Genomic DNA, 42785 nt, shown 5'->3' with positions numbered 1-42785 from the left:
CACCGCGCTCGGCTTCGCCTGCCCCGCCCCGGCGCAAGGCGCGGACACCACGACCGCCCGGCTCAAGCTCTGAGCCGACACGCACGGAGCGGCCCCGGCGGGGCCGCTCCGGACCTCGGGGGAGAAGCGAAGCAACAAGGGGGACAGCCCAGTCCCGATGCGCGGGAGGTTGCGATGACGCATCTGTCGAACCACACGCCGGCCGCATCCGCGGAAGACGCGGGCGGGGACGCGGAATACCGCCGCATGGCGGCGTTTGTCCGCCAGTCCCTGGCGCTGATCGAGGCGTTCGAACACGAAGTGAAGGGCAACGTCGCCGACACGGTGCGCCAGAGCGCGGCGATCGAGCAGGCGGCGGCGGACGGCATCGCCGCGGTGGGCCAGGTGGGCGACCAGACCGGGGTGGCGGCGGAGGCCTCCAAGGGGGCTCTGGCCAACGTGCAGACGGTGGCGGCGGCCTGCCAGCAACTGGCGGCCTCCGAGCATCAGGTGGACGGCCTGGTGCACCGCGCCGCGGACCTCGCCACCGAGGCGGTGGACAAGGCGGGCCACGCCTCGGACACCGTGGCGCGGCTGGCCGAGGCGCTGAAGGCGGTCTCGGGGATCGTCGGCTTCATCGAGGAGATCGCGCGGCGCACCAACATGCTGGCGCTCAACGCCACCATCGAGGCGCAGCGCGCCGGGGCGGCGGGCAAGGGCTTCGCGGTGGTGGCCAACGAGGTCAAGGACCTCTCCAAGCAGACCGCCGGCGCCACCCGCGACATCCGCGACAAGATCGGCCACATCGGCAACACCAGCGGCGAGGTCACCGCGGCGATCGGCGTGATCGCGGCGGCGGTGCGGGAGATCCGCGACATCACCGCCGAGGTGGCGGGCGCGGTGCAGCAGCACGCCGAGGCCACCGGCGAGATCAGCCGCAACGCCCATGCGGTGGCGGAGCGGGTCTCGGAGGTCTCCGACAGCATCGGCGCGATCGCCCAGGAGGCGGCGCAGGCGCAGACGCAGTCGGAGGAGGTGGCGCGGCTCGCCGCCGCCTCGGCGTCGCGCCTCGACGGCGTGGACCGCCGCCTCGGCGCGGTGCTCGACAAATACCGCAGCGCCGACCACAGCATCGCCCGCCTGCCCCTCGACCTTCCCGCGGCGCTCGCCGCCGAAGGGCGGGAAACCGCGGGCCGCCTCACCGAAATCACCGCCGCGGGCGGCCGCTTCGCCCCCGAGGGCGAGATCGCCGGGCTCGCGGGCGCGGCGCTGCGCCTGCCGTGGTTCGGCGAGATGCCGGTGGCCGCGGCGCGCAGCGGGAACGAAATCGCCTTGCGCTTCGAGCCGCCGCCCGGCGGCGCGCAGGCCGCGGCGATCCGCCGCCTGATCGACGGCCTCGACTTCTGCGACGTCGAGATGCTCGGCATCCTCGCCGACGCGCAGCGCGAGGTGACCCAGGCGCTCGAAGACGGCCTGCGCCACGGCCGCCTCTCCCTCGCCGACCTCTTCGACGAGGACTACCAGCCGGTCCCCGGCACCAATCCCACGCAGTACACGAACCGCTGCGTCGCCTTCGCCGAACAGGCCTTCGTGCCGATCCAGGAACGCCACCTGGCGCGCAGCGAGCGCCTCGTCGCCGTGGTCACGGTGGACCGCAACGGCTACATGCCGGTCAACAACCTCTACTGCTCCAAACCCCAGACCGCCGACCCGGTGTGGAACGCCGCCAACAGCCGCTTCCGCATCTTCCTCAAGGACCACGCCAGCGCCCGCCTCTACGAAAGCCGCGAGCCCTTCCTCTTCCACACCTACATCCGCGAGGTCGCCCCCAACACCATGGTCCTGTTCAAAGGCATCGGCATGCCCATCGTCATCGACCGCCGACCCTGGGGCGTCATGCGCGTCACCTACCACCTCTAAAACCCGACCCCTTATCCCCCCAAACACCAAAAACACCCCCCATACCCGGGGGGTGTTCTTGTGTCGGGAGAGGGGGGTCAGGCGTTGCCCGCGGTGGAGGAGAGCTTGGCGACGTCGATGCCGAGCTTCTCGATGGCGCGCTGCCACTTCTTGGCGTTGTCGGGGCCGAACAGCAGGGCGTCGTCGGCGGGGACGATCAGCCAGGCGTTGTCCTTGATCTCGGCATCGAGCTGCCCCGCGCCCCAGCCCGCATAGCCGAGCGCCAGCAGCGACTGGCGCGGCCCGCGGCCCTCGGCCACGGCGCGCAGGATGTCCATGGTGGCGGTGAGCGCATGGCGGCTGTCCACCAGCATGCTCGCCTCCGCCATGAAGTCGGAGGAATGCAGCACGAAGCCGCGCCCCGGGTCCACCGGACCGCCGAAATGCACCTTCATGCCTTCGATCGCCGGGGTGGCCGGGACGTTGAGCTGCTCCATCAGCCGGGAGAGCGGCATGTCCGGCAGTTCCCGGTTGAGGATCAGGCCCATCGCGCCCTCGCCCGAATGGGCGCAGAGGTAGACCACGGTGTGCTCGAACCGCGGGTCCTGCATGCCGGGCATGGCGATCAGGCATTGTCCGGTGAGATAGGCGGCTTTGGTGTGCGTCGCGGCCATGTCCGTCCCTTGCGCGGTTGCCACTTCAAAATACGCAGGGGGGCGGTCTTCGGCAAGGCGGGAAGGATCAGCTTTCGGCGTTCTTGCGGGGAATCGCGGCGCGGGCCAGAGCATCCACCCGTTCGTTCTCCGCGTGGCCGTCGTGGCCCTTCACCCAGCTCCAGCGCACGGTGTGCGGGGCGAGCGCCGCCTCCAGGCGCTGCCACAGCTCGGCGTTCTTCACCGGCTGCTTCGCCGCGGTCTTCCAGCCGCGCGCCTTCCAGCCGCGCAGCCACTGGGTGACGCCCTTCATCACGTATTCGCTGTCGGTGACGATGTGCACCGCGCACGGCCGCGTCAGGCTCTCCAGCCCGGCGATCGCGGCCATCAGCTCCATGCGGTTGTTGGTGGTGAGCGCCTCGCCGCCGGAGAGTTCCTTCTCCTTGCCGCGATAGCGCAGAAGCGCGCCCCAGCCGCCGGGCCCGGGGTTGCCGGAGCATGCGCCGTCGGTGAAGAGTTCGACCTCCGCCGCCATGGCTCAGCCGAGACCGTAGGCGCCGGGGCCGGAAAGCCCGCGGTGGAAGCGCAGGATGGCGAGGTATTCGCGCGGGTCCTTGGGCCGCACCAGCGCGCCCGGCGGGGTGTTCAGCCAGTCGTAGAGGCGGGTGAGCAGAAAGCGCAGCGCCGCGCCGCGGGCGAGCAGGGGCAGGGCCTCCACCTCGGCGCGCGCGAGCGGACGCACCGCGTCGTAGGAGCGCAGCAGGCAGCGCGCCTTGGTGACGTTGAACTCGCAGCCCGGCTCGAAGCACCAGGCGTTCATCAGGATGGCGAGGTCGTAGGCGTAGAGGTCGTTGCAGGCGAAATAGAAGTCGATGACGCCGGAGACCGCGTCGCCGCGGAAGAACACGTTGTCGGGGAAGAGGTCGGCGTGGATCACCCCGGCGGGCAGGCCCGACGGCCAGGCGCCCTCGATCTCGGAAAGCTCGCGCCCGATCTCCACGGCGAGGCCGGGGGCGACGGAATCCGCCGCCGCCGCGCTCTGCGCGAACAGGGGCCGCCAGGCGCGCACGCTCAAGGCGTTGGCGCGCTCGGCCGCATAGTCCGCCCCGGCGCGGTGCAGCTGCGCCAGCGCCGCGCCCACGCCGCTGCAGTGCGCGGTGGCGATGCGCCGCGGCGACAGCCCCTTGAGAAAGCTGAACAGGGCGGCGGGGCGGCCGTTCAAGGTGCGCAGGGCGGAACCGTCCTTCGCCTTGATCGGCAGCGGGCAGGTCACGCCCTTGGCGGCGAGGTGCTCCATCAGGCCGAGGAAATAGGGCAGGTCCGCCGGGTTCACCCGCTTTTCGTAAAGGGTGAGGATGTAGGCGTCGCCGTCCTCGGTCTGCACCAGGAAGTTGGAGTTCTCGACGCCTTCGGCGATGCCGGTGAACGACACCACGTCGGCGGTGGCGTAGGCGGCCATGAAGCCCGCCAGGTCTTCGTCGGTGACGTCGGTGTAAACGGCCATGCCCCTCCTCCTGTCGAGGGCATGGGTATAGAGGAAAGCGGCGGCGATGGGTAGGGGGAAATCAGAGGTTCCGCACCTGGATCGGCAGCTTGAAAGCCAGGGTTTCGGTGGCGTGGCGCGCCTCCTCCACGGCCAGCGTGCGGCGCGCCGCGAGCGCGGCGAGCACCGCCTCCACCAGCACCTCGGGGGCCGAGGCTCCGGCGGTGATGCCGAGGCGGGAAACGCCGCCGAGGCTTGCCCAGTCGATCTCCTCCGGCCCCTGGATCAGGCGCGCGTCCGGGCAACCCGCGAGCGCCGCGACTTCCACCAGGCGGCGCGAGTTGGACGAGTTCGGCGCGCCGATCACCCATACCGCGTCGCAGCTTCCGGCGATCGCCTTGACCGCCGCCTGGCGGTTGGTGGTGGCGAAGCAGATGTCCTCGCGCTTCGGCCCGGCGATGGCGGGGAAGCGGCGCTTGAGAATGGCGATGATCTCGCGCGTCTCGTCCACCGAGAGCGTCGTCTGGGTGACGTAGGCGAGCGCGTCCGGCGTCGCCGGGGCGACCGCCTCGGCGTCGGCGGCGGTCTCCACCAAAAGGAGACTCTCCGGCGGCACCTGGCCCATGGTGCCCACCACCTCCGGGTGCCCGGCGTGGCCGATGAGGATGATCTGGCAGCCTTCGGCGGCGCGGCGCGCCGCCTCCATGTGCACCTTGGAGACCAGGGGGCAGGTGGCGTCCACCGCGGCAAGTCCGCGGCGCTTCGCCTCCGCGGGCACCGACTTCGGCACGCCGTGGGCGGAGAACACCACGGCGGCGCCGTCGGGCACCTCGTCGAGTTCCTCGACGAACACCGCGCCCTTGGCCTCCAGGCCCTCGACGACGAAGCGGTTGTGGACGATCTCGTGGCGCACGTAGACCGGCGCGCTGCGGCTCGCCAGCAGGCGTTCGACGATCTGCACCGCGCGGTCCACCCCGGCGCAGAAACCGCGCGGCGCGGCGAGGACGACGGTCAGGGGCGGCATTTCGGTGGCGGCGGTCATGGCGGCTTCCTCGCTGGTTCCGTCAGGATGTAGCAAGTCCGGAGGCGAATCGAAAGCCCCCGCGTCGAAACCCGGTTGCCGTGGCCCGGCGCTTGGGCTATCACCGGGGCAGGTTTCGTGCGCGCGGCAAGGAGAGCATCATGACGCTGCAGCAGGTTTTCGGCCGCCGGTCCGCGGCCCCGGTCCTCGGCGCGGCCATGGCTGCCGCGTTTGCGCTCGGCGGCTGCTCGATGTTCAAGGACAAGGCGCCGCCGCCGCCCTGCCCGACGATAAAGATCGACCGCGACACCGCCAAGGTGACGCAGTTCCGCGGCGGCTCCGACATCACCGACATCGTCATGGAAACCGAGATTCTCGGCTACACCGGCGAGTGCAAGGTGGACAAGAAGACCAACACCGTGGACATGGCGCTTTCCGTCATCTTCCAGGCGAACCTCGGCCCCGCCGCAGGCCCCGGCGACAAGGACGGCGAGCGCCGCCGGAGCTTCGCGTATTTCGTCGCACTGCCGGACTTCTTCCCGCATCCTGCGGGCAAGCAGACGTTCTCCGCCGAGGTGCCCTTCCCGCCGAACGTCAACCAGGTGCGCTATCGCGACGCCGAGGTGACGCTGCACATCCCGCTCGGCAAGAGCATGTCCTCCGGCGACGCGCGGGTCTACATCGGCATGCAGCTCACCGACGAGCAGTTGCAGTACAACCGCAAGAACCAGCCGCAATACTGACCGGCCCCCGGGGTTCAACCGAGGATTCTTGACACGCGCCGGTTCAAGCCCACACTCAAGACGAGAGTCTTGGGTGGGAGATGTGCCGATGCGCGAAAGGGATGCCGCCGTTCCCCAGGGGAGCGGGTTGCGCCGGGCCACGCTCAGCTACCTCGTCGCCCTCGGGCTGATCGCCGGGCTGTCGATCGGCACCCACGTTCTCGTCGATTCCATCGTGCAGCAGCAGGAAACCACCGCCCGCATCGTCAACGTCGCGGGGCGGCAGCGCATGCTGTCCCAGCGCATCGCCGGGCTCGCGGCGGAGCTTGCCGCCGAAGAGGACTCCCTCGCCCGCACCGCCCTGCGCGCCGACCTCGACGACGCCATCGACCTGATGGCGCGCGCGCACCGCGCCCTGCGCCGAGGCGACGCGGACTGGGGCATCCCCGCGACGGAAAGTCCGGCGGTGCGGCGGGTCTACGATTCGCCGCCGGTGCTGCTGGAAAGCCGGGTGTCGGCCTATGTGGGGCAGGCGCGCGCCTTCTCCCGCGCCGCGGCGGAGGGGGGAATCGATGAAGCGGCGCTGCGCGAGCTGCGGGTTGCGGCGCGCGACCGCCTGCTCTCCGGGCTCGACCTCGCGGTGCGCACCTACGAGGCGGACAGCGAGCGCGCCATCCGCAACCTGCGGCATGTGCTGTTCGGCGTGCTCGGGCTGATGCTGGCGACGCTCGCCGCCGAGGCGGCGTTGATCTTCCGGCCGCTGTTCCGCCGCCTCGCCGACCGCGAGCGCCGCCTGGTCGAACTCGCCGCCGATCTCGACCAGGCGCTGACGCTGTCCACCGCCGAGCTGCGCCTCGCCGCCGACATCATCGAGACCACCGACGAGGCGGTGGTGGTGCTGCGCCGCGACGGCGCCATCCTGTCGGTCAACCCGGCGTTCTGCCGCATCACCGGGCTTTCCCGCGACGAGGCGCGGGGCAGGCCGATCAGCCTGTTGTTCTCCGACCGTCAGGACCCGGCGTTCTACGACGCGCTGTGGACGGAGTTCGCCGAGGCCGGCCGCTGGAGCGGCGAGTTGTGGCTCAAGGGGATGAGCGGCGACGGCTTCTTCGCCTATCTCACGATCAATGCGCTCGCCGAGGACCTGACCGACACCGAAGCCTCCTCGGTGGGGGTGTTCTCCGACGCCACCGAGCTGCGCCGCAAGGACGAGACCATCGCCCACATGGCGATGCACGACCCGCTCACCGGCCTGCCCAACCGCGACCTTTTGTGGGACCGCCTGGGCCAGCTGATGCAGCGGGCGCGCCGCGGCGGCTGCTACGCGGTGGCGTCGATCGACCTCGACCGCTTCAAGGCGGTCAACGACAGCCTCGGCCAGCCCTTCGGCGACGTGGTGCTGCGCCAGGCGGCGGGGCGTCTGGTGATCCAGGCGGGGGAGGCCGACACCGTGGCGCGCATCGGCGCCGACGAATTCGTGGTGCTGTTGGAGGGGCGGGAGACCGCCGCCGACTACGCGGTGCGCGCCGGGCACATGGTGGAGGCGCTCGCCGCCCCCTATACCGTCGCCGGGCGCGAGGTGCGGCTCGGGGCTTCCGCCGGGCTGACGATGTGCCCCGGCGACGCGGCGACCTCCGCCGATCTGTTGCGCCAGGCCGATGCGGCGCGCCGCCGCGCGAAGAGGGAGGGCGGCGGCGTGCAGTTTCACGCAGCGGGCATGGACACCCTGGTACAGGACCGCCTGCGCATGGAGACCGCGTTGCGCGCCGCGGCGGAGGCGGGGGATTTCTCGCTGGTCTACCAGCCCAAGGTCGGGCTCGCGGGCAATGCGGTGGACGGCGCGGAGGCGCTGATCCGCTGGACCGGCGGCGCCTTCGGCGCGGTCTCTCCGGCCACCTTCATCCCCCTCGCCGAGGAGATCGGGGTGATCGGCGCGATCGGCGAATGGGTGCTGCGCCAGACCTGCGCCGAGGCGCGGCGCTTCTGTGAAGCAGGGTTCGAGATGCCGCTTGCGGTCAACGTTTCGGCGCAGCAGCTGCGCAGCGGCGCCCTGGTGCCGCTGATCGAGGAGATCCTGCGGGGGAGCGGCCTGCCGCCCGCGAGCCTGCAACTCGAACTCACCGAAAGCTCGTTGATCTCCGACTACGAGAACACCGTGGCGCAGCTCGCCGCCCTGCGCGATCTCGGCGTGCTCACCGCGCTCGACGACTTCGGCACCGGGTACTCCAGCCTCTCCTACCTGCGCCGCCTGCCCATCGGCTTCCTCAAGATCGACCGCGCCTTCGTGATGAACCTGGAAACCGACGCCGCCGACGTCACCGTGGTCGGCGGCATCATCGCGATGGCGCACGCGCTGGGCCTCAAGGTCATCGCCGAGGGTATCGAGACCAAAGTCCAGGCGCAGATTCTCGCCGGCATGGGCTGCGACGTCGGCCAGGGGTATCTCTTCTCCAAGCCGATGCCGCCGCAGCGCCTGCGCGCCTGGATGGCGTCGCGCCGGCGCTGAGGGCAGCCGCCCGAGTCGCCGCTCCTACCCCCCGGCGCACCCGCCGCGATCCCGTGCCGCGGGTTGCCGCGGCATTCCGGGATGAGCGAAACTATTCCGTCGGCGTATCCAGACTGTGGCGAAGCCCCCACCTACAAGAAGGGGTGGGAAATATTCCCTACCCGCTTGCCTATTCGGGTGGTTGCGCTATTGTTCGACAGACGCACAGTGGAGCGGGGGCTCGACGGTGCGCGGGCCGCCCGGGGAGGGGCGGCGGGGATGGATCGGGGTCTGCCGCCCCGTTCCAAAGGCGCTGGCATAAGGGTGCAATTCCAGGATGGCCGGAAAAAAACGGAAGTCGATTCAACGGAAATCCCCGATCGAAGTGATGATCGCGGAGAAGAACCCGCTCTTGCAGAGCAGCCTGATCCGCCTGTTCGCGGCGGATGAGCGCTTCGTCCTGGTGTCGATGGCGCCCGATGGCGAGCGCTTTCTCACCGCCGCGGAGAACGTGCGCTTCGACGTTGGGGTGATCGGGTGGGAGATGCCCTATCTCGGCGGGCGCGGCGTGCTCGAGGCGTTCCTCCGCAAGGAGCGCAACGCGCGCCTCATCGTCTATACCGGGTCGTCCAATCCGTCGATCCCGGTGGAGGCGGAAATGCTTGGCGCCTGGGCCTTTTGCTCCAAATCCGATCCCGGCGCGAACCTGCTGGAAACCATCGCCGCGGTCGCCGACGGGCGCAAGATCTTCCCCTTCGTCAATGCGCAGCGTGCGGTGAACGACCCGCTGGGGGCGCTGACCCCCCGCGAGCGCGAGTTGCTCACCGCGCTCGCGGGCGGCATCACCAACGCCCAGATCGCCAAGCGCTTCGACATCTCTCTGAATACCGTGAAGTTTCACCTCAAGAACCTCTACGAGAAGCTCAGCGTGGACAACCGTTCCCAGGCGGTCGCCTTCTACCTGAGCAGCCGGAAGGTGGTGTAGGTGCGGCTTGTGGGTGGGGTTCGCCGCCCGGCGGCCCCCGCTTCGGGGGTTGCGCCGGGTCCGGCGCTGAGGTATCCCCGCGCGTAACGGAACTGTCTTGTTCGGAGCGGGCTGCAATGCGGCCGAAGGCCCGCCTTCCCACTCATCGAGTCCCGCCTGCCGGGAGGGTTTGGCCGCCAGCGCCGTCCGGGAAACGGAAGGCATAATGACGGGGGACTGACACATGGTGCATCGTCCGATACAGCAGCGGACGCCGCTTTTCGCCTATTGCCTGCGCAACGTCACCGAGGCCGCGGCCCTCGCCGCCTACGACTGGGTCGGCCGCGGCGACAAGAACGCCGCCGACGGCGCGGCGGTGGAGGCGATGCGCAAGGAACTGAACGCCCTGCCGATCGAGGGCACGGTGATCATCGGCGAGGGGGCCAAGGACGAGGCTCCGGAGCTCTACTGCGGCGAGGCGATCGGCCTGTCCCGCAACCGCGCCAAGTTCGACATCGCGGTGGACCCGGTGGAGGGCACCAGCTACACCGCCAAGGGCATCGCCAACGCGCTTTCGGTGATCGCGCTGGCGCCGCGCGGCACGATGTTCGACCCCGGCCCGTCCTATTATATGGAAAAGATCGCGGTGCCGAAGGAGGCCAAGGGCCTGATCGACCCCGAGGCGCCCACCGCCGACAAGCTCAAGGTGCTCGCCCGCGCGCTCGGCAAGCCGGTGCGCGAACTCACCGTCTTCCTGCTGGAGAAGCCGCGCCACGAGAAGATGATCGAAGAGATCTACGCCGCCGGGGCGCGCTGCGCGCTCTATCCGGCGGGCGACGTGATGGGCGGCCTGCTCGCCGCCTTTCCGGATTCCGGCATCGACATGCTGCTCGGCACCGGCGGCACGCCGGAGGGCATCCTCACCGCCTGCGCCCTGCGCGCCATCGGCGCGGACTTCATGGGCCGCTTCGACCCGCAGTCCGAGACCGAGCGCAAGGTGATCGCCGAGTTCGGCCTCGGCACCGAGGAGTGGCTGATGATGGACGACCTGGTTTCCTCCGATCAGGTGTTCTTCTGCGCCACCGGCGTCACCGACGGCATCCTGGTGGACGGGGTGACGGTGGAGGGCGACTTCGCCCGCACCCAGACCCTGATGATCAGCGGACCCTACGGCGAGCGCCAGGTGCTCACCAGCTACCACATGGTGGAAGCCGATTGATGCGTGAAAGCCGGGCGATCCCCGGCTTTCGTTTTGTTTTCGACACGAAGCAAGGAATATCCCCCCGATGACCACCGCGACCCCGGCGCCCGTCTCCGAAGCCCGCCTGGCGACTGCCGTCCGCTTCCTGGCCGCAGACGCGATCGAGAAGGCCAACTCCGGCCATCCCGGCATGCCGCTCGGCATGGCCGACGTCGCCACCGTGCTGTTCTCCCGCTTCCTCAAGTTCGATCCGCAGGACCCGCAGTGGCCGGACCGCGACCGCTTCGTGCTCTCCGCCGGGCACGGCTCGATGCTGCTCTACGCGCTGCTCCACCTCGCCGGCTATGCGGGCGTCGATATCGAACAGATCAAGGCCTTCCGCCAGTTCGGCGCGCGCACCGCGGGGCATCCGGAATACCGCCACCTGCCGGGGGTGGAGACCACCACCGGGCCGCTGGGGCAGGGCATCGCCACCGCGGTGGGCATCGCGCTCGCCGAGCGGATGATGAACGCCCGCTTCTCCGACGCCGCGGTGGACCACTACACCTACGTGATCTGCGGCGACGGCTGCCTGATGGAAGGGATCAGCCAGGAGGCGATCTCGCTCGCCGGGCACCTCAAGCTCGCCAAGATGATCGTGCTGTGGGACGACAACGGCATCTCCATCGACGGGGCGACCTCGCTCGCCACCTCCGAGGACCAGCTCGCCCGCTTCGAGGCGGCGGGCTGGGACGCGGTGCGCGTGGACGGCCACGATGCGGAGGCGATCGCCGCCGCCATCGCCGCGGCGCGGGAGAGCGCCCGCCCGTCGCTCATCGCCTGCCGCACGGTGATCGGTAAGGGCGCGCCCAACAAGGCGGGCAGCCACAAGATTCACGGCGCGCCGCTCGGCGCGGACGAGATCGCCGCGGCGCGCGCGGCCCTCGGCTGGTCCTACGCGCCGTTCGAGGTGCCGGAGGACGTGCGCGACGCCTGGCAGCTGATCGGCATTCGCGGCTCCGCCCTGCACGCCGCCTGGGAGGCGCGGATGAGCTTCCTCCCCGAGGAGAAATACGCCGAGTTCCAGCGCCTTTCCGAAGGGCGGATGCCGGACGGCTGGTCCGCCGCGCTCGTCGCCCACAAGCAGGCGCTCGCCGAGGCCAAACCCAAGATCGCCACCCGCAAGGCGAGCCAGGACGTGCTCGGCGTGCTGACCAAGGCGATCCCCGAACTGGTCGGCGGCTCGGCCGACCTCACCGGCTCCAACCTCACCCGGGGCGCGGGCCAGCCGGAAATCGCCCCCGGCGACTATGCGGGCACCTACATCCATTTCGGCATCCGCGAGCACGGCATGGCCGCCGCGATGAACGGCCTCGCCCTCGGCGGCCCGTTCATCCCCTACGGCGGCACCTTCCTGGTGTTCACCGACTATCTGCGTCCGGCGCTGCGCCTTGCGGCGTTGATGGGCCTGCGCGTCGTCTATGTGATGACGCACGATTCCATCGGCCTCGGCGAGGACGGGCCGACGCATCAGCCGGTGGAACACCTTGCGTCGCTGCGCGCCATGCCCAATCTCCTTGTGATGCGCCCGGCCGACGCGGTGGAGACCGCGGAGTGCTGGGCCGCCGCCCTGGAACAGACGAACCGCCCGAGCGTGCTTGCCCTGTCGCGCCAGAACCTGCCGACCCTGCGCACCGCGCACACCGTGGAGAACCTTTGCGCCAAGGGCGGCTACGTGATCGCCGAGGCCCCCGGGCCGCGCGCCGCGACGCTGATCGCCACCGGCTCGGAAGTGGCGCTGGCGGTGGAGGCGGCCAAGGCGCTGAACGCCGAGGGCATCGCCACCGCCGTGGTCTCCCTGCCGTGCTGGGAGCTCTTCGACGCGCAGCCGGAGGGCTACCGCGCCGCGGTGCTGGGCGGCAGCGGCGTGCGCGTCGCCATCGAGGCGGGCGTCGGCATGGGCTGGGAACGCTACGTCGGCGACGGTCCGATCGTCGCCATGCCCGGCTTCGGCGCCTCCGCGCCCGCCGACAAGCTCTTCGAACACTTCGGCTTCACCGTGGACAACGTGGTGCGGACGGTGAAGACTCGCTTGGGCTGAACCATAAACCGCCGGGGCCCGCCGGATGCGGCGGCGGGTCACCGGGCACGATAGAACCGGAACAGGAGGACTCGACACCATGGCGATGATTTCGATGCGGCAGTTGCTGGATCACGCGGCCGAATTCGGCTACGGCGTGCCCGCGTTCAACGTCAACAACATGGAACAGGTGCTGGCGATCATGGTGGCGGCGAAGAAGGCCGACGCCCCGGTGATCCTGCAGGCGAGCCGCGGCGCGCGGCAGTATGCCGGCGACGTGATGATCAAGCACATGATCATGGGCGTGGTCGAGATGTACCCGGATATCCCGGTGTGCATGCACCAGGACCACGGCAACAACCTGGCGACTTGTCTGTCCGCGGTGTCCGCCGGGTTCTCCTCGGTGATGATGGACGGCTCCCTGATGGAAGACGGCAAGAGCCCGTCCACCTATTTCTACAACATCGAGACCACCAAATCGGTCTCCGACGTCTCGCATCTCGTCGGCGTCTCGGTGGAGGGCGAACTGGGTTGCCTCGGCTCGCTGGAGACCGGCAAGGGCGACAAGGAAGACGGCCACGGCTTCGAGGGCAAGCTCGACCGCAGCGCGCTGCTGACCGACCCGGACCAGGCCGCCGACTTCGTCGCCAAGACCAAGGTGGATGCGCTCGCGGTGGCGATCGGCACCTCGCACGGCGCCTACAAGTTCACCCGCAAGCCCACCGGCGACATCCTCGCCATGGACGTGGTCAAGGCGATCCACGAGCGCCTGCCCACCACCCACCTGGTGATGCACGGCTCCTCCTCGGTGCCGCAATACCTCCAGGACATCATCAACCAGTACGGCGGGGGAATGCCGCAGACCTTCGGCGTGCCGGTGGAAGAAATCGTCGAGGGGATCAAGCACGGCGTGCGCAAGGTCAACATCGACACCGACTGCCGCATGGCGATCACCGGCCAGATCCGCAAGGTGTTCGCCGAGGACCCGAAGGAATTCGACCCGCGCAAGTACCTCAAGCCCGCGATGGCGGCGATGGAGAAGGTCTGCCTGGAGCGCTACGAGGCCTTCGGCACCTGCAACCGCGCCAGCAAGATCAAGGCGATCCCGCTTGCCGATATGGCGAAGCGCTACGCCGCGGGCGAACTCGACCCGAAGATCCGCGAGGCCGCCCCGGCGAAGCCGGGCTCCCAGCCGATCATCGGCATCTGACCCACGATGCGCGGGGCGGCCTGCGGGCCGCCCCGTTTCCCGACGCAGGAGCCGCCGATGGCCGTGAAAATCGCCCCCTCGATCCTTTCCGCCGACTTCGCCCGCCTGGGGGAGGAGGTCCGCGCGCTGGAGGCCGCCGGGGCCGACTACGTTCACGTCGATGTGATGGACGGCCACTTCGTCCCCAACCTCACCATCGGCGCGCCGGTGGTCAAGGCGCTGCGCAAGCACTCGGCGCTGCCCTTCGACGTTCATCTGATGATCGAGCCGGTGGACCCGCTGATCCCCGCCTTCGCCGAGGCGGGGGCCGACATCATCACCGTGCATGCGGAGGCGACGCGCCACCTCGACCGCTCGCTGCAACTGATCAAAAGCCTCGGCAGGAAGGCGGGCGTCTCGCTCAACCCGGCGACGCCGGAAAGCGTGCTCGCCTACGTGCTCGACGCGGTGGACCTGATCCTGGTGATGAGCGTCAACCCCGGCTTCGGCGGCCAGTCCTTCCTTTCCTCCCAGGTGGAGAAGATCGCCCGCATCAAGGCGATGCTCGGCTGCCGCGCCGTGGAGATCGAGGTGGACGGGGGGATCAACCCGAAAACCGCGAAAACCTGCATCGCCGCGGGCGCGGACGTGCTGGTGGCGGGCAGCGCTGTGTTCGCCACCCCCGACTACGCCGCCAACATTCGGGCTCTGCGCGGGTAGAGCCGGGCCGGGCTCCGGCCGGGACGGCGGTTTTTCCTTTTTATAACTCCAAACAAGACCGCTCTCCGCGGAGAGATGCGGAGTCGCGCGCCGGCAACGGGTTTGTGCGCCGCCGGAGCGGGGGGCGTTGTCATGGAACCTTCATCTTCCGTTCACAAATGCGTCGCCGTCCCCGCGTACTTTGGCCCTGCGGTCGGCAAGCGATTTTGCCGGGCCGCGGTTCGCACGTTATCCGAAAAAAACCCTCTTACCGGAGGCATTCGCTGTGATGAAACGTACTCTCGCTGTCGCCGCTCTTGCGACGGTCGCTTTCGCCGGAGTGGCCGAAGCCCGCGATCAGATCCGCATCGTCGGCTCGTCCACGGTGTTCCCGTTCGCTTCCAAGGTCGTCGAGCAGTTCGGCAAGACCACCTCGTTCAAGACCCCGGTGATCGAGTCCACGGGCTCCGGCGGCGGGTTGAAGCTGTTCTGCGCCGGCGTCGGCGTGGACCACCCGGACATCACCAACGCGTCGCGCGCGATCAAGGCCTCCGAGGTCGAGACCTGCCACAAGAACGGCGTGACCAAGGTCACCGAGATCGTCATCGGCTTCGACGGCATCGTCGTCGCCGACGCCAAGAACGGTCCGTCCTTCAACGTGTCGCGCAAGGACCTCTACCTCGCGCTCGCCAAGTCCGTTCCGGACCCGAAGGGCGGCGACAAGCTCGTCCCCAATCCCTACAAGACCTGGAAGGACGTGAATGCGTCGCTTCCGGCCAACGCCATCGAAGTGCTGGGCCCGCCGCCCACCTCCGGCACCCGTGACGCCTTCACCGAGCTGGTGATGGACCACGGCTGCGAGAGCTTCGCCTTCATCAAGGCGATGGCCAAGACCGACAGCAAGGGCTTCAAGGCCGCCTGCCAGTCGATCCGTGAGGACGGCGCCTACATCGAAGCCGGCGAGAACGACACCCTGATCGTCAACAAGCTGGTGGAAAACCCGAAGGCTCTCGGCATCTTCGGCTTCTCGTTCCTCGACCAGAACACCGACAAGATCAAGGGCGCGCACATCGACGGCGTGGCTCCGACCTTCGACAACATCTCCTCGGCGAAGTATCCGGTCTCCCGTTCGCTGTACTTCTACGTCAAGGGCGCGCACGTCGGCGTGATCCCGGGCATCAAGGAGTACGTGGCCGAGTTCACCTCCGCGGCCGCCATCGGTCCGGACGGCTACCTGCCGCAGATCGGCCTGATCCCGCTGCCGGCCGATGCCCTCAAGAAGACCGCGGAAGCCGGTAAGGCTCTGCCGAACAACGTGAAGTAACCGGATTTCCGGTCGCATGGGCCGCCGCCCGGAAACGGGCGGCGGCGGTTTCCTGAAGCAAACGGGAGCCGAAGTCCTTAGCGCGATGCGTGTCGCGCCGGTATAATCGCCCCGCGCCGGGATGCCCCCGGTTTCTAAGCGACGATGAGGCCCGTTGATGCCGTTGAGTCTCCTGCTTCTGGTTCTGGCCGTGCTTTCGGCCTTCGCGTACCGTTTCGGCACCGGCCGCGCGCGCGCCATCGCGCCGGGGCGGCAGCAGGCCACCCTGCATTCCCGCCCGACCTATCACGGTTTCTACGTCGCGCTGTGGTGCGGCCTGCCCGCCCTTCTGGTCGCCGTCGCCTGGGTGGCGATGCAGCCGATCCTGGTGAAGGGTCTGGTGCTCGCCGGACTGCCCGATTCGTACTCCGCGCTGCCCGAGGCGCGCCTCAACCTGATCTGGAACGACATCCGCAACCTCGCGCTCGGCGACGTGGTGCGCGCCGCGCCCGCGCCGGAAATCCAGGCCGCGGCGGAAACCTTCCGCCGGCTCTACACCATCGGCCAGGCGGCGCTCGCGGTGCTCTGCCTGGTGCTGGCGCCGCTCGGCGCGCGCTATGCCTATGGCCGCGTCTCGCGCGATCTGCGCGCCCGCAACCGCGTCGAGACGGTGATCACGGTGTTCCTGGTGGCGAGTTCGCTGGTGGCGATCTTCACCACCATCGGCATCGTGCTGTCGCTTCTCTTCGAGTCCCTGCGCTTCTTCGGCAAGGTGCCGCCCCTCGATTTCCTCTTCGGCCTGCACTGGAGTCCGCAGACCGCGTTGCGCGCCGACCAGGTGGGCAGTTCCGGCTCCTTCGGCGCGGTGCCCTTGTTCACCGGCACGCTCCTGATCAGCCTGATCTCGATGTGCGTCGCGGTGCCGGTCGGCCTGATGTCGGCGATCTACATGTCGGAATACGCGCATCGCAAGTTCCGCGCCGTGGCCAAGCCGCTTCTCGAAATTCTCGCGGGCATTCCCACCGTGGTCTACGGCTTCTTCGCCGCGCTCACCGTCGCCCCCTTCATCCGCCGCCTCGGCGAAAGCATGGGGATTTCCGTCGCCTCGGAGAGCGCGCTCGCCGCCGGGCTGGTGATGGGGGTGATGATCATTCCCTTCGTCTCCTCGATCTCCGACGACGTGATCAACGCGGTGCCCCAGGCGATGCGCGACGGCGCCTATGCGCTCGGCGCCACCAAGTCGGAGACGATCCGCAACGTCATCGTTCCCGCGGCGCTGCCCGGCATCGTCGGCGGCGTGCTGCTGGCGGTCTCCCGCGCCATCGGCGAGACGATGATCGTGGTGATGGCCGCGGGGCTCGCCGCCAACCTCTCCTTCAATCCGCTGGAGGCGGTAACCACGGTGACGGTGCAGATCGTCACCCTGCTCACCGGCGACCAGGAGTTCGACAGCGCCAAGACGCTCGCGGCCTTCGCCCTCGGGCTGGTGCTGTTCTGCGTCACCCTGGGCCTCAACATCTTCGCGTTGCACGTGGTGCGGAAGTATAGGGAACAATATGAGTGAGATGACGGTCGATACGCCGCGCGGCGGCGCGGGAACGCGGGCCCTGGTGGCGGCGGGAATCGGACGCCGCTATCGCGCCGAGCGCCGCTTCCGGCTGTTCGGCCTGGTGGCGATCGTCTCCGCGCTCGTCTTCATGGTGCTCTTGTTCGTCAGCATCGTCGGCAAGGGCTATACCGCCTTCCTGCAGACGGAGATACGCCTGCCGATCCATTACGACGTGCAGACGATCGACCCGCAGGGGCTGCGCGATCCGGTGGAAATGCGCCGCGCCAACTACGGCAAGCTCTATCGCGACGCGCTGCACGAGATGTTCCCCGACGTCGAGTCCCGCGGCGACCGGCGCATGCTCAACGGCCTCGTCTCCTCCGGCGCGACCTTCGAGATCCGCGACCATGTGTTTGCGGACCCCGCGCTGATCGGCAAGAAGGGCGAGGTCTGGGTGCCCGCCTCCGACGACGTGGACATGCTGGTCAAAGGCAATGTGGACCGGAACTCGCCCGAGCACGAGCGCCGGATGACCGACAAGGAGATCGCCTGGATCGATGCGCTGGCCGCCCAGGACCGCATCGAGACCCGCTTCAACTGGCGCTTCTTCACCCAGGGCGACAGCCGCGAGCCGGAACTTGCGGGCATCTGGGGCGCGGTTTCCGGTTCCTTCCTCACCATGCTGGTGACGCTCGTGCTGTCCTTCCCGCTCGGCGTGGCCACCGCGGTGTACCTCGAGGAATTCGCGCCGAAGAACCGCTGGACCGACATCATCGAGGTCAACATCAACAACCTCGCGGCGATCCCTTCCATCGTCTTCGGCCTGCTGGGCCTCGCGGTGTTCCTGCAATTCTTCGGCCTGCCGCGGTCCGCCCCGGTGGTCGGCGGCCTGGTGCTCACCCTGATGACCCTGCCCACCATCATCATCGCGTCGCGCGTCTCGCTGCAGTCGGTGCCGCCCTCGATCCGCGAGGCGGCTCTCGGCCTCGGCGCCTCGAAGATGCAGATGGTCACCAACGACGTGCTGCCGCTCGCCATGCCGGGCATTCTGACCGGCACGATCATCGGCATGGGCCGCGCGCTGGGCGAGACCGCGCCGCTTTTGATGATCGGCATGGTCGCCTTCATCGTCGATGTGCCGCATGGATTTTCCGACCCGGCGACGGTGTTGCCGGTGCAGATCTACATCTGGGCCGATTCCGCGGAGCGCGCCTTCGTCGAACGCACCTCCGCGGCGATCATCGTGCTCCTCACCTTCCTGATTTTGATGAACGCCGCCGCCGTCTACTTGCGCAGCAAGTTCGAAAGGCGGTGGTAGAATGGAGACCGTGACCGTGCGCGACGCCATGCAGACGACTTTGGACAACCGACTCGCGGAAGGGGATGCGACTCCGATGCCGGCGAAAATCCAGGCGCGCCAGACCAACGTGCACTACGGCGACAAGCATGCGCTCAAGGACGTGACGCTGGACGTGCGCGAGGGCGAGGTGACTTCGTTCATCGGCCCGTCGGGCTGCGGCAAGTCCACCTTCCTGCGCTGCCTCAACCGGATGAACGACACCATCGACGGCTGCCGCGTCTCCGGCACCGTGCAGCTCGACGGCGAGGACATCTACGACCCGAAGATCGACGTGGTGCAACTGCGCGCCCGCGTCGGCATGGTGTTCCAGAAGCCCAATCCCTTCCCCAAGTCGATCTACGACAACGTCGCCTACGGGCCGCGCATCCACGGCCTCGCCGCCAACAAGGACGAACTCGACGAGATCGTGCTGACCAGCCTGGAGAAGGCGGGCCTGCTCGCCGAGGTCAAAGACCGCATGGAGTCGCCGGGCACCGGCCTTTCCGGCGGCCAGCAGCAGCGCCTGTGCATCGCCCGCGCCATCGCGGTCAACCCCGAGGTGATCCTGATGGACGAGCCGTGCTCGGCGCTCGACCCCATCGCCACCGCCAAGATCGAGGAACTGATCGACGAACTGCGCGAAAACTATACCATCGTCATCGTCACCCACTCGATGCAGCAGGCGGCGCGGGTTTCGCAGCGCACCGCCTTCTTCCATCTGGGCGAACTGATCGAGGTGGGCGACACCGAGCAGATCTTCACCAACCCCAAGCACAAGCTGACGCAGGGGTATATCACCGGCCGCTTCGGTTGATGGAGGACCAGACGCAATGAAGCCGATGATCATGGTCGTCGAGGACGAGGCCGCGCTCGTCACCGTGCTGCACTACAACCTGGAGAAGGAGGGCTATCGCGTCTGCGAGGCCTCCGACGGCGAGGAAGCGCTGACCGTGGCGGCGGAAAACGCTCCGGACCTGGTGATTCTCGACTGGATGCTGCCGATGATGTCGGGCATCGAGGTGTGCCGCCAGTTGCGCCGCAAGCCGCGCCACCGCGAGGTGCCGATCATCATGCTGACGGCGCGCGGCGAAGAGGGCGACAAGGTGCGCGGCCTCAACACCGGGGCCGACGATTACATGACCAAGCCGTTCTCGATGCCGGAACTGCTGGCCCGGGTGCGCGCGCTGCTGCGCCGTTCCGCCGCGGTGCCGAGCAAGGGCGTGCTGGAGTTCGACGACATCCAGATGGACCTCAACGCCCACCGCGTCACCCGCGGCGGCCGCTACATCCACCTCGGCCCCACCGAATTCCGCCTGCTGCAGTTCCTGATGCAGAACCCGGGCTCGGTGTTCTCCCGCGAGGAGTTGCTCAACGCCGTCTGGGGGCCGGACATCTATGTCGAGCCGCGCACCGTGGACGTGCACATCCGCCGCCTGCGCAAGGCGCTCAACGAGGACGACGGCACCGACGTGATCCGCACGGTGCGCGCCGCGGGTTATGCGCTCGACCACAAGTTCCCGGCCGAACCCGCCGACGGAACCCTCTCCGCGACGCTCTGAGCGCCCGGTTCTTCCCGCACATGCCACAGGGAGGGGAGGCTTCGGCCTCCCCGTTTTTTGTCGGCTGCGGTTTCCCTATCGGTGATATATGCTGAATCGGCAAGCAAGCACGCGTAAGTGGTGGAGTGCGCCATGGCCGAGAAACCGCAGCCCAAGGTCCTGATCGTCGAGGACACGCCGTCCATGGCCGAGCTCTACGCCGCCTTTCTCGACGGCTGCGGCTATGCGGTCTCCATCGCCGAGACCGGCAAGGCGGCGCTCGCGGCGATCCGCCGCGACCTGCCGGACGTGGTGCTGCTCGACATCCACCTGCCGGACATCAGCGGCCTCGAAATCCTCAAGATCCTGCGCGAGGAGGAGATCCCCTCGGCCTGCGTGGTGATCACCGCGCACGGCTCGATCAACGTCGCGGTGGAGGCGATGCAGAGCGGCGCGCGGGACTTCCTGGTCAAGCCGTTCGCCAAGGACCGCCTGGTGGTGACGGTGCGCAACGTGGCGCAGCACGCCTCGCTGGAACGCATCGTCGAGCGCCTGAAAGAGGACTACGGTCCCGGCGGCTTCTACGGCATGCTCGGCTCTTCCCTGCCGATGCAGGCGATCTACCGCACCATCGATTCGGTGGCGACGTCGCGCGCCACGGTGTTCGTCACCGGCGAATCCGGCACCGGCAAGGAGCTCTGCGCCGAGGCGATCCACCGCGCCAGCCCGCGCCGCGACAAGCCCTTCGTCGCGATCAACTGCGGCGCCATTCCGCGCGACCTGATGGAGAGCGAGATCTTCGGCCACGTGAAGGGGGCGTTCACCGGCGCCGCCGCCGACCGCGAGGGCGCGGCGCGGCGCGCCGACGGCGGCACCCTCTTCCTCGACGAAATCTGCGAGATGGACCTCGACCTACAGACCAAGCTCCTGCGCTTCGTGCAGTCGGGCATGGTGCAGAAGGTCGGTGGCGATCACCCCGAGAAGGTGGACGTGCGCTTCATCTGCGCCACCAACCGGGACCCCTGGGCCGAGGTGGAGGCGGGGGCCTTCCGCGAAGACCTCTACTACCGCCTGCACGTCATCCCGGTGCACCTGCCGCCCCTGCGCGAGCGCGACGCCGACGTCATCGAGATCGCCCGCGCCCTGCTCACCCGGCTGGCCCGCGAGGAGAGCAAAAGCTTTGCCGGTTTCTCGCCGGAGGCGGAAGCGCGGCTTCTCGCCTTTCCGTGGCCGGGCAACGTGCGCCAGTTGCAGAACGTGCTGCGCAACGTCGTGGTGCTGCACGACGGCGCGGTGGTCGAGGCGGCGATGCTGCCCGCCACCCTGATGAAGGGGAGCGGTGCGCTGCCGACGCCCGCCGCGTTTGCGGCGGAGACGCTGCCGCAGGGCGAGGACGGCATCCGCCCGCTCTGGGAGGTGGAAAGGGAGATCATCGAGGCGGCGGTGGCGGCCTGCGGCGGCAACGTGCCGCGCGCCGCGGCGCGCCTGCAGATCAGCGCCTCGACGATCTACCGCAAGAAGATGGCCTGGGACGAGGGCAAACCGGCGTAAATTCTACTGCGGCGGCCGTCTGGAACGGTTTTCTGCGCTTCCGGTGCTCACGGGCAGGAAGCCCGCTCCGCTCCGGTTCTCGAAAATCCGTCCCATCCGGCGCACCGCAGCGAATTTCCATCCGGTTTGGGCAAACCGGCGTGCCCGTCTGGTGCGGTGTCGGACTTATTCGTCGTAGACGGCGAGGGAGGCGCACGGGAAGTCGAGCTTTTCGCGGCCCTTGAGGAACGACAGTTCGAGGATGGTCGCGGCCCCCACCACGTCGCCCCCCACCTGGCGGATAAGGTCCGCCGCGGCGCGCATCGTGCCGCCGGTGGCGAGAAGGTCGTCGAGAATCACCACGCGGGCGCCCTTTCTCACCGCGTCGGTCTGAATCTCGATGGTGTCGGTGCCGTATTCCAGGCCGTATTCGTAGGGGATGGTCGGGCCGGGGAGCTTGCCCTTCTTGCGCACCATGAAGAAGCCGCAGCCGAGCTTCAGCGCCAAGGGCGCGGCGACCAGGAAGCCGCGGGATTCGATGCCCGCCAGGATATCGGGGTTCCAGATGCGGATGATCTGCGCGAGGCGGCCCATGGTGATCTGCCAGCCCTCGGCATTGGCGAGCAGCGTCGAGATGTCGTAGAAGAGAATGCCCGGCTTCGGAAAGTCCGGAATGGATCTGATGTAGGTTTTGATATCCGCTTCCATGTTGCCGCCCCCGCGATGATAATTTTACCCTGACGTGGAGAGAACCCTTCGAGACAATAAAGAATTATCCGCGATGCACAAGACGCGCGCAGAGATATTTCGCTGTACGGCGTGTGCGGATTTTTTTGGCTTGCTTCAGAGAAATGGCTATAGTGTCCAAGAGGTAGCGTGTTCGCCCGCAGGCGGCGGACAAAGAGGGGAGGCACCGCAGGGATGACTGAATCCCGGCTGACCGAAGGCGACGTTCGCAAGCTGCTGGCCGATCCCTCGGCGGATAACCGCGCCGAAACCGCTGCCAAGCTGGCTTTGGAGTTCGATCAGGGCAACCTGTCGGCGTCGGAACGCACCATGGCGGAACAGATCTTCCGCATCATGGTCAAGGACGCGGAAGTCCGGGTACGCGAGGCGCTCGCCATCAATCTCAAGGAAAACCCCAACGTTCCGCACGATGTGGCGGTGACGCTCGCCAAGGACGTGGACCAGGTGGCGCTGCCGGTCCTGCAGTTCAGCGAACTTCTTTCCGACGAGGATCTGGTCCAGATCATCCGCTCCCAGAGCCCGAGCAAGCAGAAGGCGATTGCCGAGCGCGCCCACGTGTCCGCCACCGTCGCCGAGGCGATCGTCGAGGACGCGGGCAAGGAGGCGGTGGTGGCCCTGGTCTCCAACGAAGGCGCGGAGATTTCCGAGACCTCGCTCGACAAGGTGATCGACAAGTTCGGCGCCGACGAAGAGGTGCAGGCGCCGATGGTGCGCCGCTCGGTGCTGCCGGTGACCATCGTCGAGCGCCTGGTGCACCAGGTCTCCGAGAACCTGCGCGAGCACCTGCTCACCCATCACGAGATGCCGGCGTCGATCGCCGCGGACCTCATCCTCCAGGCGCGGGAGCGCGCCACCATCGGGCTGTCCACCGATTCCTCCGAGGACGACGTGGAGCGCCTGGTCAACCAGCTCTACAACAACGGCCGCCTGACGCCCTCCATCGTCCTGCGGGCGCTGTGCATGGGCGACATGAAGTTCTTCGAATACGCCATGGCGCGCCGCGTCGGCATTCCGGTGCTGAACGCGCGCATGCTGATCCACGATTCCGGCGAACTCGGCCTCGACGGCCTCTACGGCAAGTCGGGGATGCCGCGCAGCTTCTATCCCGCGGTCAAGGCGGCGATCAGCGTCGCCAAGGAGATGAGCTACGACGGCGAGGAGGGCGACCGCGAGCGCTATGCGCGGCGCATGCTGGAGCGGGTGCTGACCCAGTACGGCGACCTCGGCGTCGATTTCGACAACGACGACCTGGAATACCTGCTGACCAAGATGAACAGCCTGCCCGCCACCTCGCACTGAGAACGGCACGCTCCCGAGAACCACGCCCCGGCTTGCCGGGGCGTTTTTCGTTCGGGAAAGCTAAAACTTTGCGAGGGGTCTCGAACCCCTCGCGCCCCCCATAACATCGGTTTTTGCGCGCAGCGCCATAAGTTCGCGCGTCGGCAGCCCCGCTTAGCGCGGCTGATAGAGCAGCACCCGCAGGTCCGGAATGCCGCCGAGCGCCGCCTCGATGCGCGGGCGGACATCGGCCCAGGAGAGGCCGCCGATGCCGCAGCCCAAGGGCGGCACTGCGATGGAGCGGATGGACCGGCCGCGGATTTCCGCAGCGAGCGCGGCAAGCCCGCTTTCGATATGCTCCAGGCGGCTGCCGTCGCTCCAGTGGAAGAGGGTGGGGAAGTTGACGAGGAGGCGCGGGTTGCGGGGGTATCCGGTGGCGAACACGTGCATCCGCCCGAGACGCACTTCGCCGCGGGCGCAGGCCGCCGCATAGGCGCGGAAGTTTTCCGGGAATGCCGCCTTGAACTGCGCGGCGAGGCCGCCGCCCATCACGCCGACGCAGTTGACGGCGTTGACCAGGGCCTCGGCATCGGCGGCGAGCAGGTCGCCGCGTACGGGTTCGATCATCGCTGGCCTCCCTTATGGGGGGCCAGTCTACCACAAAGCGAACGGGCCGGCCGTTGCCGGCCGGCCCGTCGAGATCGACGCCCTGGGAATGGTCGGAGTGAGAGGATTCGAACCTCCGGCCCCTGCCTCCCGAAGACAGTGCTCTACCAGGCTGAGCTACACTCCGTTCCTGGGGTCGAGGCCGGGTTTATACGATGCGCGCTCGCATCGTGTCCAGCGGTTTTTTCTGCTCAATAGGCGCGCTCGATGCAGAATTCGACAATCTCCGACAGCGCGGTTTTTACGGCGCTTTCGGGGAAGATGGCAAGCGCGTCGCGGGCGCGGTCGCCGTAGTGGCGGGCGCGCTTCACGGTGTCGTCGAGCGAGCCGTGGCGGATCATCAGGGCCTGCGCATGGGCGAGGTCGGCGCCGTCCTCCGCCTGGTCCAGGTCCTCCATCACGCGGCGCCAGAAGGTGCGTTCCTCGTCGGTGCCGCGGCGGTAGGCGAGGATCACCGGCAGGGTGATCTTGCCCTCGTGGAAGTCGTCGCCCACGGTCTTGCCGAGTTTTTCCTGCTTCGCGGAATAGTCCAGCACGTCGTCGATCAGCTGGAAGGCGATGCCGAGGTTGAGGCCGAACTGCTCCAGCGCCTTTTCCTCCGCCATCGGACGGCCCGGAATCACCGCGCCGATCTGGCAGGCGGCGGCGAACAGGCGCGCGGTCTTGGACTCGATCACCTGAAGGTAGGCGGCCTCGTCGGTCTCGGTGTCGTTGGCGGTGGTGAGCTGCAGCACCTCGCCCTCGGCGATCACCGCCGAGGCATGGGAGAGGATCTCCAGGATGCGCAGCGAGCCGTCCGCCACCATCAGCTGGAAGGCGCGGCTGAGCAGGAAGTCGCCGACGAGCACGCTCGCCTGGTTGCCCCACACCGCATTGGCGGAGGCCTTGCCGCGGCGCAGGTCGCTTTCGTCCACCACGTCGTCGTGCAGCAGCGTCGCGGTGTGGATGAACTCGACGCAGGCGGCGAGCCGTACCTGGCGGTCGCCCTCGGCGGCGCACAGCTGCGCCGCGGCCAGGGTGAGCATCGGGCGCAGGCGCTTGCCGCCGGAGGAGACGAGGTATCCGGCGAGTTGCGGAATCAGCGGAACCGGGCTCGCCATGCGGTCGATGATGGTCTGGTCCACGGCGGCGAGGTCGGCGGCGACGAGGCGGTGCAGGTCCTCGAAGGCGGAGGACGAGCGACTGCGGTCCGAGGACAGATTGACGACGTTGGACACCACATCACCCGCATATGACCAAACCTTACCCGTATGGGCGGTGCCAGAATACGGGGCGGCTTCCCGCGCGGTCAAGCCTTCCCGCAGAGGGCTTGCGCCGCTATCATCCGGCGATGGACCAGAATGCCTTGAGCGAGGACGGCCTGCTGGACGGGCGGCTGCGGCTGTTGCAACCCGGCGCGGGGTATCGCGCCGCGATCGACCCGGTGCTGCTGGCCGCCGCGGCGCGCGTGGCGGAAGGCGGGCGTGCGCTCGACCTCGGCTGCGGCACCGGCGCGGCGGCGCTGTGCCTGGCCGCGCGGCGGCCCGACCTGCGGGTGTGCGGCGTCGAGTTGCAGCCGGAGTACGCGGCGCTCGCCCGCCGCTCGGCTGCGATCAACGCCATGGCGGAGCGGGTGGAGGTGGCGGAGGCCGACGCGGCAAACCCCGCCGCATGGCCCGAGGGCTGGGCGGGCTTCGACGCGGCGCTCGCCAACCCGCCGTTCTTCACCGGCGGCAGCCGCGCGCCGGATGCCGGACGCGCCGCGGCGCACCACGCGGGCGCGGCGGACCTTGCCGCCTGGGTCGCCGCCGCGCGCCGCGCGCTCGCGCCGAAGGGCACGCTAACCCTCATTCTTCCCGCCGCACGCCTGGGCGAGGCGCTGGCCCTGCTGTCCCGCGGCTTCGGCGCGGTGCAGGCGATTCCCCTGTGGCCGAAGCCGGGCCGCGCGGCGAAGCGGGTGATCCTGCGCGCCGAAAAGGGCCGCCGCACCCCCTTTGCGCTGCTGCCCGGACTGATTCTGCACGGCGCGGGCGGAAACTATACCGTGGCGGCGGCGCGCATCCTGCGCGGCATGGAAAGCCTGGATGCGGTGCTGGACTCCGCGACGGAGGGGGTATGCTGAGCCTCGGCAAGATTCTTCTTCTGCTCGCGGTGGGCTATGCGGTGTTCAGCCTCGGCCGCCGCTTCGGCGCGCGCCGCGCGCCGCCCCCGGCCCCGCCCGGGGCGGGGCGCCCCCCGGCGGAGTCCCTGGCGCGCTGCCCGGTCTGCGGCGTCTACCGCGCCCCCGGACTCGCCGAGGATTGCCCCCGCGAGGACTGCCCATTCCGCCGAAAGTCATAAAAACGTTCCAAAGCGGGCGAACCCGCACCGCGCCATCTTGACCGCTCCGGGCCGCCCCGTTAGGTTTCCTGCACGTTTTGCCACAGCCCCGGCCACCATTTTCGATGGGTATCGTGAACGCACAGTCCAGAGCGGCGGGCCCGCGCTCCGCGCCGTCCTTCCAAGACCTCATCCTGACGCTGCACCGCTTCTGGGCCGATCAGGGCTGCCTGATCCTCCAGCCCTATGACATGGAGGTAGGCGCGGGCACCTTTCACCCCGCAACCACCCTCCGTGCGCTGGGGCCGGACCCGTGGCGCGCCGCCTATGTGCAGCCCTCGCGGCGGCCCACCGACGGCCGCTATGGCGAGAACCCCAACCGCCTGCAGCACTACTACCAGTACCAGGTGCTGATGAAGCCCTCGCCGGATGCGGTGCAGGAGCTCTACCTCGACAGCCTGCGCGCCCTCGGCATCGACCCCAACGCCCACGACATCCGCTTCGTCGAGGACGACTGGGAGTCGCCGACGCTGGGGGCCTGGGGCCTGGGGTGGGAGGTCTGGTGCGACGGCATGGAGGTCACCCAGTTCACCTATTTCCAGCAGGTCGGCGGCTTCGAGTGTTCGCCGGTGCCGGTGGAGCTGACCTACGGCCTGGAGCGCCTGGCGATGTACGTGCAGGGCGTGGAGAACGTCTACGACCTCGATTTCAACGGCCGCGGCGTCACCTACGGCGATGTCTTCCACCAGGCCGAGGTGGAATATTCCCGCCACAACTTCGAACTCGCCAATACCGAGATGCTGCTCGCCCACTTCCGCGATGCGGAGGCCGAATGCGCCGCCCTGATCGCGGGCCGCGACGGGGCGGAGGGCGTGGCGCTGCCCGCCTACGACTACTGCCTCAAGGCGTCGCACCTGTTCAACCTGCTGGACGCGCGCGGCGTGATCAGCGTGACCGAGCGCGCCTCCTACATCGGGCGGGTGCGCGCCCTGGCGAAATCCTGCTGCGAGGCGTACCTGCGCACGCGCGGCCATCTTCCGGCGGAGGGGGCGGCGCGATGACCGGCGAATTCCTGCTCGAACTGCTCTCCGAGGAAATCCCCGCGCGCATGCAGGCGCGCGCCGCGGAAGACCTTGCCCGCCTGGTCGCCGACGGCCTCGCCGCCCAGGGGCTGAAGCCCGCGGAGACCAGGGCCTTCGCCACGCCGCGGCGGCTCGTCCTCTGCCTCACCGGCCTGCCGTCGGCGCAGCCCGACGTCACCGAGGAGCGGCGCGGCCCCAAGGTCGGCGCTCCGGCGCAGGCGCTGGAGGGCTTCCTCAAGGCCAACGGCGCGGCGCTTGCCGACCTTGCGGAGCGCGACACCCCCAAAGGCAAATTCCACTTCCTCGACATCCACCGCACCGGGCGGCCCACCGCGGCGGTGCTGGCCGACATTCTCGCCGAGGCGCTGCCGCGCTTCCCGTGGCCGAAGTCGATGCGCTGGGGCGAGCGCTCCGAGCGCTGGGTGCGGCCGCTGGAGGGCATCCTCTGCCTGTTCGAAGGGCAGGTGGTGCCGCTCGCCTTCGCCGGGCGCGAGGCGGGCAACGTCACCAAGGGCCACCGCTTCCTTGCGCCGGACGCCTTCACGGTGGCGGACTTCGCCGACTACGCGGCGAAGCTCGAAGCCGCCAAGGTGATGCTCGACCCGGTGCGCCGCCGCGACCTCATCGCGGCGCAGGCGGAGTCTCTTGCCGCCGCGCGCGGCCTTGCGGTGCTGCCGGACGCCGGGCTGCTCGCCGAGGTGGCGGGCCTGGTGGAATGCCCCAACGTGCTGATCGGCCGCATCGACGACGCCTTCATGGCGGTGCCGCGCGAGGTGCTCTCCACCTCGATGCGCACCCACCAGAAGTATTTCTCCCTCACCGACGCTTCGGGGGCGCTGGCGCCGTTCTTCCTTGTCGTTTCCAACATGGAGACGGCGGATGCGGGCGCGACCATCGCCGCGGGCAACGAGCGGGTGCTGCGGGCGCGGCTTTCGGATGCGCGCTTCTTCTGGGATTCCGACCGCGCCGCAACCCTGGAAAGCCGCATCCCGGCGCTGGCGGACCGCATCTTCCACGCCGCGCTCGGCTCGGTGCTCGACAAGGCGGAGCGCATCGCGGCGCTCGCCGCGCGCATCGCGCCCGCGATCGGCGCGGATGCGGATAAGGCCGCGCGCGCCGCCAGGCTCGCCAAGGCCGACCTCTCGACGGAAATGGTCGGCGAGTTCCCCGAACTACAGGGCGTGATGGGCCGCTACTACGCGCTCCACGACGGCGAGGACGCCACCGTCGCCGCGGCGGTGGCGGACCACTACGCGCCGCAGGGGCCTTCGGACGCCTGCCCGTCCGCGCCGGTCTCCGTCGCCGTGGCGCTGGCCGACAAGATCGACAGCCTCACCGGGTTCTTCGCCATCGACGAAAAGCCCACCGGCTCGCGCGACCCCTATGCGCTGCGCCGCGCCGCGCTCGGCATCGTCCGCCTGGTGCTGGAAAACCGCCTGCGCCTGCCGCTCAAGCCGCTGTTCGCCGCGGCGCACGGCCTCTATGCCGTGCCCGGCCTGCGCCCGGCGGAGACGGTGGCCGACGAACTCATCGACTTCCTCGCCGACCGCCTCAAGGTGCATCTGCGCGAGCAGGGCGTCGGCCACGACGTCATCGCCGCGGTGTTCGCCAAGGACAGGGACGACGACCTGGTGCGCTTCCTCGCGCGGGTTTCCGCCCTGCGCGGCTTCCTCGAAGGGGAGGATGGGCGTAATCTGGTGATCGCCTACCGCCGCGCCGCCAACATCGTGCGCATCGAGGAGAAGAAGGACGGCCGGTCCTTCGCCGAGGCGCCGGTTGCGGCCGATCTGGCGACGGCGGAGGAAACCGCGCTGTCCGCCGCGCTGGAAACCGCGATCGCGGAGAGCGCGGCGAAGCTGGCGGCGGAGGACTTCACCGCGGCGATGGCGGCCTTGGCCGCGTTGCGCGCGCCGGTGGACGCCTTCTTCGACAAGGTCACGGTGAACGCCGATGACCCGAAATTGAGAAGCAACCGCTTGCGGTTGCTGTCGCGCATCGGCGCGGCGATGGAAAGCGTGGCGGACTTCTCGCGTCTCGAGGGCTAAGGCGCGGAAACCCGCTGCAAGCGGAGGGCCCTGCGGCAGGTCCTTCGGGGGAGGCTTGCAGGCCGCGGCACAACACACCGGAACCGGGCTGAACCCGGCTGGGCGGAAGCAGTGAGGAACAAACCATGGCGAAGTGGGTGTACACCTTCGGCGACGGGAAGGCCGAGGGAAGCGCAGCGATGCGCAACCTTCTGGGAGGCAAGGGCGCCAATCTGGCGGAGATGAGCCGCATCGGGGTTCCGGTGCCGCCCGGTTTCACCATCTCCACCGAGGTCTGCACCCACTACTACACCAACGGCAACACCTATCCGGAGGGGTTGAAGGAGCAGGTGGCCGCGGCGCTGGCGGGGGTGGAGGCGGCTCTCGGCATGCGCTTCGGCGATCCGGTCAATCCGCTGCTGGTCTCGGTGCGCTCGGGCGCGCGCGCCTCGATGCCCGGGATGATGGACACGGTGCTCAACCTCGGCCTCAACGACGTCACCGTCGAAGGCCTGGCCAAGCGCGCCAGCGACGCCCGCTTCGCCTACGACAGCTACCGCCGCTTCATCCAGATGTATTCCGACGTGGTGCTGGGCGTGGAGCACCACCTCTTCGAGGACGTCCTCGAAGAGGTGAAGCGCGACGCCGGCGTCACCCAGGACACCGAACTCACCGCCGAGAACTGGAAGGGCGTGATCCAACGCTACAAGGCGATGGTCGCCGCCGAACTCGGCAAGCCGTTCCCGCAGGACGTGAAGGAACAGATCTGGGGCGCCATCGGCGCGGTGTTCGGCAGCTGGATGAACCAGCGCGCCATCACCTACCGCCGCCTGCACGGCATTCCGGAAAGCTGGGGCACCGCGGTCACCGTGCAGTCCATGGTGTTCGGCAACATGGGCGAGGATTGCGCCACCGGCGTCGCCTTCACCCGCGACCCCTCCACCGGCGAGAACGCCTTCTACGGCGAATACCTGGTCAACGCCCAGGGCGAGGACGTGGTGGCGGGCATCCGCACGCCGCAGCACCTCACCATCAACGGCAAGACCCGCCACGGCTCCGACCTGCCCGCCATGGAAGAGGTGATGCCCTCCCTGTTTACCGAGCTGGTGAACATCCGCAACATCCTTGAGATGCACTACAAGGACATGCAGGACATGGAGTTCACCATCCAGCAGGGCAAGCTGTGGATGCTCCAGACCCGCAACGGCAAGCGCACCGTCGCCGCCTCGGTGAAGATCGCCGTGGACATGGTCGCCGAGGGCGTGCTCACCAAGGAACAGGCGGTGATGCGCGTCGAGCCGCAGCAGCTCGACCAGCTCCTCCACCCCACTCTCGACCCCAAGGCGCCGCGCACCGTGCTCGCCAAGGGCCTGCCCGCCTCTCCGGGCGCCGCCTCGGGCCGCGTGGTGTTCACCGCCGCCGACGCCGAAACCTGGGCGAAGAACGGCGAGAAGGTGATCCTCACCCGCATCGAGACCAGCCCCGAAGACATCGGCGGCATGCACGTCTCCCAGGGCGTGCTGACCACCCGCGGCGGCATGACCTCGCACGCCGCGGTGGTGGCGCGCGGCATGGGCACCCCCTGCGTCGCGGGCGCGGGCGAAATCCGCATCGACTACAAGGCCAAGCAGATGCGGGTGCGCGACACCGTGGTCAAGGAAGGCGACACCATCACCCTGGACGGCTCCACCGGCGAGGTGATGCTGGGCAAGGTGCCGACCATCCGCCCCGAGCTCACCGGCGACTTCGGCTCCCTGATGGGCTGGGTGGACGAGGTGCGCACGATGAAGGTGCGCGCCAACGCCGAGACCCCGCTGGATGCGGAAACCGCCCGCCGCTTCGGCGCGGAGGGCATCGGCCTGTGCCGCACCGAGCACATGTTCTTCGACCCGGCGCGCATCATCTCGATGCGCGAGATGATCCTCGCGCGCAACGAGGCGGGCCGCCGCGCCGCGCTCGCCAAGCTGCTGCCCTATCAGCGCAAGGACTTCATCGACCTCTTCACCATCATGAAGGGGCTGCCGGTCACGGTGCGCCTCCTCGACCCGCCGCTGCACGAGTTCCTGCCCAACACCGAGGCCGAACAGGCCGAGGTGGCGGCGGCCTCCGGCGTCGATGTCGGCGCGGTCAAGGCCGCGGTGGCCGCCCTGCACGAGACCAACCCGATGCTCGGGCATCGCGGCTGCCGCTTGGGCGTCACCTATCCGGAAATCTACGAGATGCAGGCCCGCGCCATCCTGGAAGCCGCGGTCGAAGTCTCCAAGACCACCGGGAACGCCGTGGTGCCGGAAATCATGATCCCGCTGGTGATGGGCAAGATCGAGCTCGACATGATGAAGGCGGTGATCGACACCGTGGCCAAGGAGGTGTTCGCCGCCGCCGGGATGACGCTCACCTACCAGGTCGGCACGATGATCGAACTGCCGCGCGCCGCCCTGCGTGCCGCCGAGATCGCCGAAACCGCCGAGTTCTTCAGCTTCGGCACCAACGACCTGACCCAGACGACGATGGGCATGTCGCGCGACGACGCGGGCAACTTCCTGGAAATCTACCGCCAGAAGGGCGTGGTCGAAACCGACCCCTTCGCCACCCTGGACCAGGAAGGCGTCGGCGAGTTGATCAAACTCGCCGTCGAGCGCGGCCGCGCCACCCGGCCCACGATCAAGCTCGGCATCTGCGGCGAACACGGCGGCGACCCGGCCTCCGTCGCGTTCTGCCAGAGCATCGGCCTCGACTACGTCTCGTGCTCGCCCTACCGCGTGCCGATCGCCCGCCTCGCCGCCGCCCAGGCCGCGCTCAAGCAGGCGAAGTAAAAACGCCAAAACTTTGCGGAGGGACTCGGTCCCTCCGCACCTCCCATAACTTTTGGGTTTTGCGTGACGGAGAACGCCGGAGGCGTTCGTAGGGACATGGCCGAAGGCCATGGTCCGAGGCGGAGCCGAGGACGAGGAAAATGCAAAAAGCATTTTCCGAGCAAGCGCCATGGAATCATCGCGCGGCGTGGCGGTTGCCTGCCGCTGCGCGGCGAAAAACGTATGGGGTGCGCGAGGGGACCGAGTCCCCTCGCAAGTTTTTTTGTTTCCCGCGCAGCGTCCGCCGGGGCTTCGCGCGGCGGGGGAATTGCTTTATCCTGCCTGCGGATAGGGGAGAGCACGGGCGGATGACGCAGGTTTCGTACATTGTCGCCGTGGACACTCAGAGGCCGCATCTGGAAGCGATGCTTGCGGGACTGCGCGGTCAGGACGGCGATTTCTCCCGCGAATTCGTCTTCGTCGATGACGGTTCCGACGACGGTTCCTTCGAGTTTCTCATCGAAAAGACGCGCTGCTGGCCGCGCACGCTGTTGATTCAGCAGCGGCGGCAGGGCCCGGCGGCGGCGGCGCTGACCGGGGCCAAGGCGGCCACCGGCGACCGCTGGCTGTTTCTCGATGGCGACGTGGTGCTGGCCGCCGGGGCGACGCGGCTGCTGCTCGCCGCGGCGCAGGAGGGCGGCCTCGACATGCTGCTGGCGGCGCGCACGGTGTGCGGCGCCCCGGCGAAGCATGCCTTCGACCTGCCGGGCGATGCGCCGCAGGCGGAGGTTGTGGACGGGGTGCACGCGCTGCTGAGCGGCGCGCAGCCGCCGACGCGGCTGATGCTGATGCGCCGCGGGTTGTTCCGCGATCCCGGCTTTTTCGACGCCGGGGTGTACCTGCCGGATTTCGCGCCGCCGTTGCAGGCGGCGCTGGCGCATCGCGTCGGCGTTCTCGACGCCGCGGTGGGGTGTTCGCTGCCCGATGCGCCGAGCCTCGCGCGGCGCGGCGGCGGTCAGGCGGAGTACGATTTCTCGGCGGCGGTGGCGGCGTTTCTCGCGGCGCATCCGGAACTTCCGGCGCGCTCGCGCCGCGCGGCCCTGTGCGGCTGTGCGCGGCGCGCCTGGAGGGCGGCGCGGGCGAACCGCGGCGCGGGTTTGACCTCGCGGTTTTTCTGGCTGTATATCAAGGCGCTGTTGAGGGTGCCGATGGACGTTTCGGCGGCCCTGGACGACAGCCTCGCCGCCTGGGACGGCGCGGATATCCGCCGTTCCGCCCCGCCGAAGGGATGACCCGCCCCGTGCCGCCGCGCATTCTGTTCGTCACTTCCACCCGCATCGGCGACGCCGTGCTCTCCTCCGGCATTCTCGCGCACCTGGTGGAGACGCAGCCCGATGCGCGCTTCACCATCGCCTGCGGCCCGGCCGCCGCCTCGCTGTTCGCCGGCGTGCCGCGCCTGGACCGGGTGATCGTCATGTCCAAGGGGCCCTATGCCGCGCACTGGCGGCGGCTGTGGGCCGCCTGCGTCGGCACGCGCTGGGACGCCGTGCTGGACCTGCGGCGCTCGGCGCTCGCCTGGACCCTGTGCGCGCGGCGGCGCTACCGCCTTTCCGGACCGTCGGGGCTCGCCCACCGCGTGGTGGAGAACGCGGGCGTGCTCGGTCTCGACCCGCCGCCCGCGCCGCACCTGTGGACCCTGCCGCGCCACGAGGCGGCGGCGGAGCGGCTGATCCCCGCGGGCGGGCCGGTGCTGGCGGTGGGGCCGACCGCCAACTGGCGCGGCAAGACCTGGCGGATGGAGAATTTCATCGACCTGGTGGCGCGCCTCACCGCGCCCGCCGCGCCGTTCGCCGGGGCGCGGGTGGCGGTGTTCGCCGCGCCGGGGGAGGATGCCGCGCCGCTGCTCGACGCCCTGCCGCCGGACCGCCGCCTGCCGGTGACCGGCGTGGCCGATCTGCTTACCGTGTTCGCGGCGTTGAAGCGCTGCGCCTTCTACGTCGGCAACGATTCCGGGCTGATGCACCTTGCCGCCACCGCGGGGGCGCCCACCCTCGGCCTGTTCGGCCCGAGCCGGGAGGCGCATTATGCCCCCTGGGGGCCGCGCTGCGCGGTGGCGCGCACCGCGCTCGCCTATGACCAACTGGTCGGCGGGCCGGGTTACGACCACCGCGCCACCGGCACCCTGATGGACAGCCTGAGCGTGGAGGCGGCGGAGGCCGCCGCCCTCGCCCTGATCTCCGCCGTGGGAGGCAACCGATGACGACCTTGAGCGCCCTGGTGGTGGTCCACAACGAAGAGGACATCCTCGCCGCCTGCCTGGAGAGGCTCGCCTTCGCCGACGAGTTGGTGGTGGTGCTGGACAAGTGCACCGACGGCAGCCGCGATATCGCGCTGCGCTTCACCGATGCGGCGCATCTGGTGGAGGGAAGCTGGGAGGTGGAAGGGCCGCGCCGCAACGCCGGGCTGGACGCCTGTTGCGGCGACTGGGTGGTGGAGGTGGACGCCGACGAGCACGTGCCCGCGGCGCTGGCGGAGGAGATCCGCGCGGCGATCGAAACCTCCGCCGCCGATTACCACGACCTGCCGGTGGACAACTATGTCGGCGGCCACCGCGTGCGCTATGGCTGGGGGGCCTCGTTCGGCACTTCGGCGGTGCCCCGCCTGTCGCGCAAGGGCGCGAAGCGCTGGGGCGAGCAGCGGGTGCATCCGGCGCTGGTCTGGCGCGGGCGCGGCGGCGCGAAGGCGGTGAAGGGGCCGACCCTGGCCAACCGCCTGGACCACTATGTGGACGACAGCATCAGCGATATGCTGCGCCGTCTCGACCGCTATTCCTCCGCGCGTGCGAGGGACTTGCGCGAAAGCGGGAATATCGGCAGTCTGGCTAACAACGTGCGGCGCTTTTTTTCCCGATTCTATAAATGCTACATCGGCCGGAAGGGATACCGGGAAGGCGGCTGGGGGTTCCTGATCGCGCTGTGCGCCGGGCTCTACCCTCTGCTGTCCTACCTCAAGGCGCGGCTGGAGGACGCCTGAACCGCGGCGTTCCCGGAGGGAATGGAAGAGTTGCATTTCGGCGCGGCGGCGCTTGACCGCCGGGCGCGGTGGTGTTGGGATGACGCGGCGACCGCAGAACGGGCCGCGCTTGATGTAGGGTGACGAAACGTGACGATCCGGGTGTTGCAGGCCATGGCGGGCGCCGAGCAGGGCGGCGCGGAAGCGTTCTTCGAGCGCCTGGTGAGCGCGCTGCATCGCGCCGGGGTGCAGCAGCACGTCCTCATCCGCCGCAACGCGGAACGCGCGGCGCGCCTGCGCGCCGCAGGGCTGATCCCCGTCGAGCTGCCCTTCGGCGGCACGCTGGACTTCACCACCAAGCGCCAGTTCGCCAAGGAGATCGGCAAGTTCAAGCCGCACGTGGTGATGACCTGGATGAACCGCGCCACCGCGATGTGCCCGCCGGGCGATTTCGTCCACCTGGCGCGCCTGGGCGGCTATTACGACCTCAAATACTACCGCTCCTGCGACCACCTGATCGGCAACACCGAGGACATCGTCAACTATCTGGTGCGCGAGGGCTGGCCGGCGGAGCGCGCCCACTACGTGCCCAATTTCGTCGATGTGGACCCGCAGGTCGCGCCGATGTCGCGCGCCGCGCACTACACCCCCAACACCGCGCCCCTGGTGGTGGCGATGGGCCGCCTGCACGAGAACAAGGCCTTCGACACCCTGATCAAGGCGATGGCGCGGGTGCCCAACGCCTATCTCTGGCTTGCCGGGGACGGGCCGCAGCGCGCCGCGCTGGAACAGATGGCGCAGGTGGAGGGGATCAAGCCGCGCACCCGCTTCCTCGGCTGGCAGAAGGATGTCTCGCCGCTGCTCGCCGCCGCCGACCTGTTCGTCTGCCCGTCGCGCCACGAGCCCCTGGGCAACGTGGTGCTGGAGGCCTGGGCCGGCGGCACGCCGGTGGTCGCCGCCGACGCGCAGGGACCGGGCATGCTGATCGACCACGGCCGCAACGGCCTGCTGGTGCCGGTGGACGACGTCGGCGCGATGGCGCAGGCGATCGGCTGGATGCTGAACAACCCCGAGGCGGCGGCGGAAATGGCGGCGGCCGGGCGCGCCTCCTTCGAAGAGGGGTACAGCGCGCCGACCGTCATCGACCGCTATCGCGCCTTTTTCGACCAGGTGGTGGCGGACGCAGGCATTTCGGACGCGTGACGCCGGTCACTGGGGAGGATCGCGCCGCCTGCTATACCCGGCACGGCGGCGCGGCAACGATCTGAAGGGACGAACACCTCATGTGCGGCATTGCCGGGATCATCACGACCCCCGAGGCGCGGGACATCCTGAACCGCCGGGATGCCTCGTTGCAGGCGATGGCCGCCGCGATCGCCCACCGCGGTCCCGACGGCCAGGGCGGGCTGCGCCGCGAGGGGGCCGCGTTCGCGCATTTGCGCCTCGCCATCATCGACCTCACCGGCGGCGACCAGCCGCTCTACGGCCCGGGCAACGCGGTGCTGGTGGGCAACGGCGAGATCTACAATTACCGCGAGCTGCGCGCCGAGTTCCCCGACACCACCTTCGCCACCAATTCCGATTGCGAGCCGCCGCTCTTCCTCTACCGCCGCGACGGCCTGGACTTCGTCAATCACCTGCGCGGCATGTATGCGCTGGCGCTGCACGACCCGCGCGGCGAGCGCGTGGTGCTCACCCGCGATCCCTTCGGCATCAAGCCGCTCTATTACATGCCGACGCGCGTCGGCATCGCCTTCGCCTCCGAGCCGCAGGCGCTGATCGCCGCGGACTGGGCGGAGCGCGCGGTCAATCCGGCGAAGGCGGTGGAACTCCTGCAATTGCAGTTCACCACCGGCAAGGACACCATCTTCCCCGACATCAAGCGCCTCGCCCCCGGCGAGACCCTGCTCATCGAGAACGGCCAGATCGCGGAGCGGCGCTACCGCTCCTGCTGGCCCGCGCCCGACCCGGAGGCCGCCTCCTGGCAGACCAGCGGCGAGGCGGCGGTGGCGCGCTTCGACGCGGTGTTCGAAAACTCCGTGGACTTCCATCAGCGCGCCGACGTGCCCTACGGCATGTTCCTCTCCGGCGGCGTCGATTCCGCGGCGGTGCTGGCGATGATGGCGCGGCTCAACCCGCAGCCGGTGGTCGCCTTCACCGCGGGCTTTCCCGAGACCGGGGTGCACGACGAGCGCGAGCACGCCCGCGCCGTCGCCCATGCGGCGCGCGCCGAGCACATCGAGGTGCCGGTGCTGGAATACGATTTCTGGTCGCACCTGCCGAAGATCGTCGCGGCGATGGACGACCCGGTGGCCGACTACGCCATCGTGCCCACCTGGTTTCTCGCGCGCGAGGCGGCCAAGTCGGTGAAGGTGATCCTCTCCGGCGAGGGCGGCGACGAATTGTTCGCGGGCTACGGACGCTACCGCGCCGCGGTGCGGCCCTGGCCGTTCAGGAAGGCGATGCGCGCCAAGGGCGTGCTCGACGGCCTGGGGGTGCTGCGCGACGGCGGCGCGGCGTGGCGGCAAGGCATCGCCGCGGCGGAGAAGGCGGTGCGGGAGGCAGGCATCAAGGGGTTGCAGGCGCAGCAGGCGCTCGACTGCCTCGACTGGCTGCCCAACGACCTTCTCACCAAGCTCGACCGCTGTCTGATGGCGCACGGCGTGGAGGGGCGGGTGCCCTTCCTCGACGTGGAGGTGGCGCGCTTCGCCCAGTCGCTGCCGGAATCGATGCGGGTGCACGGCAAGCTCGGCAAGTACGTGGTGCGCCGCTGGCTGGAAAAGCACCTGCCGCAGAGCAAGCCGTTCTCCAAAAAACGCGGCTTCACCGTGCCGGTGGCGGAGTGGATCGCGCTCGAGGCCAAGCACCTGGGGCCGCTGGTGGCGGCGCAGGCGGGGGTGGCGGAAATCTGCGATCCCGAGGCGGTGCGCCGGGTGTTCGCCTCGCTTTCCGGCGGCAAGCCCGACAAACGGGCTGGATTCGCGGCGTGGAACCTGCTGTTCTATGCCTTGTGGCATCGCCGCCACATCGAGAACGCCGCGGCCGAAGGCGGCGTGTTCGACGTTCTCGCGGCGCGGTGACGCCGCGCCGATCCTGCCTATATCTGTGGGTGTCTTCAGGCTTCCGCTTCCGGAAAGGATATGTCATGGCCGATCGCTTCGATTGGGTGCTGCGCAACGCCGCCGTCGCCACCCCCGAGGGTGCGGTTTCCGCCGATATCGGGGTGCGCGGCGGCACGGTCGCCGCCATCGGCAGCATTCCGCCCGGCAGTTCGCCGCTCGAGGACAACCTCACCGGCCTCACCGTGCTGCCCGGGGTGATCGACACCCAGGTCCACTTCCGCGAACCCGGCGCGGAGCACAAGGAGGACCTCGCCTCCGGCACCGCCGCCGCGGCCATGGGCGGCGTCACCGCGATCTGCGAGATGCCCAACACCAAACCCGCCACCACCTCCCCCGAGGCGCTGGCCGACAAGGTGGCGCGCGCCACCGGCCGCGCCTGGGTGGACTTCGCCTTCTTCCTCGGCGCGACGGCGGAAAACGCCGGCGACCTCGGCGCCTGGGAAAACGCGCCGGGCTGTTGCGGCATCAAGGTGTTCATGGGCTCCTCCACCGGCACCCTGCTGGTGGACGACGAAGCGGCGCTGCGCCGCATCCTGAAAAACGGCTGCCGCCGCGTTGCGGTGCATGCGGAGGACGAGGAACGCCTCAAGGAACGCTTCCACCTGGTGGAAGACGGCGCGCCGCCCGCGATGCACCCGGAATGGCGCGACGAGGAGACGGCGATGCGCGCCGTGGCCCGCCTCATCGCGCTGGCGCGGCGCACCGGCCGCGCGGTGCACGTGCTGCACGTCACCAGCGCCGGGGAAATGGAAATGCTGCGCGGCCGCCCCGCCAACATGACGGTGGAGGTGACGCCGCAACACCTCACCCTCGCCGCGCCGGAGGCCTACGAACGCCTCGGCACGTGCGCGCAGATGAACCCGCCGATCCGCGACGCGCGCCACCGCGCCGCGCTGTGGAAGGCCTTGGCCGACGGCGTGGTCTCGTGCATCGGCTCCGACCACGCGCCGCACACCCGCGAGGAAAAGGCGCAGCCCTACCCGAAAAGCCCCTCCGGCATGCCCGGGGTGCAGACCCTGGTGCCGGTGATGCTCGACCACGTGGCCGCCGGGCGACTGAGCCTCGCGGATTTCGTCCGCCTCACCTCCACCGCGCCCGCCGCGATCTTCGGCATGGCCGGGCGCGGCGTCGTCGCGGTGGGCTACCGCGCCGACTTCACCATCGTCGATCTCAAGGCGAAACGCACCATCGCCAACGACTGGATCGTGAGCAAATGCGGCTGGACCCCCTTCGACGGCATGACGGTGACCGGCTGGCCGGTGATGACCGTGGTCGGCGGCCGCACGGTGATGCGCGAGGACTCCTTGATCGACCCGCCCCGCGGCCAGGCGATCAAGTTCCTGTAGAGGGAAAATCAGGCCGGGAGGCCCCTTGGCCCCATGGCTTGTTTTGCGCGAAGCGCCATAAGACGGTCACGTCGCGTGATGGCTTTATCGCGCTGCGCACAAAAAAGTAATGGGGAGCGCGAGGGGATCGAGTCCCCTCGCAACGTTTTGGTTTTCAGGCCTAGGCGCGGGCGTCTTCGTTGCGGTCGTGCCGTTCGGCCGTGGCGTCCGCGTCGGCGCCGCCGAGTTGCGGGCCGCCGTCCGGGCGGAGGAAGGGCAGCAGGATTTCCAGGGGCGAGGGTTCTTCCGCCGTGGTGGTGGATTTGCTGCCGTCCGCGGTTTTCGTGGTGGTTGCGGCGGCGGCGGATTGCCGGGTTTCGTCCACCGGCTGCTCGGCGGAGGCGGACTGTTCCGCCGCCTCGCGGCGCACCGTCTCCTCGATGATCTGGCGGATCTTGTCCTCGATCTTCTTGCGCTCGTCTTCCGGCAGGGCGGCGAGTTCGTCTTCGGTGAGGCCCATGCCGCCGAGAATCTGCGCCCGCATCCGGGCGATCGGGTCCATATGCGCCCAGGCGAGGAACTGCTCCGCCGCGCTTTCCGAGGTTTCGCTTTCCTGTGCGGCGAGGGCGGCGGACGGCGCGGCGAGGCTGCCGCCGACCGCGCCGGTGCGCGCCGATGCGCCGCCGGTGTCGGCGCCCGTCTGCGCCGCGGCCATCGCCGCCGTCCAGGCTTCGCCGTCCGCGCCGGAGGCGACGCCCGCCGCCGCAAGGGCGGAGCCGCCGTCCCGGAGTGCGTCGATCCTCGTCATGCCGTCCTCCGTGAGGTTTTCATCCCCGTCGGACAAGCAAGATCCGTTCCCGCCCGAGATCCGGGCAAGGTGTTGATTCCATTGGATTGTAAAAACGGCAAAGCGGCACTTCCCGCCGGGTCGCGGGCAGCGGTGGGAAGCTCTTGCCGGGGAGGGGGATACAAGGCCGGGCATATGGTGGATGCAGGTCTGCTCCGGTCTGGCCATTGACACCACTTTATGGTATCAATAGATATGCAGAACCGACATCGGAAGACCCTGGAAAGCATCTTCGCCGACCCCGTGCGATCCAACGTTCTGTGGGCCGACGTGGAGGCGCTTTTCCTTGCTGCCGGAGCAACGGTTTCGGAAGGGCGAGGTTCGCGGGTGCGGGTAAGCCTGAACGGCGTTGACGCGATTTTCCATCGGCCGCACCCGAGAAAGGAAACCGACAAGGGTGCGCTGAAGTCGGTTCGGCGGTTTCTGTACGAGGCGGGAGTCACACCATGAGCACGATGACGCACAAGGGCTATGTGGCGACGGTGGAACTGGACGAGGACGCGGGCCTGTTTCATGGCGAGGTGGTCAACACCCGCGACGTGCTCACCTTCCAGGGCGGCACTGTCGAGGAGTTGAAGGTTGCCTTTGCCGACACCGTCGCCGATTACGAGGACTGGTGCAAAGAACGCGGCAAGGAGCCGGAGCGGCCCTATTCCGGGAATTTCACGGTGCGGATCTCGCCCGAACTCCATCGCCGGGTCGCCGCCGCCGCCGCGTCGAAGGGGACGAGCATAAACGGCTTCATCTCCGAAACCCTGGGGCATGTGGCTTGAGTGTCTCCCCACATCGAGCAGCAGACGCGGCGGCGGACGAAAGACCTGACGCTAGCTGATTTGTCGGCGACCGCATCCGCCGCAGAGGCGTCGCGATTCGCGTCGCGACCGACGCCCGGTTCGTATCGGGTTTCGACGCCCATTGCGTCTATGAGGAGGAGAATGGTGCCGCCGGAGTGAATTGAACACTCGACCCCACCCTTACCAAGGGTGTGCTCTACCCCTGAGCTACGGCGGCACATTCGGGGTACGGGCCGCTGACGCGGCGTGAGGCGGCCTTCATACACAAGCCATCGGGTTCTGGCAAGAGCCTTGGCGCAAAAAAGCGGGAAAGATCGTGCCGGGCAGGGTATGCTCCCCAGCCGGAAAAGGGCAGGGAGGGCCGGAAGATGGCGGGCAAGGGCGGCCGGGACGAACTGGCGGCGGCGCTCAGGCGCAATCTCGGCCTGCGCCGCGAACAGGCGGCGGCGCGGCGGGATGCGGGCTTGCGGTCCTCTGCGTCAGCGGCTAAGACTGACGCAATCGCGGACGGACTCGGGGAGCTTTCGAACATGGGCGTGCTGCCGGATCACTGGATACGCAAGATGGCGCTGGAACAGGCGATGATCACGCCGTTCGAGGACCGCCTGCATCGTGACGGCGTGATCTCCTACGGGCTGTCCTCCTACGGCTACGACGCGCGCTGCTCCACCGAGTTCAAGATCTTCACCAACGTCGATTCCGCGGTGGTGGACCCCAAGAACTTTTCGGAGAAGAGCTTCGTGGACCGCTCCACCGAGGTCTGCGTCATCCCGCCCAACAGCTTCGCGCTCGCCCGCACCGTGGAGTATTTCAAGATTCCCGAGGACGTGCTGGTGGTCTGCCTCGGCAAGTCCACCTATGCGCGCTGCGGCATCATCGTCAACGTGACGCCGCTGGAGCCCGGCTGGGAGGGCCACGTGACCCTGGAGTTCTCCAACACCACGCCGCTGCCCGCGAAGATCTACGCCAACGAGGGCGTGGCGCAGTTCATCTTCCTCAAGGGGGACAGCCCGTGCGAGGTGACCTACCGCGCGCGCGCGGGCAAATACATGAGCCAGACCGGCGTCACCCTGCCGCGTCTGTGACCGACCGGGACATCGAAAGCGCGCCGAGCGCGTTGGGACATTTGCATGGATAGCATCCGAATCCGGGGCGGCCGCCCGTTGAACGGCGTCATCCCGATCA

General features: G+C 69.0%; 38 protein-coding genes and 2 tRNA genes (1 of these 40 cut by a window edge). 30 read left to right on the top strand and 10 right to left on the bottom strand.

The window, feature by feature from the left end:
- Positions 1 to 174: 174 nt before the first annotated feature.
- Complete coding sequence (locus tag O7R11_RS08835; protein WP_337997137.1) at positions 175 to 1899, top strand: methyl-accepting chemotaxis protein; 1725 nt, start codon at positions 175 to 177, stop codon at positions 1897 to 1899.
- Between the two features lie 77 nt (positions 1900 to 1976).
- On the opposite strand, the gene O7R11_RS08830 is transcribed toward O7R11_RS08835, so the two are convergent.
- From O7R11_RS08830 to ispH, 4 genes are all read right to left on the bottom strand, one after another.
- Positions 1977 to 2552, bottom strand: coding sequence for a YqgE/AlgH family protein (locus O7R11_RS08830; protein ID WP_337997136.1), 576 nt, complete (start codon positions 2550 to 2552; stop codon positions 1977 to 1979).
- A 67-nt stretch (positions 2553 to 2619) separates the two neighbouring features.
- Positions 2620 to 3066, bottom strand: coding sequence for a ribonuclease HI (gene rnhA / locus O7R11_RS08825; protein ID WP_337997135.1), 447 nt, complete (start codon positions 3064 to 3066; stop codon positions 2620 to 2622).
- 3 nt (positions 3067 to 3069) lie between these two features.
- Entirely contained in the window at positions 3070 to 4035 is a 966-nt protein-coding gene (gene thrB / locus O7R11_RS08820; RefSeq protein WP_337997134.1) for a homoserine kinase, read from the bottom strand.
- Positions 4036 to 4096: 61 nt separating this feature from the next.
- Positions 4097 to 5056, bottom strand: a complete 960-nt coding sequence (gene ispH, locus O7R11_RS08815) for a 4-hydroxy-3-methylbut-2-enyl diphosphate reductase (protein ID WP_337997133.1) — start codon at positions 5054 to 5056, stop codon at positions 4097 to 4099.
- 140 nt (positions 5057 to 5196) lie between these two features.
- Here ispH and O7R11_RS08810 point away from each other — a divergent pair, with 140 nt between their 5' ends.
- The 13 genes from O7R11_RS08810 to O7R11_RS08750 all read left to right on the top strand — a co-directional run bounded on the left by O7R11_RS08810 (position 5197) and on the right by O7R11_RS08750 (position 21634).
- Positions 5197 to 5778, top strand: a complete 582-nt coding sequence (locus tag O7R11_RS08810) for a hypothetical protein (RefSeq protein WP_337997132.1) — start codon at positions 5197 to 5199, stop codon at positions 5776 to 5778.
- Positions 5779 to 5866: 88 nt separating this feature from the next.
- Complete coding sequence (locus O7R11_RS08805; protein ID WP_337997131.1) at positions 5867 to 8263, top strand: EAL domain-containing protein; 2397 nt, start codon at positions 5867 to 5869, stop codon at positions 8261 to 8263.
- A 316-nt stretch (positions 8264 to 8579) separates the two neighbouring features.
- Entirely contained in the window at positions 8580 to 9227 is a 648-nt protein-coding gene (locus O7R11_RS08800) for a response regulator transcription factor (protein ID WP_337997130.1), read from the top strand.
- A gap of 223 nt (positions 9228 to 9450) precedes the next feature.
- Positions 9451 to 10425 (top strand): class II fructose-bisphosphatase, encoded by a 975-nt coding sequence (glpX, locus tag O7R11_RS08795; protein ID WP_337997129.1) that lies wholly within the window; start codon positions 9451 to 9453, stop codon positions 10423 to 10425.
- A 67-nt stretch (positions 10426 to 10492) separates the two neighbouring features.
- Positions 10493 to 12487 carry a transketolase gene (gene tkt / locus O7R11_RS08790; RefSeq protein ID WP_337997128.1) on the top strand — a complete coding sequence of 665 codons (1995 nt, stop codon included), beginning with the start codon at positions 10493 to 10495 and terminating at the stop codon, positions 12485 to 12487.
- A gap of 79 nt (positions 12488 to 12566) precedes the next feature.
- A complete protein-coding gene (gene fba, locus O7R11_RS08785; RefSeq protein ID WP_337997127.1) occupies positions 12567 to 13676 on the top strand; it encodes a class II fructose-bisphosphate aldolase in 1110 nt (369 codons plus the stop codon).
- Between the two features lie 57 nt (positions 13677 to 13733).
- On the top strand, positions 13734 to 14375 hold the full coding sequence (gene rpe / locus O7R11_RS08780; RefSeq protein ID WP_337997126.1) for a ribulose-phosphate 3-epimerase: 642 nt from the start codon (positions 13734 to 13736) through the stop codon (positions 14373 to 14375).
- Between the two features lie 265 nt (positions 14376 to 14640).
- Positions 14641 to 15678, top strand: coding sequence for a substrate-binding domain-containing protein (locus O7R11_RS08775; RefSeq protein WP_420792980.1), 1038 nt, complete (start codon positions 14641 to 14643; stop codon positions 15676 to 15678).
- 157 nt (positions 15679 to 15835) lie between these two features.
- Positions 15836 to 17221, top strand: a complete 1386-nt coding sequence (gene pstC, locus O7R11_RS08770) for a phosphate ABC transporter permease subunit PstC (RefSeq protein ID WP_337997124.1) — start codon at positions 15836 to 15838, stop codon at positions 17219 to 17221.
- Entirely contained in the window at positions 17214 to 18524 is a 1311-nt protein-coding gene (pstA, locus tag O7R11_RS08765) for a phosphate ABC transporter permease PstA (protein ID WP_337997123.1), read from the top strand. The genes pstC and pstA overlap by 8 nt, the downstream gene beginning before the upstream one ends.
- Before the next feature lie 76 nt (positions 18525 to 18600).
- Entirely contained in the window at positions 18601 to 19359 is a 759-nt protein-coding gene (gene pstB, locus O7R11_RS08760; RefSeq protein ID WP_337997142.1) for a phosphate ABC transporter ATP-binding protein PstB, read from the top strand.
- Between the two features lie 16 nt (positions 19360 to 19375).
- Positions 19376 to 20104 carry a phosphate regulon transcriptional regulator PhoB gene (phoB, locus tag O7R11_RS08755; RefSeq protein ID WP_337997122.1) on the top strand — a complete coding sequence of 243 codons (729 nt, stop codon included), beginning with the start codon at positions 19376 to 19378 and terminating at the stop codon, positions 20102 to 20104.
- 132 nt (positions 20105 to 20236) lie between these two features.
- The gene (locus O7R11_RS08750) at positions 20237 to 21634 is read left to right on the top strand and encodes a sigma-54-dependent transcriptional regulator (RefSeq protein WP_337997121.1); all 1398 of its coding nucleotides are present in this window, start codon (positions 20237 to 20239) and stop codon (positions 21632 to 21634) included.
- Positions 21635 to 21799: 165 nt separating this feature from the next.
- Here O7R11_RS08750 and O7R11_RS08745 read toward each other — a convergent pair whose 3' ends face one another.
- Positions 21800 to 22321 (bottom strand): adenine phosphoribosyltransferase, encoded by a 522-nt coding sequence (locus O7R11_RS08745; RefSeq protein WP_337997120.1) that lies wholly within the window; start codon positions 22319 to 22321, stop codon positions 21800 to 21802.
- Between the two features lie 213 nt (positions 22322 to 22534).
- Between O7R11_RS08745 and spbR the strand changes: the two genes are divergently transcribed.
- Positions 22535 to 23659, top strand: coding sequence for a SpbR family protein (gene spbR / locus O7R11_RS08740; RefSeq protein ID WP_337997119.1), 1125 nt, complete (start codon positions 22535 to 22537; stop codon positions 23657 to 23659).
- A 153-nt stretch (positions 23660 to 23812) separates the two neighbouring features.
- Here spbR and O7R11_RS08735 read toward each other — a convergent pair whose 3' ends face one another.
- The 3 genes from O7R11_RS08735 to O7R11_RS08725 all read right to left on the bottom strand — a co-directional run bounded on the left by O7R11_RS08735 (position 23813) and on the right by O7R11_RS08725 (position 25521).
- On the bottom strand, positions 23813 to 24265 hold the full coding sequence (locus tag O7R11_RS08735; protein WP_337997118.1) for a macro domain-containing protein: 453 nt from the start codon (positions 24263 to 24265) through the stop codon (positions 23813 to 23815).
- Positions 24266 to 24354: 89 nt separating this feature from the next.
- Positions 24355 to 24431 (bottom strand) — tRNA-Pro (locus tag O7R11_RS08730).
- A 64-nt stretch (positions 24432 to 24495) separates the two neighbouring features.
- Positions 24496 to 25521: a polyprenyl synthetase family protein gene (locus O7R11_RS08725; RefSeq protein ID WP_337997117.1), complete on the bottom strand. Its 1026-nt coding sequence runs from the start codon at positions 25519 to 25521 to the stop codon at positions 24496 to 24498.
- 128 nt (positions 25522 to 25649) lie between these two features.
- Between O7R11_RS08725 and O7R11_RS08720 the strand changes: the two genes are divergently transcribed.
- From O7R11_RS08720 to O7R11_RS08670, 11 genes are all read left to right on the top strand, one after another.
- Positions 25650 to 26405, top strand: a complete 756-nt coding sequence (locus O7R11_RS08720) for a tRNA1(Val) (adenine(37)-N6)-methyltransferase (protein ID WP_337997116.1) — start codon at positions 25650 to 25652, stop codon at positions 26403 to 26405.
- Entirely contained in the window at positions 26399 to 26623 is a 225-nt protein-coding gene (locus O7R11_RS08715; protein WP_337997115.1) for a hypothetical protein, read from the top strand. The genes O7R11_RS08720 and O7R11_RS08715 overlap by 7 nt, the downstream gene beginning before the upstream one ends.
- Positions 26624 to 26736: 113 nt before the next feature.
- Positions 26737 to 27663 carry a glycine--tRNA ligase subunit alpha gene (locus tag O7R11_RS08710; RefSeq protein ID WP_337997114.1) on the top strand — a complete coding sequence of 309 codons (927 nt, stop codon included), beginning with the start codon at positions 26737 to 26739 and terminating at the stop codon, positions 27661 to 27663.
- Complete coding sequence (gene glyS / locus O7R11_RS08705) at positions 27660 to 29729, top strand: glycine--tRNA ligase subunit beta (RefSeq protein WP_337997113.1); 2070 nt, start codon at positions 27660 to 27662, stop codon at positions 29727 to 29729. The genes O7R11_RS08710 and glyS overlap by 4 nt, the downstream gene beginning before the upstream one ends.
- A gap of 125 nt (positions 29730 to 29854) precedes the next feature.
- Positions 29855 to 32521, top strand: coding sequence for a pyruvate, phosphate dikinase (ppdK, locus tag O7R11_RS08700; RefSeq protein WP_337997112.1), 2667 nt, complete (start codon positions 29855 to 29857; stop codon positions 32519 to 32521).
- 347 nt (positions 32522 to 32868) lie between these two features.
- Positions 32869 to 33792: a glycosyltransferase family 2 protein gene (locus O7R11_RS08695; protein WP_337997111.1), complete on the top strand. Its 924-nt coding sequence runs from the start codon at positions 32869 to 32871 to the stop codon at positions 33790 to 33792.
- An 8-nt stretch (positions 33793 to 33800) separates the two neighbouring features.
- Positions 33801 to 34760 (top strand): glycosyltransferase family 9 protein, encoded by a 960-nt coding sequence (locus tag O7R11_RS08690; protein WP_337997110.1) that lies wholly within the window; start codon positions 33801 to 33803, stop codon positions 34758 to 34760.
- Positions 34757 to 35533: a glycosyltransferase family 2 protein gene (locus tag O7R11_RS08685; RefSeq protein ID WP_337997109.1), complete on the top strand. Its 777-nt coding sequence runs from the start codon at positions 34757 to 34759 to the stop codon at positions 35531 to 35533. Before O7R11_RS08690 ends, O7R11_RS08685 begins: the two co-directional genes overlap by 4 nt.
- A gap of 129 nt (positions 35534 to 35662) precedes the next feature.
- Positions 35663 to 36715, top strand: coding sequence for a glycosyltransferase (locus O7R11_RS08680; protein ID WP_337997108.1), 1053 nt, complete (start codon positions 35663 to 35665; stop codon positions 36713 to 36715).
- A gap of 80 nt (positions 36716 to 36795) precedes the next feature.
- Positions 36796 to 38592 (top strand): asparagine synthase (glutamine-hydrolyzing), encoded by a 1797-nt coding sequence (asnB, locus tag O7R11_RS08675; protein ID WP_337997107.1) that lies wholly within the window; start codon positions 36796 to 36798, stop codon positions 38590 to 38592.
- Between the two features lie 65 nt (positions 38593 to 38657).
- On the top strand, positions 38658 to 39980 hold the full coding sequence (locus O7R11_RS08670) for a dihydroorotase (protein ID WP_337997106.1): 1323 nt from the start codon (positions 38658 to 38660) through the stop codon (positions 39978 to 39980).
- A gap of 160 nt (positions 39981 to 40140) precedes the next feature.
- Here the strand turns inward: O7R11_RS08670 and O7R11_RS08665 are convergent, their stop codons facing one another.
- Positions 40141 to 40767: a hypothetical protein gene (locus O7R11_RS08665; RefSeq protein WP_337997105.1), complete on the bottom strand. Its 627-nt coding sequence runs from the start codon at positions 40765 to 40767 to the stop codon at positions 40141 to 40143.
- A gap of 219 nt (positions 40768 to 40986) precedes the next feature.
- Here O7R11_RS08665 and O7R11_RS08660 point away from each other — a divergent pair, with 219 nt between their 5' ends.
- Together O7R11_RS08660 and O7R11_RS08655 are read left to right on the top strand one after the other, a co-directional pair.
- Positions 40987 to 41256, top strand: a complete 270-nt coding sequence (locus tag O7R11_RS08660; protein ID WP_337997104.1) for a type II toxin-antitoxin system HicA family toxin — start codon at positions 40987 to 40989, stop codon at positions 41254 to 41256.
- The gene (locus O7R11_RS08655; RefSeq protein WP_337997103.1) at positions 41253 to 41579 is read left to right on the top strand and encodes a type II toxin-antitoxin system HicB family antitoxin; all 327 of its coding nucleotides are present in this window, start codon (positions 41253 to 41255) and stop codon (positions 41577 to 41579) included. The genes O7R11_RS08660 and O7R11_RS08655 overlap by 4 nt, the downstream gene beginning before the upstream one ends.
- 163 nt (positions 41580 to 41742) lie before the next feature.
- On the opposite strand, the gene O7R11_RS08650 is transcribed toward O7R11_RS08655, so the two are convergent.
- Positions 41743 to 41817 (bottom strand) — tRNA-Thr (locus O7R11_RS08650).
- Between the two features lie 313 nt (positions 41818 to 42130).
- Here O7R11_RS08650 and dcd point away from each other — a divergent pair.
- Together dcd and murA are read left to right on the top strand one after the other, a co-directional pair.
- Positions 42131 to 42685: a dCTP deaminase gene (dcd, locus tag O7R11_RS08645; protein ID WP_337997141.1), complete on the top strand. Its 555-nt coding sequence runs from the start codon at positions 42131 to 42133 to the stop codon at positions 42683 to 42685.
- 45 nt (positions 42686 to 42730) lie between these two features.
- On the top strand, positions 42731 to 42785 hold the start of the coding sequence (gene murA / locus O7R11_RS08640) for a UDP-N-acetylglucosamine 1-carboxyvinyltransferase (RefSeq protein WP_337997102.1). 1226 nt of this gene lie beyond the right edge of the window; only the first 55 of its 1281 coding nucleotides appear in the window; it begins with the start codon at positions 42731 to 42733; its stop codon lies off the right edge, out of view.

It is taken from the genome of Oleispirillum naphthae (assembly GCA_027864655.1).
GTDB lineage: Bacteria > Pseudomonadota > Alphaproteobacteria > Rhodospirillales > Rhodospirillaceae > Oleispirillum > Oleispirillum naphthae.
The sequence above is the reverse complement of the archived record's forward strand: the minus strand, read 5'-3'. Positions and strand labels throughout refer to the sequence as shown.

Bases quoted from the DNA above. Each gene is read 5' to 3' on its own strand.
- O7R11_RS08835 (WP_337997137.1), top strand. From the start codon at position 175: ATGACGCATCTGTCGAACCACACGCCGGCCGCATCCGCGGAAGACGCG.
- O7R11_RS08830 (WP_337997136.1), bottom strand. From the start codon at position 2,552: ATGGCCGCGACGCACACCAAAGCCGCCTATCTCACCGGACAATGCCTG.
- rnhA (WP_337997135.1), bottom strand. From the start codon at position 3,066: ATGGCGGCGGAGGTCGAACTCTTCACCGACGGCGCATGCTCCGGCAAC.
- thrB (WP_337997134.1), bottom strand. From the start codon at position 4,035: ATGGCCGTTTACACCGACGTCACCGACGAAGACCTGGCGGGCTTCATG.
- ispH (WP_337997133.1), bottom strand. From the start codon at position 5,056: ATGACCGCCGCCACCGAAATGCCGCCCCTGACCGTCGTCCTCGCCGCG.
- O7R11_RS08810 (WP_337997132.1), top strand. From the start codon at position 5,197: ATGACGCTGCAGCAGGTTTTCGGCCGCCGGTCCGCGGCCCCGGTCCTC.
- O7R11_RS08805 (WP_337997131.1), top strand. From the start codon at position 5,867: ATGCGCGAAAGGGATGCCGCCGTTCCCCAGGGGAGCGGGTTGCGCCGG.
- O7R11_RS08800 (WP_337997130.1), top strand. From the start codon at position 8,580: ATGGCCGGAAAAAAACGGAAGTCGATTCAACGGAAATCCCCGATCGAA.
- glpX (WP_337997129.1), top strand. From the start codon at position 9,451: ATGGTGCATCGTCCGATACAGCAGCGGACGCCGCTTTTCGCCTATTGC.
- tkt (WP_337997128.1), top strand. From the start codon at position 10,493: ATGACCACCGCGACCCCGGCGCCCGTCTCCGAAGCCCGCCTGGCGACT.
- fba (WP_337997127.1), top strand. From the start codon at position 12,567: ATGGCGATGATTTCGATGCGGCAGTTGCTGGATCACGCGGCCGAATTC.
- rpe (WP_337997126.1), top strand. From the start codon at position 13,734: ATGGCCGTGAAAATCGCCCCCTCGATCCTTTCCGCCGACTTCGCCCGC.
- pstC (WP_337997124.1), top strand. From the start codon at position 15,836: ATGCCGTTGAGTCTCCTGCTTCTGGTTCTGGCCGTGCTTTCGGCCTTC.
- pstA (WP_337997123.1), top strand. From the start codon at position 17,214: ATGAGTGAGATGACGGTCGATACGCCGCGCGGCGGCGCGGGAACGCGG.
- pstB (WP_337997142.1), top strand. From the start codon at position 18,601: ATGCCGGCGAAAATCCAGGCGCGCCAGACCAACGTGCACTACGGCGAC.
- phoB (WP_337997122.1), top strand. From the start codon at position 19,376: ATGAAGCCGATGATCATGGTCGTCGAGGACGAGGCCGCGCTCGTCACC.
- O7R11_RS08750 (WP_337997121.1), top strand. From the start codon at position 20,237: ATGGCCGAGAAACCGCAGCCCAAGGTCCTGATCGTCGAGGACACGCCG.
- O7R11_RS08745 (WP_337997120.1), bottom strand. From the start codon at position 22,321: ATGGAAGCGGATATCAAAACCTACATCAGATCCATTCCGGACTTTCCG.
- spbR (WP_337997119.1), top strand. From the start codon at position 22,535: ATGACTGAATCCCGGCTGACCGAAGGCGACGTTCGCAAGCTGCTGGCC.
- O7R11_RS08735 (WP_337997118.1), bottom strand. From the start codon at position 24,265: ATGATCGAACCCGTACGCGGCGACCTGCTCGCCGCCGATGCCGAGGCC.
- O7R11_RS08715 (WP_337997115.1), top strand. From the start codon at position 26,399: ATGCTGAGCCTCGGCAAGATTCTTCTTCTGCTCGCGGTGGGCTATGCG.
- glyS (WP_337997113.1), top strand. From the start codon at position 27,660: ATGACCGGCGAATTCCTGCTCGAACTGCTCTCCGAGGAAATCCCCGCG.
- ppdK (WP_337997112.1), top strand. From the start codon at position 29,855: ATGGCGAAGTGGGTGTACACCTTCGGCGACGGGAAGGCCGAGGGAAGC.
- O7R11_RS08695 (WP_337997111.1), top strand. From the start codon at position 32,869: ATGACGCAGGTTTCGTACATTGTCGCCGTGGACACTCAGAGGCCGCAT.
- O7R11_RS08685 (WP_337997109.1), top strand. From the start codon at position 34,757: ATGACGACCTTGAGCGCCCTGGTGGTGGTCCACAACGAAGAGGACATC.
- asnB (WP_337997107.1), top strand. From the start codon at position 36,796: ATGTGCGGCATTGCCGGGATCATCACGACCCCCGAGGCGCGGGACATC.
- O7R11_RS08670 (WP_337997106.1), top strand. From the start codon at position 38,658: ATGGCCGATCGCTTCGATTGGGTGCTGCGCAACGCCGCCGTCGCCACC.
- O7R11_RS08665 (WP_337997105.1), bottom strand. From the start codon at position 40,767: ATGACGAGGATCGACGCACTCCGGGACGGCGGCTCCGCCCTTGCGGCG.
- O7R11_RS08660 (WP_337997104.1), top strand. From the start codon at position 40,987: ATGGTATCAATAGATATGCAGAACCGACATCGGAAGACCCTGGAAAGC.
- O7R11_RS08655 (WP_337997103.1), top strand. From the start codon at position 41,253: ATGAGCACGATGACGCACAAGGGCTATGTGGCGACGGTGGAACTGGAC.
- dcd (WP_337997141.1), top strand. From the start codon at position 42,131: ATGGGCGTGCTGCCGGATCACTGGATACGCAAGATGGCGCTGGAACAG.